39 protein-coding genes and 2 rRNA genes (2 of these 41 only partly in view) are annotated in these 45,712 nt (G+C 56.1%); 14 read left to right on the forward strand and 27 right to left on the reverse strand.

What is annotated here, in order from left to right; genetic code table 11:
- Both cysG and mgtE read left to right on the forward strand, forming a co-directional pair.
- Positions 1 to 199, forward strand: the end of a protein-coding gene (cysG, locus tag I6L34_RS10080; RefSeq protein ID WP_216956724.1) for a siroheme synthase CysG. The gene continues 1,202 nt to the left of window position 1, outside the view; the window shows 199 of its 1,401 coding nt (coding positions 1,203-1,401); its start codon lies off the left edge, out of view; the stop codon is at positions 197 to 199.
- A 146-nt stretch (positions 200 to 345) separates the two neighbouring features.
- Positions 346 to 1,770, forward strand: coding sequence for a magnesium transporter (mgtE, locus tag I6L34_RS10085; RefSeq protein WP_216956725.1), 1,425 nt, complete (start codon positions 346 to 348; stop codon positions 1,768 to 1,770).
- A gap of 80 nt (positions 1,771 to 1,850) precedes the next feature.
- Here mgtE and I6L34_RS10090 read toward each other — a convergent pair whose 3' ends face one another.
- A complete protein-coding gene (locus I6L34_RS10090; RefSeq protein WP_216956726.1) occupies positions 1,851 to 2,792 on the reverse strand; it encodes a hypothetical protein in 942 nt (313 codons plus the stop codon).
- 348 nt (positions 2,793 to 3,140) lie between these two features.
- Here I6L34_RS10090 and I6L34_RS10095 point away from each other — a divergent pair, with 348 nt between their 5' ends.
- Positions 3,141 to 5,132 carry a bifunctional 2',3'-cyclic-nucleotide 2'-phosphodiesterase/3'-nucleotidase gene (locus tag I6L34_RS10095; RefSeq protein ID WP_108542528.1) on the forward strand — a complete coding sequence of 664 codons (1,992 nt, stop codon included), beginning with the start codon at positions 3,141 to 3,143 and terminating at the stop codon, positions 5,130 to 5,132.
- A gap of 266 nt (positions 5,133 to 5,398) precedes the next feature.
- Here the strand turns inward: I6L34_RS10095 and I6L34_RS10100 are convergent, their stop codons facing one another.
- From I6L34_RS10100 to I6L34_RS10115, 4 genes are all read right to left on the reverse strand, one after another.
- Positions 5,399 to 6,364, reverse strand: a complete 966-nt coding sequence (locus tag I6L34_RS10100) for an ABC transporter permease (protein ID WP_216956728.1) — start codon at positions 6,362 to 6,364, stop codon at positions 5,399 to 5,401.
- 2 nt (positions 6,365 to 6,366) lie between these two features.
- A complete protein-coding gene (locus I6L34_RS10105) occupies positions 6,367 to 7,485 on the reverse strand; it encodes an ABC transporter permease (RefSeq protein WP_216956730.1) in 1,119 nt (372 codons plus the stop codon).
- Complete coding sequence (locus I6L34_RS10110; RefSeq protein ID WP_201914877.1) at positions 7,485 to 9,050, reverse strand: ABC transporter ATP-binding protein; 1,566 nt, start codon at positions 9,048 to 9,050, stop codon at positions 7,485 to 7,487. Before I6L34_RS10110 ends, I6L34_RS10105 begins: the two co-directional genes overlap by 1 nt.
- Positions 9,051 to 9,135: 85 nt before the next feature.
- Positions 9,136 to 10,134 carry a BMP family protein gene (locus I6L34_RS10115; protein WP_005340803.1) on the reverse strand — a complete coding sequence of 333 codons (999 nt, stop codon included), beginning with the start codon at positions 10,132 to 10,134 and terminating at the stop codon, positions 9,136 to 9,138.
- 496 nt (positions 10,135 to 10,630) lie between these two features.
- On the opposite strand from I6L34_RS10115, the gene uvrD reads away from it, so the two are divergent.
- The gene (gene uvrD / locus I6L34_RS10120; RefSeq protein ID WP_139410479.1) at positions 10,631 to 12,802 is read left to right on the forward strand and encodes a DNA helicase II; all 2,172 of its coding nucleotides are present in this window, start codon (positions 10,631 to 10,633) and stop codon (positions 12,800 to 12,802) included.
- 63 nt (positions 12,803 to 12,865) lie between these two features.
- Here uvrD and I6L34_RS10125 read toward each other — a convergent pair whose 3' ends face one another.
- The 4 genes from I6L34_RS10125 to ydfZ form a co-directional block, all read right to left on the reverse strand.
- Positions 12,866 to 14,392, reverse strand: coding sequence for an anti-phage dCTP deaminase (locus I6L34_RS10125; protein ID WP_083250025.1), 1,527 nt, complete (start codon positions 14,390 to 14,392; stop codon positions 12,866 to 12,868).
- Between the two features lie 75 nt (positions 14,393 to 14,467).
- Complete coding sequence (locus tag I6L34_RS10130; RefSeq protein WP_139123909.1) at positions 14,468 to 14,650, reverse strand: hypothetical protein; 183 nt, start codon at positions 14,648 to 14,650, stop codon at positions 14,468 to 14,470.
- Positions 14,651 to 15,146: 496 nt separating this feature from the next.
- A complete protein-coding gene (locus I6L34_RS10135; RefSeq protein ID WP_216956732.1) occupies positions 15,147 to 15,584 on the reverse strand; it encodes a DUF2846 domain-containing protein in 438 nt (145 codons plus the stop codon).
- Positions 15,585 to 15,785: 201 nt separating this feature from the next.
- A complete protein-coding gene (ydfZ, locus tag I6L34_RS10140; protein WP_005357022.1) occupies positions 15,786 to 15,983 on the reverse strand; it encodes a putative selenium delivery protein YdfZ in 198 nt (65 codons plus the stop codon).
- A gap of 310 nt (positions 15,984 to 16,293) precedes the next feature.
- Between ydfZ and I6L34_RS10145 the strand changes: the two genes are divergently transcribed.
- A complete protein-coding gene (locus I6L34_RS10145) occupies positions 16,294 to 16,794 on the forward strand; it encodes a DUF1993 domain-containing protein (protein WP_193860943.1) in 501 nt (166 codons plus the stop codon).
- Positions 16,795 to 16,895: 101 nt separating this feature from the next.
- Here I6L34_RS10145 and I6L34_RS10150 read toward each other — a convergent pair whose 3' ends face one another.
- The 7 genes from I6L34_RS10150 to I6L34_RS10180 all read right to left on the reverse strand — a co-directional run bounded on the left by I6L34_RS10150 (position 16,896) and on the right by I6L34_RS10180 (position 22,506).
- Entirely contained in the window at positions 16,896 to 17,408 is a 513-nt protein-coding gene (locus I6L34_RS10150; RefSeq protein ID WP_216956734.1) for a cupin domain-containing protein, read from the reverse strand.
- Between the two features lie 125 nt (positions 17,409 to 17,533).
- Positions 17,534 to 17,896 carry a cystatin domain-containing protein gene (locus I6L34_RS10155; RefSeq protein ID WP_026034886.1) on the reverse strand — a complete coding sequence of 121 codons (363 nt, stop codon included), beginning with the start codon at positions 17,894 to 17,896 and terminating at the stop codon, positions 17,534 to 17,536.
- A gap of 100 nt (positions 17,897 to 17,996) precedes the next feature.
- Positions 17,997 to 18,653 (reverse strand): DUF3313 domain-containing protein, encoded by a 657-nt coding sequence (locus I6L34_RS10160; RefSeq protein ID WP_100644777.1) that lies wholly within the window; start codon positions 18,651 to 18,653, stop codon positions 17,997 to 17,999.
- Positions 18,654 to 19,043: 390 nt separating this feature from the next.
- Positions 19,044 to 20,174: a PotD/PotF family extracellular solute-binding protein gene (locus I6L34_RS10165; RefSeq protein WP_216956737.1), complete on the reverse strand. Its 1,131-nt coding sequence runs from the start codon at positions 20,172 to 20,174 to the stop codon at positions 19,044 to 19,046.
- A 57-nt stretch (positions 20,175 to 20,231) separates the two neighbouring features.
- On the reverse strand, positions 20,232 to 20,867 hold the full coding sequence (locus I6L34_RS10170) for a LysE family translocator (RefSeq protein WP_069556353.1): 636 nt from the start codon (positions 20,865 to 20,867) through the stop codon (positions 20,232 to 20,234).
- Positions 20,868 to 20,880: 13 nt separating this feature from the next.
- The gene (locus I6L34_RS10175) at positions 20,881 to 21,729 is read right to left on the reverse strand and encodes an AraC family transcriptional regulator (protein ID WP_216956738.1); all 849 of its coding nucleotides are present in this window, start codon (positions 21,727 to 21,729) and stop codon (positions 20,881 to 20,883) included.
- A gap of 60 nt (positions 21,730 to 21,789) precedes the next feature.
- Complete coding sequence (locus I6L34_RS10180; protein ID WP_216956741.1) at positions 21,790 to 22,506, reverse strand: ABC transporter substrate-binding protein; 717 nt, start codon at positions 22,504 to 22,506, stop codon at positions 21,790 to 21,792.
- A gap of 298 nt (positions 22,507 to 22,804) precedes the next feature.
- On the opposite strand from I6L34_RS10180, the gene I6L34_RS10185 reads away from it, so the two are divergent.
- Positions 22,805 to 23,344 carry a hypothetical protein gene (locus I6L34_RS10185; protein ID WP_216956743.1) on the forward strand — a complete coding sequence of 180 codons (540 nt, stop codon included), beginning with the start codon at positions 22,805 to 22,807 and terminating at the stop codon, positions 23,342 to 23,344.
- 43 nt (positions 23,345 to 23,387) lie between these two features.
- On the opposite strand, the gene I6L34_RS10190 is transcribed toward I6L34_RS10185, so the two are convergent.
- Positions 23,388 to 24,587 carry a 3-deoxy-D-manno-octulosonic acid transferase gene (locus I6L34_RS10190; protein ID WP_216956744.1) on the reverse strand — a complete coding sequence of 400 codons (1,200 nt, stop codon included), beginning with the start codon at positions 24,585 to 24,587 and terminating at the stop codon, positions 23,388 to 23,390.
- A gap of 236 nt (positions 24,588 to 24,823) precedes the next feature.
- On the opposite strand from I6L34_RS10190, the gene I6L34_RS10195 reads away from it, so the two are divergent.
- Entirely contained in the window at positions 24,824 to 25,885 is a 1,062-nt protein-coding gene (locus I6L34_RS10195; protein WP_019444994.1) for a glycosyltransferase, read from the forward strand.
- A 27-nt stretch (positions 25,886 to 25,912) separates the two neighbouring features.
- Here the strand turns inward: I6L34_RS10195 and I6L34_RS10200 are convergent, their stop codons facing one another.
- The 6 genes from I6L34_RS10200 to rfaD form a co-directional block, all read right to left on the reverse strand.
- Entirely contained in the window at positions 25,913 to 26,980 is a 1,068-nt protein-coding gene (locus tag I6L34_RS10200) for a glycosyltransferase family 9 protein (protein ID WP_230848204.1), read from the reverse strand.
- Between the two features lie 14 nt (positions 26,981 to 26,994).
- Complete coding sequence (locus tag I6L34_RS10205; RefSeq protein WP_075116170.1) at positions 26,995 to 27,660, reverse strand: glycosyltransferase family 25 protein; 666 nt, start codon at positions 27,658 to 27,660, stop codon at positions 26,995 to 26,997.
- Entirely contained in the window at positions 27,657 to 28,865 is a 1,209-nt protein-coding gene (locus I6L34_RS10210; protein WP_019444992.1) for an O-antigen ligase, read from the reverse strand. The genes I6L34_RS10205 and I6L34_RS10210 overlap by 4 nt, the downstream gene beginning before the upstream one ends.
- Before the next feature lie 3 nt (positions 28,866 to 28,868).
- Positions 28,869 to 30,629: a polysaccharide deacetylase family protein gene (locus tag I6L34_RS10215; protein WP_058059340.1), complete on the reverse strand. Its 1,761-nt coding sequence runs from the start codon at positions 30,627 to 30,629 to the stop codon at positions 28,869 to 28,871.
- A complete protein-coding gene (locus I6L34_RS10220) occupies positions 30,626 to 31,807 on the reverse strand; it encodes a glycosyltransferase (RefSeq protein WP_216956746.1) in 1,182 nt (393 codons plus the stop codon). Before I6L34_RS10220 ends, I6L34_RS10215 begins: the two co-directional genes overlap by 4 nt.
- A gap of 64 nt (positions 31,808 to 31,871) precedes the next feature.
- Entirely contained in the window at positions 31,872 to 32,831 is a 960-nt protein-coding gene (gene rfaD, locus I6L34_RS10225; protein ID WP_216956748.1) for an ADP-glyceromanno-heptose 6-epimerase, read from the reverse strand.
- Positions 32,832 to 32,989: 158 nt separating this feature from the next.
- Here rfaD and I6L34_RS10230 point away from each other — a divergent pair, with 158 nt between their 5' ends.
- The 5 genes from I6L34_RS10230 to I6L34_RS10250 all read left to right on the forward strand — a co-directional run bounded on the left by I6L34_RS10230 (position 32,990) and on the right by I6L34_RS10250 (position 39,038).
- Positions 32,990 to 33,634, forward strand: coding sequence for a TetR/AcrR family transcriptional regulator (locus I6L34_RS10230; RefSeq protein WP_005340848.1), 645 nt, complete (start codon positions 32,990 to 32,992; stop codon positions 33,632 to 33,634).
- A gap of 115 nt (positions 33,635 to 33,749) precedes the next feature.
- Positions 33,750 to 34,940 carry a glycine C-acetyltransferase gene (locus I6L34_RS10235; protein ID WP_216956750.1) on the forward strand — a complete coding sequence of 397 codons (1,191 nt, stop codon included), beginning with the start codon at positions 33,750 to 33,752 and terminating at the stop codon, positions 34,938 to 34,940.
- 55 nt (positions 34,941 to 34,995) lie between these two features.
- Positions 34,996 to 36,024, forward strand: coding sequence for an L-threonine 3-dehydrogenase (tdh, locus tag I6L34_RS10240; RefSeq protein WP_005340852.1), 1,029 nt, complete (start codon positions 34,996 to 34,998; stop codon positions 36,022 to 36,024).
- 197 nt (positions 36,025 to 36,221) lie between these two features.
- Positions 36,222 to 36,677, forward strand: coding sequence for a cytochrome c5 family protein (locus tag I6L34_RS10245; protein WP_058059337.1), 456 nt, complete (start codon positions 36,222 to 36,224; stop codon positions 36,675 to 36,677).
- 84 nt (positions 36,678 to 36,761) lie between these two features.
- Positions 36,762 to 39,038, forward strand: a complete 2,277-nt coding sequence (locus I6L34_RS10250; RefSeq protein WP_043821401.1) for a bifunctional diguanylate cyclase/phosphodiesterase — start codon at positions 36,762 to 36,764, stop codon at positions 39,036 to 39,038.
- Between the two features lie 2 nt (positions 39,039 to 39,040).
- Here the strand turns inward: I6L34_RS10250 and rep are convergent, their stop codons facing one another.
- The gene (gene rep, locus I6L34_RS10255) at positions 39,041 to 41,053 is read right to left on the reverse strand and encodes a DNA helicase Rep (protein WP_058059336.1); all 2,013 of its coding nucleotides are present in this window, start codon (positions 41,051 to 41,053) and stop codon (positions 39,041 to 39,043) included.
- 180 nt (positions 41,054 to 41,233) lie between these two features.
- Between rep and I6L34_RS10260 the strand changes: the two genes are divergently transcribed.
- Both I6L34_RS10260 and I6L34_RS10265 read left to right on the forward strand, forming a co-directional pair.
- Entirely contained in the window at positions 41,234 to 42,454 is a 1,221-nt protein-coding gene (locus tag I6L34_RS10260; protein ID WP_058056433.1) for an aminotransferase class V-fold PLP-dependent enzyme, read from the forward strand.
- A gap of 13 nt (positions 42,455 to 42,467) precedes the next feature.
- Entirely contained in the window at positions 42,468 to 42,902 is a 435-nt protein-coding gene (locus I6L34_RS10265) for a SufE family protein (RefSeq protein WP_058056434.1), read from the forward strand.
- 21 nt (positions 42,903 to 42,923) lie between these two features.
- Here I6L34_RS10265 and tcdA read toward each other — a convergent pair whose 3' ends face one another.
- The 3 genes from tcdA to I6L34_RS10280 form a co-directional block, all read right to left on the reverse strand.
- Positions 42,924 to 43,760, reverse strand: coding sequence for a tRNA cyclic N6-threonylcarbamoyladenosine(37) synthase TcdA (tcdA, locus tag I6L34_RS10270; protein WP_058056435.1), 837 nt, complete (start codon positions 43,758 to 43,760; stop codon positions 42,924 to 42,926).
- A gap of 192 nt (positions 43,761 to 43,952) precedes the next feature.
- Positions 43,953 to 44,067: ribosomal RNA gene (gene rrf, locus I6L34_RS10275) — 5S ribosomal RNA — on the reverse strand.
- Positions 44,068 to 44,176: 109 nt separating this feature from the next.
- Positions 44,177 to 45,712 (reverse strand): 23S ribosomal RNA (locus tag I6L34_RS10280) (it continues 1,354 nt past the right edge of the window).

The following is a 45,712-nucleotide window of genomic DNA, read 5'->3' on the forward strand; positions in this document are numbered from 1 at the left end:
GGGCAATACCCCGGTGGCGCTGATCGAGCGCGGCACCCAGCCCTGCCAGCGGGTCATTCGTGGTACTCTCGACGAGCTACACGCGCTGGCGGTGGGGGTCGAGAGTCCTGCCCTGATCATGGTGGGTTCTGTGGTAACCCTGGCCGACCGGCTCGCCTGGTTTGGCGAGGCCCCGCAGCGCCAGCGAGCCCTCGCCTGAGGGATTCTCGGCAACTCACCATGAGGCCACCAGCAGGTGGCCTCACTTTTACCCCCCTCTTCTCCCATCACGGTCATAACCTGTTGTTTTAAGTCTGGTATCCTATGGGCATTGAGCCCTTGGCTACCATCTCAGGAATTCATCCCATGTCTCTTCCCATCAAGAACAGCGCCCGGCAGCGCGCGGATGACAGATCCCGCATTCTCACCCTGCTGCTGCGCGATGATGCCCTCACCGACAGCCTGCTCGATCCGCAGGTGGTGCAGGATGCCGAGCAGCGCGATCAGACCAGCGAACTCACCGCGCTGGTCAACGGGTTGCCCGCCGCCGACGTCGCCGATGCGCTGGAGTCGCTGCCGCCCGATGAGCGTCATGCCCTGTGGGCACTGGTGGAGGAGGAGAAGCGCGGCCAGATCCTGGTCGAAGCCTCCGAGACGGTGTGGGACAGCCTCATCAGCGGGATGAGCGACAAGGAGCTGCTGCACGCCCTGCGTACCCTGGATATCGACGATCAGATCTATCTGGGCCAGTACCTGCCGCGCAACCTGATGGGGCGGCTGCTCACCTATATGGCCCCCGCCGACCGGGATCGGGTGCGGGAGGTGATCCGCTACGGCAAGCACACCGTCGGCGCCATGATGGACTTCGAGATCATCACCATCCGCCCCGAGGTGAGTCTGGCCACGGTGCAGCGCTATCTGCGGCTGCGCGGCAAGATCCCCGCCAACACCGACAAGCTGTTCGTCATCGATCGGCGCAACCACCTGCTGGGGGAGCTGGCCCTCACCACAGTGCTGCTGCACAAACCCGCCACTCTGGTGAGCGACGTGATGGAGCGGGATCCGGTCACCTTCGATCCGGAGGATAACGACGAAGCGGCCGCCCGCACCTTCGAACGGGATGACCTGCTCTCCGCCGCTGTGGTGGATGGCAAGGGCAAGCTGATGGGCCGCCTCACCGTCGAAGAGGTGGTGGATCTGGTCTATGAGGAGAGTGACACCGACCTGCGCCGGATGGGGGGTATCAGCGAGGATGAAGACGTGTTCGCCCCTGTCTCCAAGGCGGTCAAGACCCGCTGGGCCTGGCTTGCCATCAACCTCTGCACCGCCTTTGTCGCCTCGCGGGTGATCGGCCTGTTCGAGCACACCATCTCCCAACTGGTGGCGCTGGCGGCGCTGATGCCCATCGTCGCCGGGATCGGCGGCAACACCGGCAACCAGACCATCACCATGATAGTACGGGCGCTGGCGCTGCAGCACATTCAGGCGGGCAACCTCTCCTTCCTGCTGCTGCGGGAACTCGGGGTCGCCTTTATCAACGGGCTGGTGTGGGGCGGCATCATGGGCATTGCCACCTATCTGCTCTATCTGGATGCGGCGCTCGGCGCCGTGATGACCCTGGCCATGATGCTCAACCTGCTGGTGGCCGCCCTGATGGGAGTCATCATCCCCATGACCATGACCCGCCTCGGCCGCGACCCGGCAGTCGGTGCCAGCGTGATGATCACCGCCATCACCGATACCGGCGGCTTCTTTATCTTCCTCGGGCTGGCGACCCTGTTCCTGCTGTAAATCGTGCGTTGAAAACAACAAGGGAGCCACTGGCTCCCTTGTTGTTTCAGGCGCGTTTGCCCACCCCTGCCGTTAGCTGCTTATCGCTTGTCAGCGGTGATCAGCAGGCCATTGGTGTCGGGGAAGCCGATGACCAGCGCCTCTTTTTTGGCATCCGTGGTATAGGTGGTGACATAGGCGACGCGGTTATCCATCGCCCGGGCCAGAGCGGCATTCCAGAGGTTTTCGATCGGCGTGGCGGCAGCGGATTGCTTGAAGTTGCACTTGCCAAACCCGGTCATGGTCAGCTTGCTCAACCCGGCAGTGGCACTCCCCTCGCCCACCAGCGTACAACCTGCCGCCGGGAACTCGATCGCTACCGTCAGCTTGCCGCCGTTGTTGGTGGTATCAACCTTGCCTACCATGTCGCTGCTGAAGCCATCGCTGTTCGTGGCACTCCAGCTGGCCGTGGTCACCGCTTTGGTGGTCAGGGCCGTCACCGCCACATGACCGCTGAAACCGGAATAGATGGGGGAGTTGTCGGAGAACTTGGTGCCGGTTCGGGTGAAATCAAAAACCCAGCGTTTGATCTCCTTGCCCTGCAGATCGATGACCGGCTGATCCTGGAAGGTGATGAGGTTGTGGTCGTTGGTCACCGAGCTGAGCGCCGTGCTGGTGCCGAGCCGTTCGCTGTTGCGGATCAACTGCACCGGATAGATCCCGTCTTTGTCGGCTTTCTGGTCAGCCTGACCCAGCCACTGGCTGTTGGTCTCGACCTTGCCCACCTGATGATCCACCCAGACACCCCAGTGCTGCACGGTTTCACCCTTCGGGTAGACCAGCGCCAGACCATCCAGATCCTTGATCATGCGCGGCGTCGCCTTGTCGCCGTCGCGGCTCATCAGATTCGCTTGGTAAAGACCCGCCTCCGGCAGGGCCAGTGGCACCCGCTTGGCGATGCTGTTGGCAGCTTTTTCGCTGTCACAGGCAGACAGGGCCGCAGCGCAGGCGATGGCCAGCAGCGCTTTGTTGTGCATTTTCATGAGTTTTTATTCCTTGCTGTCGCTTTGTAATTTTTAGATGCAATCAATCGCCGCTGAATTTAAGGGAAAGGTCATCTATCAGTCGAATGGAGATCTGTAACCAACCATTACAGCCTCGCAGGAGCGGCAGGCAGCGCAGCTTGCCCCGACCGCACAACGGTGACGACAGGGTGACTCACGGCGGAAAAGCAGCGAGGGTGGCGACCCGAAAAAACAGATGAAAATCAGAGTCATAACTCTATTAACAGGAGGGTAATTAGCCCGAATTGCCAGCCTGCTCACAATCGGTTTCTTTTGCTGTCGATAGAATGCACCACGCTGGCATACCCATAACAAGAGAATCCAACAATGAAAACCACCCTCAAACTGAGCGCGGTGGCAGTTATCTTTTTGCTGTCCGGCTGTGACGACAACAACTCTCAGGCCCCCGGTGATCTCACCCTGCGGCTGATCGAAACCTCTGATATCCACTCCAACCTGCTGAGCTACGACTACTACCAGAACAAGCCGGATGCCTCGCTGGGCTTTGCCCGCACCGCTGTGCTGATCCGCAAGGCCCGCGAAGAGAACGCCAACAACTTGCTGATCGACAACGGCGACCTGATCCAGGGCACCCCGCTGGCCGACTATATCCACGACCAGCAGGTCAAACAGCAGTGGCTGAGCAAGCAGACCCATCCCGCCATCAAGGCGCTCAACACCATGAGCTATGATGTCGGCAACCTGGGCAACCACGAATTCAACTTCGGTCTCGACTTCCTCTCGGAGACCCTGAAAGGGGCCAACTACCCCTACATCAACGCCAACGTCTTCCAGGCCGATGCCTTCAGCCGTGATGGCAAGGGCACCATCGACTGGAGCAAGCAGAAGTTCAAACCCTATGTGGTGCTGGATCGTCAGGTGAAGGATGCCAACGGCAATACCCAGACCATCAAGGTCGGTGTGCTGGGGCTGACTCCGCCCCAGATCACCCAGTGGGACAAGCGCAATCTGGAAGGCAAGGTGGTGGTGGCCGATATGGTCGAGACCGCCGAGCACTATGTACCCGAAATCCGCGCCAAGGGCGCTGACATCGTCGTGGTCGTGGCCCATACCGGCATCATAGGTGACCCGCGCGAACCCATGATGGAGAACGCAGCCCTGCCGCTGGCCAAAGTGAAAGGGGTCGATGCCCTGCTGCTGGGGCACGCCCATCGCACCTTCCCGGGCGACTACCCCAACATGACCGACGTGGACAACGAGAAAGGCACTCTGGCGGGCGTACCGACCGTGATGCCGGGCGTCTGGGGTAACCACCTCGGCATCATCGACCTGCACATGACCTGGAAAGAGGGTCGCTGGGAAGTGGCCTCCAGCCAGTCCCAGCTGCGCAAGATCGACAGTAGCGCCACCAGCACCGAAGATCAGGCGGTGGTCGATCAGGTCATCGCCGAGCACGAGCAGGCCAACCAGTGGCTGGACGAGCCCCTCAGCAAGATCACCAAGCCAATCCACAGCTTCTTCGCGCTGGTGCAGGATGACCCCTCCATCCAGATCGTCAGCGACGCCCAGCTGTGGCATGCCAAGAAGCTGCAACAGGATGGTCAGCTCAAGGAGAAATGGCCTATCCTCTCCGCCGCCGCGCCATTCCGCGGTGGTCGCAACGGCCCGACCGACTTCACCTATGTACCGGCTGGCGATATCTCCCTGCGCAACGTGGCCGACCTCTATGTCTACCCCAACACCCTGCAGGTGGTCGCCATCAATGGCGCGACCGTACAGGAGTGGCTGGAGAAGAGCGCCGTCCAGTTCAACAAGATCGATGCCGCCAGCACCGCCACCCAGTGGCTGGTGAACGAGAAGTACCGCACCTACAACTTCGACGTGATCGACGGGGTGAACTATCAGGTCGATGTGACCAAACCCGCTCGTTACGATGTGGATGGCAACAAGGTGAGCGACAGCTATCGCATCACCAACCTCACCTATCAGGGCAAGGCAATCGACCCGGCCCAGATGTTCTACGTGGTGACCAACAACTACCGCGCCAGCGGTGGTGGCAACTTCCCGGGCATCAACGCCAAGGTGATCGTCCATGAAGATCAGTTCGAAACCCGCGAAGTGCTCTCCGAATACCTCAAGGATCTGGCAGAGAAGAATCCGGCCGGTTTCGAGCCTCCAGCAGACAACAACTGGCAGCTGGCCCCCCTGCCCGCCAATCTGGATCTGCGCATCTACAGCTCGCCACGCAGCGAGGCGCAAGCCCTGACCGGTGGCAAGCTGAACTATGTAGAGACTCTGCCGCCCACCGATGCCAAACACCCCGGCTTTGGCGTCTACAAGCTGGTGCTGGCACCCTGATCCTCAGGGTTAATCCGGCAATAACCTCTGCAACCCCCTCCTGATACGAGGGGGTTTTTGATGCTTCTGGCAGAGGGATCTGCACCTGTAAGCCAGCCGCTACCCGCGGCAGATCGCGCAGCCCGTTTATCCCTTCACGCCATCATCCGCCTCTATCACACCATCCAGATCCCGGCTGGTCTGCCCCATCCCGCCCATAAAAAAACAGGCCCACCGAAGTGGGCCTGCTGTTATCTGTGTGATCGGGAATATCGCAATAAAAGGCGCTACTCCCGCTCCTTCACATAAGGTGTACCAAGTGCCTTGGGTGCCACCGCACGGCCGATAAAGCCGGCCAGCAGGAACACGGTCAGGATGTAGGGCAGAGCCTCGATGGCCTGCACCGGAATGGCGAAGCCACCGATGCTGACCCCTTGCAGCCGGATGGCAACCGCATCGAGGAAGCCGAACAGCAGACAGGCGGCCATGGCATTCCAGGGGCGCCACTTGCCGAACACCAGCGCCGCCAGCGCCATAAAGCCCTTGCCCGCACTCATGTTGGGGATGAACTGGGCCGTCTGGGCCACCGCCAGATAGGTGCCACCGATACCGGCCAGCAGGCCGCCGATAAGGAGCGCGGTGTAGCGCATCCGCACCACAGAGATACCGGCGGTATCGACCGCTGCGGGTGCCTCACCCACCGCCCGCAGACGCAGACCGAAGCGGGTACGGAACATCACCCACCATGCCAGCGGCACGCAGGCGAACGCCACGTACTCCAGCAGGGAGTGGCCGCTCAACAGCTCGCTGTAGAGCTGGCCGATCACCGGCACATCCCACAACTCCTTGGCATAGGGCAGATCGATGGGGGCAAAACGGGCATCACCGGAGAGTGCCGGGGTCTGGCCACCCTGATCGAACCAGTAACGGCCCAGGGTGACGGTCAGACCGGCCGCCAGAATATTGATGGCCATGCCGCTCACCACCTGATCACCGCGATGGGTGATGGTGGCAAAACCGTGCATCAGGGCAAACAGGATGGAGATACCCACACCGGCACCCAGACCTACCCAGGCAGAACCGGAGACCGCAGCCGCCGCACCACTGGCGAACGCTGCCGCCAGCAGTTTGCCTTCCAGCGCGATATTGACCACCCCGGAGCGCTCGCAAAACATGCCCGCCATGGCGGCGAGAATGAGGGGCGGCGCAGTACGAATGGTCGCATCCAGCATCAGGATCAGAATTTCAAACATGATCAGACTCCTTTAGCTTGTGCGGCTGAGCGGTTGGCAAATGCCAGATAGAGCTGCTCGATGCGCGGACGCATCATGTGCTCAAGGGCACCACAGAACAGGATCACCAGACCCTGCAACACCACCACGATGTTGCGGTCGACACCGAACTCGAAGCTGAGCTCGGCGCCCCCCTGATAGAGGAAACCGAACAGCAGGCTGGCGATGATGACGCCGACCGGATGGTTGCGCCCCATCAGCGCCACCGCGATACCGGTGAAGCCGAACCCTTCCACGAAGTTGAGCTTGATCTGGTGCAGCTCACCCTGCAGCACGTTGAGGGCAAAGAAGCCCGACAGCATGCCGGAGATGACCATAGCCAGGATTACCACCTTGGGATAGGAGATACCGGCGTAGGCGGAGGCGCTTTGGCTGGCGCCGACCGAGCGGATCTCGTAACCCCAGCGGGTGTGCCAGATAAAGACCCACACCAGCGCCGCACAGATCAGCGCCCAGAAGAGGCTGATGTTAAGGGGGCTGTTGGGGATCTCCATCCCGAACAGGTTCGCCAGCCCGCTCATCTTGGGCAGCCAACTTGCTTCGGCAAACACCTTGCTCTCGGTCGCCATCGAGCCGGGCGGCTTGAACACCTCCACCAGCAGATAGGCCATCAGGGAGGCGGCGATGAAGTTGAACATGATGGTGGTGATAACGATGTGGCTGCCGCGCTTGGCTTGCAGCCAGGCCGGAATAAAGGCCCAGGCCGCACCGAACAGACCACCGGCAATGATGGAGAGCGGCAACAGCAGGGCAAACGGCAGCACATCGCCGAGCATCAGACAGACCAGACCGACACCGAGACCGCCGATATAGGCCTGACCTTCGCCACCGATATTGAACAGACCGGCGTGGAAGGCGACCGCCACCGACAGACCGGTAAAGATAAAGCCGGTTGCGTAGTAGAGGGTGAAGCCGACCCCTTCACCTGTGCCGAACGCGCCGTACCACATGATCTTGGCGGCATCGACCGGGTTGATGTCGAGGTAGTAGAACAGAATGGCCGACACCAGGAAGGCCAGCAGGATGTTGACCGCAGACAAGACGCCTACGGAGACCCAGGCAGGAATACGTACTTGGCTCATCAGTGGGCCTCCTTGGCTACTTCATCGGGAACGATATTCGCCATCATCAAGCCGATGGTGCGCTCATCCGCCTTGGCACCATCCAGCTCGCCAACGATGCGACCATCGGCAATAACCAGAATCCGGTCAGCGAGGCTCATGATCTCGTCCAGCTCCACCGAGACCAGCAAGACAGCCTTGCCCTTATCACGCATGGCGATGATCTGCTGGTGGATATACTCGATGGCGCCGATGTCGACCCCGCGGGTCGGCTGGCCGATCAACAGCACATCCGGGTCCTGCTCCACTTCACGGGCGATCACCAGCTTCTGCTGGTTGCCACCGGAGAAGTTGGCGGTCTTGTGATCGGGATGGGGCGGGCGCACGTCCCACTTATCCATCTTGGCCTGACAATCCTGCTGGATCGCCTCCTTGTTCTGCAGCCACCCCTTGTTGTATTGCGGGCGGCGGTGATAACCGAGAATAAAGGCCTCTTTCGCCTCGAAGCGGTTGATCAGCCCCATCTTGTGGCGATCTTCCGGCACATGGCCGAGGCCGTAGTTGCGCACCAGCTCGGGATCGGCCGGGTGCTCCGCGCTCACCTTGTGCACGCCGCTGCGGCTGCTGATGGTGAAGCTACCCTTGCTCGGCTTTAGAATGCCGCCAAGCAGACTGAGCAGTTCGGACTGACCGTTGCCGGAGACCCCGGCGATGCCGACCACTTCACCGGCCCGCACTTCGAAGCTGACCGATTTGACCCGCTCCACCTTGCTGGCGTCGAAATAGCTGAGTCCTTCGATCTTCAGCTTGGCTTCACCGGGCTGGGTTGGCCCCTTGTCGACCTTGAGGCGCACCTTGCGGCCCACCATCAGTTCGGCCAGCTGCTCCTTGTCGGTATCCTTGGTGGCGACGTGTGCCACCATCTCGCCACGGCGCATGATGGAAACCTGATCGGTAATGGCCAGGATCTCCCGCAGCTTGTGGGTGATAAGGATGATGGTCGCCCCCTGATCCCGCAGCTTTTTCAGCACCTCGAACAGGTGATCCGCCTCTTGCGGGGTCAGTACCCCGGTCGGCTCGTCGAGGATCAGGATGCGGGCGCCGCGATAGAGCGCCTTGAGAATTTCGACCCGCTGTTGCAAGCCAACCGGCAGATCTTCGACCTTCTCGTGCAGCGGCACGTCGAGGCCATAATCCCGCGCCAGTTCGCCCAGCAGCTTTTCGGCTGACGCCACGCTCTGCTGAAGGTGCCAGCCGTTCTCAGCGCCGAGGATGACGTTTTCCAATACGGTGAAGTTATTGACCAGCATGAAGTGCTGGTGAACCATGCCCACCCCTGCGGCAATCGCATCTTGTGAGCCATGGGGTTTGAAAGGATTCCCGTCGATCAGCATCTCGCCTTTGTCGGCATGGTAGAAACCATAAATGATGCTCATCAGGGTGGACTTACCGGCGCCATTTTCGCCGACAATGCCGTGGATACTGCCTTTGCGAACCTTAAGGTCGATCAGCTTGTTGGCGTACACTTCGCCGAACCGCTTATCGATACCTCTTAATTCGATGGCATAGCGATCTGTCTGGTCCATGATGCAGCCCTGCGTTTCATGAAATAAGACTAAAAACCGGCCCGTGCGGGCCGGTGGTGCGTTGAGAGTCGTAGCAACTATCTAATTAGTATTTGCAGGTGTTATCGCTCATGTAGTCATGAACCTTGACCTTGCCAGCGATGATTTCAGCCTTGATGGCATCTACCTTGGCTTTCATTTCCGGGGTGATCAGCTTCTCGTTGTCCTTGTCGAGCGCCCAATCCACACCGCCTTCGGCCAGACCCAGGTTCTTGATACCCGGCTTCCACTCGCCTTTGGCAGCGTCATCCCAGGTCTGGTAAGCGGCCAGACCCACAGACTTGACCATGGAGGTCAGCATGGTGCCCGGTTGCAGGTGGTTCTGGTTGGAGTCCACACCGATGGCAAACTTGCCGCTGTCCTTGGCTGCCTGATAGACACCGATACCGGTACCGCCAGCTGCGGCGTAAACCACGTCAGCGCCTTTGGCGAACTGGGACTTGGCCAGCTCGGCACCTTTGGCCGGGTCAGCAAACGCGGCCGGGGTAGAGCCCGCCATGTTCTGGAACACTTCGATCTTCGGATTGACGAACTTGGCACCCTGCTCGTAACCGCACTGGAATTTGCGGATCAGCGGGATATCCATGCCACCCACGAAGCCGACCTTGCCGCTCTTGGAAGCGATGGCAGCCAGCGCGCCCACCAGGAAGGAACCTTCATGCTCCTTGAAGATGACGGACTGGACGTTCGGCTTGTCGACCACCATGTCGATGATGGTGAACTGGGTTTTCGGGAATTCGGTCGCAACCTTCTCTACCGCAGAGCCCATGTTGAAACCGACCGCCACGATCGGGCCGTTGCCACGGCTGGCCAGACGACGCAGACCCTGCTCGCGCTGGGCTTCGTTCTGGGGTTCAAACTCTTTGACCTTGACGCCCTTGTCCTTGTTGTAGAGCTCGACGCCGTTACGGAACACGGCTTCGTTGAATGATTTGTCATACTTGCCCGCGGTGTCATAAATGACGGCTGGCTCGGAAGCAGCCTGAGCAGAGAGAGCAGCGAGAGTGAGGGAGGCCACAGTGGCCAGCTTGAGCACTTTAGTCACGATCGTATCCTTGATTGTTATTAAGTGAGGGAACTTGCTTGCCTGTCAGAGCAGGCTATCTAGCACGCAGGCTTACTCTAAGTCAGCCCCGATGCGGGTCAAGCAAATGATAAGGGAAAAACGTTTGCGTTAACGGTTTGAATTCTAAGCAAATAACCTTATAAGCAGTTGTTTTTTAGCTACTTTTCAGTTTTTTATGCTAACAACCAAAAGACCCAAACGACATTTCTCTTATTGTTCAGCAAGTTACTGTAAACCGTTTTCCCCTGTTATTCATCCAGCCCCCCGGCAAGCCCGTGATCCGGCTCGCAAAATCCCCACAAACCGCGCGAGCAAGGATTGGCTACAGCTGGAGACCTCCCCATCCCGTTCTCTTTGCACCAGCCAAAAATGGCCGCACCGACTCCCCTCACCTGCCCGCCGTGCGGAGTTTGCAGTTGGTCTGACGGGGGGATGGCCGTATAATCGCTGCCTGTATAAATAAACAGGAGTGGTGATGGACGTTTCAACCCTGCTCGACGGGCTCAACGACAAGCAAAGAGATGCCGTTGCGGCGCCCCGCAGCAACCTGCTGGTGCTGGCCGGTGCCGGTTCGGGCAAGACCCGGGTACTGGTGCACCGTATCGCCTGGCTGATGCAGGTGGAACGCTGTTCACCCTTCTCCATCATCGCGGTCACCTTTACCAACAAGGCGGCGGCCGAGATGCGCGGCCGGGTCGAAAAAGTGATCGGCGACGGCGTGCGTGGCATGTGGATCGGCACCTTCCACGGCATCGCCCACCGCCTGCTGCGCGCCCACCATCTGGATGCGGGCCTGCCGCAGGATTTCCAGATCCTCGACTCCGACGACCAGTACCGGCTCATTCGCCGGGTGCTCAAGGCGCTCAATCTGGACGAGAAGCACTGGGCCCCGCGCGCCGTAATGGGCTACATCAACGGCAAGAAAGATGAAGGGCTGCGCCCCGGCGACATCGATCTCTACGGCGATCCCGTCACCCGCACCTATCAGCAGATCTACAAGACCTATCAGGAGACCTGCGATCGCTCCGGTCTGGTGGACTTTGCCGAGCTGCTGCTGCGCGCCCACGAACTGTGGCTGAACAAACCGCACATCCTCGAGCACTACCGCGACCGCTTCCAGAACATCCTGGTGGACGAGTTTCAGGATACCAACGGCATCCAGTACGCCTGGCTACGGATGCTGGCGGGCAACAGCGGCAAGGTGATGATCGTCGGCGACGATGACCAGTCCATCTACGGCTGGCGCGGCGCCAAGATCGAGAACATCCAGCGCTTCCTGACCGACTATCAGGGGGCCGAGACCATCCGCCTCGAGCAGAACTACCGCTCCACCGCCAATATCCTCAAAGCGGCCAACAGCGTCATCGCCAACAACGCCGAGCGCCTTGGCAAGGAGCTGTGGACCGAAGGGGCCGAGGGCGAGCCGATTTCCCTCTACGCCGCCTTCAACGAGGTGGACGAAGCGCGCTTCGTGGTCGGCCGTCTCAAGGATTGGAAGGAAAAAGGCGGCCTGTTGGCCGACTGCGCCATCCTCTATCGCTCCAACGCCCAGTCACGGGTGCTGGAAGAGGCGCTGATGCAGGACGCCATGCCCTATCGCATCTACGGCGGCCTGCGCTTCTTCGAGCGGCAGGAAATTAAAGACGCCATGGCCTACCTGCGGCTTATCAACAACCGTGGCGACGACGCCAGCTTCGAGCGGGTGGTCAACACCCCGACCCGTGGCATCGGCGATCGCACCCTCGAGATCCTGCGCGGCAACGCCCGCGATCAGGGGCTCAACCTGTGGCAATCGGCCAAGGCGCTGCTCAACGACAAGGTGCTGACCGGTCGCGCCGGCAACGCGGTGCGCGGCTTTGTCGAGCTGATCGACGCGCTGGAGGAGCAGGTGTCCATGCTGCCGCTGCACCAGCAGGCTGATATCGCCATCCAGAACTCCGGCCTCAAGGCGATGTATCTGGCGGAAAAGGGCGAGAAATCTCAGGCGCGGGTAGAGAACCTGGACGAACTGGTCACCGCCTGCCGCCAGTACCAGCGCCCGGACGAGCTGGAGGATATGAGCGATCTCTCCGCCTTCCTCGCCCATGCAGCGCTGGAATCCGGCGAGAATCAGGCGGACGAATATGCCGATGCGGTGCAGCTGATGACCTTGCACAGTGCCAAGGGCTTGGAATTCCCGCTGGTGCTGCTGGTCGGCGTGGAAGAGGGGATGTTCCCCAGCCAGCAATCGACCGAGGAGTCTGGCCGGCTGGAGGAGGAGCGCCGTCTCTGTTACGTCGGCATGACCCGCGCCATGGAGAAACTCTACATCTGTTATGCCGAGAGCCGCCGCATCTACGGCCGCGAGATGTTCCACAAGCCGAGCCGCTTTATCCGCGAGATGCCCGCCGAGTGTCTGGAAGAGATCCGGCTGCGCACTCAGGTCAGCCGCCCCACCCAGTACGGCCGCTTTAGCCAGAACGAGGTGCAGCAGAGCTTCGACGCCAGCGGCATCAAGCTCGGCCAGCGGGTGCTCCATCCAAAATTCGGCGAAGGGGTGGTACTCAACTTCGAAGGGGTCGGCCAGCAGAGTCGGGTGCAGATCCAGTTCGACGACGTCGGCGCCAAGTGGCTGGTGACGGCGTATGCCAGATTGGAAGCGCTTTAAATTGCCTAACAAAACAGCTCCGAACAAGTGATGAGTTCGGAGCTGTTTTAGATAAATAGTTACTTAAGCGTCGGTATTTTCAAACATTCCTGCAAGCATCGCTGCTACTTTAGCTTCATATGCATGATAACTATCTAAATATTGAGTATCGACATGATATAAATCATTCACATGATTATGAATAACGCGACCACTATTATCCTTTCTGGCACCATTTGATTTAAAAAACTTCTCAAATCTATTAGGAGATACACCTTCAAATGGCATAAAAATAACTTTGCCTACTTCATCTATATCTGATATAGCATCATCATGAAGTTTCATTGCGAGACTTTTTTCATAAGGTTCAATATATACAACCTTATTTATGCCAGCAGCAACAATATGTCTAGCACAATTATGACATGGATATGTCGTGGCAAATAATATTTTGTTTTTTGTTGACTCAGATGTTTCTCTGGCAAGTGAAACAATAGCATCCATCTCAGCATGAATAGCGCGTGAATATTCAATTAGAGATTTTATTTTTGTTTCTGATACAATTTGCTGCACAAGGTGCTGAACTAACCTTTCATCATGTATTTCTTTAGTAAGCGTCTGTCTAATTTCTTCTTTAAGAAGACTCTTATGCTTATCATTAGAACACTGCCCTTTATGTACACATCTGAAATCCTTGCTGGTACTTGCAGAATATAAACCTCCGCCAGCAGCAGGAACATCATTACATCCAGTAGCAATAACATTTCCTGAAGCATCAGTTATTGCAGCCCCAACCTGTCTAGATAAGCACGCAGAGCGTAATGATGCTGAATAAGCGGCAAACATTCCGATTTCATCATGCGTGGGTGTAATTCCATTGACACCATGAACGAGCTTAATAAATCTTTCTACAGAGGCTTGTAATAGCTGGCTCTGATTATGGATATTTCTTATAAAGAAATCTGCGCCATACAATGTTTTTTCAACTTGCTGACCATGCTCATCAGAGTCTTTTCTGTCGCGCATGACCAATTCTTCAATTTCACCAGGGTTTATCTTTTCTTCTTCTAGATTCAGCTTTCTTTCTTTTTCCGTTCTAATTAGACCAATTAAATAAAAGTTGTGATTGTAAACAGTCCTTAATAAACTAACCTCATCAGGATGTTTTAGCTGGTCTAATATATATGCTACTTTTTTATCTGTTTTTACTAATTCGTCACTTTCCTCTTCATCAGAGCCATACTCCTCTATTCTAGTTAATGCAATTTCATTTATTGCACATGCTGCCAAAATAGAACTATTGTGTTTACGCCTCAACTCATCGCCAGCATCTTGCAACTGAACGTAGCGATCATATCCTGTTAACGACTTTAAGGTAGGGTCAGTCTTACTAATTATGATATCACTCAGTCTTATATGGTGTACTTCATACCCATATGACTTTAACTTTTCACATATTGTATTTTTAAGCGGTTTGATTCCTGAACCTATCGCACCACAAAGACCAATAATAAGCTCTTGTGAACGCCGCTTTTTGATCACGCCAATTACATCTTTAGGTGGGTTTGTTATTCCGATTATTTTAGGTGCTTTGACTGGTGACGTCGCCATAATGAAAAACCCTTAAGAATTGATAAAAATATTCTTAAGGGTTTTTCATTAAAAATCAATTGTTTTGTAACAGAATCACCAACCCAACTTTTGGGCAGATGATAACAATACATCACGAGCCCTTCTTTTCTTTTTGTTATTGTCTTTAATTTCAACCACTTTTGCACTTTGCTCATTATTTTTAGGTGCGCAAAAATTGCCATTAGACTCAATGACTTGGCTCTTTCTCTGCCTATATTCGTACATAGAAGCAACCATGCTTAACCTCCTATCTACATTTATCATCCTAAATGCAGGTTTAACAGACTAAATGCAGCGCGAAATTCTACTCATTTTTTGCCCAACTGCAACTAAAACATAATCCATTTAAACTTAACTTACTAATTTAAAACATAAAAAACTAACCTACGTCACTATTTAAATTTCAAGCACAACATATAGTTTAAAATGAATTTCAAAACACAATATGTAGGATAACGGTTCCGATGAACAGAGCGTGCCGATCTGGGATGGGAAATCTCCATGCCCGCCGCCAATTGGCCATCTCTTTCCCCTCGTTGAGACCGAAAAGCCAAGCATAGCCTTGCCTCACGTCGATCTGCTTACGGGCCATGATGGTGCGGATATTCCATTACGCGATCGTCCGATTACGCTTCGCTAATCGAACCTACATGGACAGGAAATCTGGAACACCCACTTTCGGGCAAAGGCGTAACTGGTGGAGCTACGCCTTGTTTTTGGTGAAAGCCTCTGGTCACTTGACCAACTTGCTCTCCATCACCCCTTGTTTGCCTTCCTCCTCACTGACCTGGCTCAGCTTGGAGCGGGCCATCAGCAGGCCCATCTTGACCTCCTGCCAGACGTAGTAGTTTTTACCCGCCTCGGTGCTGAGGGTCAGGATGGCATCGTTCTCCGACTTGGAGGTGATGGTGTGGCTGCCCGGTGTCACCTGCTTGAGGATGTAGGTGTGGGCCACGGTATCGCCGACTGCCATACCATCCACCAGCAGCGGCATTTTCACCGCCGCACCGAAGGTCTCGTTGCGATAGATATAGAGGTTGGCCGCATCCTTGGGGGCTACAAACTGCTTGGCCTGCGCGTCTGCGGTGGCATCGGCCATAGGTACGGAAGCACAACCGGAAAGCAGCGCCGCCGACAGCAGGGCGGCACTCATCATTATTTGCCTGAACATAGTCGTTATTTTTGAGTGGGTTAACGGGGATTAAAGGTTCGCATGAGCCTGCCCTGGCTGACAATCGCTCAAATCGAACAGGGTGTGATTCGGCTCAATTTTTCGGCATTTGGTGGGATGAAGGGGGAAATCAGAAACCCGGCCGCCAGATGGTCTCGGCGGTCGGGTGAATTGTAAAGAGTAGGGTGACAGGGAAAGGGATCAGCCTAGTCTAATCAACTCGATGGGGGCGTAACGCTCTCCGGAGTTTGCCAGCAGCACGCACTTCTCATGCTCCGCCTGATAGGGGGTCATATTGTCGGTGTGGGCCTCTTTCAGAAAATCGACTGCGCCAGTGGCGGCAATCATCACGCGCTGACCCTGGTTCAGCACATTGCGGTTACGGTCATAGATCTTCATCTCATTCTCCTTTTCTTGTGTCCTGGCGGATGCGCAGGCGTCTGTCCAGGACAACGGCATTAAGCCTACGCCCCTGAAAAAGGTGATTTATGTCACAGATCAAAAAAGGGGCGATAAGGGACTCGCAGGTTCAAAAAGCGAGCATGGCCCCTTGGCCAGCGGTTGTCGCGCGAAGTAGCGCTGCCCTGCCCTTTTCGTCGCGGTGGGCTCGAACCCGGCGGCGGTTGGGGTATATTGGTGGCCGATTAGCCAGTCTCATTCACTGTGGCCGCGCAAGCGAGCCGCTGTTTCAACAAGATGGAGAGTGCTCATGAATCGCGACATTACCGCCCAGTTCATCAAGATGCTGACCAATCTGGATCACTGTCTGGCCAAGGCCGAGGCCCACGCCGCGGCGAAACAGTTCAACGTGGAGAACTTCTTCGGCGAGCGGCTGATCGTCGATATGCTGCCGCTGTCCAAGCAGGTGCTGATCTGCTGCGATTCGGCCCGCGCCGTGGTCGCCACCGCCAGCCACAGCGAACTGCCGGTGCTGGGGGATGACCCCAAGACCATCGCCGATCTGCGCGCCCATATCGGCAAGACCATCAGCTATTTGCAAGGCAAGCTGGACGCGGACTACAGCCAGTATGCCAGCGGCCGTTACGTGCCCCACTGGGCGGGCGGCAAGGGGATGGATGGCCATACCTGCGTCCATGAGTACGGCATTCCCAACTTCTACTTCCACCTCACCATGGCCTACGCCCTGCTGCGCCGCGCCGGGGTCGATCTCGGCAAGCGCGACTATCTGGGCGGGCTCAACCTGCAATAAACGCCGCGCCGCCACAGGCGGCAAACAGATAGCAAAAGCCTGCCAAGCGGCAGGCTTTTTATATCGGGTGGTGCAGATCTGGTGCGCAGAAAGGCTGCGCCCTAGAAGGGGCCGTTGCTCTCGCGCAGCTTGTCGGGCAGGCCATCGTGATCACCCAGCTCGCGCGCGGGCACGTCATCCCAGTGCAGCTTGCCAAGGGTGATATTGCGCTCGGGATGCACGGCGTAGTGGATGCGGTTGTCCTCCCGATCCGTGTCGCCAATGCAGAGCAGGCGGACGATCTCCTCGGTGTTGTTGATAAAGGCGTGGGCCAGCCCGTCACCGGCCTTGAAGCCCACCGAATCCCCCGGTTGCAGCCGATAGAGCACGCCATCGAGCCAGACATCCGGCGTCCCTTCCAGCACGTGGACAAACTCGTCTTCAGTCTTCTCGGCATGGGGCCAGCTGGTGCGATGGCCGGGCTCGACAATCTCGTGGTGAATGCCGATGCGGCTAAAGCCGAAGTGCTTGCCGAGGGCGCAGCCGCGAGAAAGGGGCTCCTGACTGCCGGAGTAGTAGCGCGGCGTCTGCTCTTGCAGCTCGCTCCAGTGTTTGATGCAGGGGTGGCGATTCATAGCGGTTCCTTTTCTATGAGGATGCAGTCACGGGAAGGGTCATCCTGACTGTCAGAATGCGGGGAGAAAAGCAGAAATTTTCTGGTCAGATGAGCCCCTCTGACGAGGGGCTCAACAAGCAGGAATTACTTGGCCTTGACGCAAGGCAAGGGAGGAAGCTCACCCTGTGCAGCCGTGCGGGTCATCTGGTAGTTGCCGGCAAGATCCCGATAGACACGGGTGTTCCACACCTCTCCGTTGTCGAGCTGGAACTCGATGTCGTAGTTGACCCCGGAGACCACCTGGCTGCGCACCTCACGGATGCTCTGCAGTTTGGCGGCCGTGTTCATGCGAGCCAGCACGCTGGCCAGCGCAGCCTCCCCTTCAGCATTGGGCAACGGCTGACTCTGCCAGCCACCCGCCATCGGCGCACACTCAGGCGTGGGTGACGAGGTGCTGCAGGCACTCAACAGGCCAGCAACAAGGATGGGTAACAACACACGTTTCATATCATTTTCTCCTGCCTGCAAAATGACCACCTTATCAACATCTTGCCATTATTGCAGCCCAAAAGGCTCCCGCTGCGCCCCGCTTGGACGCACCAATCGATCAGCGCCCCAGATTGTCCGCCAGCTGCTTGGCGCGGCTGGCCGCCCACTGGTCGATCATCTTCTCCATCTCCTCGGCGGTGATGGGCTCATCCTTGTGGGTGGTATCCGTACTCTCGCGGGCATCCATCACACGCACCAGCAGCTTGCCGCTCCGGGAGTCGAGCAGCTGGGCCATGCTGCCCACCTTGAGCAGATAGGGCTCCTTGCCGATCACTTCGCGGGTGACGTTGATGGCAATCTTGGCCGGCAGCAGGTCACGCAGCTTGGGGTCGGGGCGGGTCAGGTCGAAGTTGGTGACGGCGGCCTGGATCCGCATGACTTTCGGGCCGGGGGCGGTGGCGATCTTGACGCCCTGCTTGATCAGCTCGCTCTGGAACTTGTCGTGGTAGTAGCGGCCAATCTGGTTCTGTTCGTTGGCGGTCAGCAGATACCACTGACCGTTCTCCTGCCGGATAAACTGCAGCGGATCGAGCAGCACCTCATTGTATTGGCGCAGGTCAACGCCCGGCTCCTTGTAGACCCGCTGATTGGGGTTGCTCTCGCTCTGCTGGAAGGCTGTCAGCGGGATCGCCTGCAAGCTGTGAGATACCTGATTCTTGACGGCGCAACCACCCAACAGGGCCGCAGCCACGGCAACCATCACGACCTTTTTCATATTTGCTCCTGCATTTTACTGTTTGTTTTTGCTGTGGATTTCGCACCACATGGCTGGAGAACCCGTGCCGGATGCCGCCAATGTCACAGAGAAATAACCTATTCATCACCTTCCCACAAGGGACAGATCAGGATTGTTCAGCTCACATCCAAGTTGTCACAATTGAGGCACTTTTGTACAGGGTCAGCCAGGGTATGAACGGCAATCTGGCGAGGGTTCGGTTGTTTAATCCGGCTAAATGGGGCTGCGAAAAGCGCTCGGTTTTTTTCAAACGATGGGGGCCAGTGAGCGGCGTGAGTTGAACGGGGAATGCCCTGGAACGGGCGATGACCGATCATCAGCTATCTTGCGCAAACTTGCCTGCTGCCGGAGAAGCAGCAGGCTCATTCATCAGTTATCGAGATCCCAGGGGCACTGCTTGACCAGCCCCTCTTTACCGCTGGCGACGATCGCCTGCTGCACCATCCGTTTGTAGCGATTCTTGATATGGGCGGGCAACGCGGGCACCAGCAGCCGCTCGTCAAACTCCGGTAGCGGGCGATCCGGCAGCACCGCCTGCTCCTGCGGGCTGAGGGGCGGCCGGGAGGCAATATTGCTGGCCGAGATGGTGGGCGTGCCTACCAGCATCTGGCGCTGCAGCGGTGCGCTCAGCAGAAAATCCACCAGCAGGTAGGCCGCCTCGAGCCGCGCAGGATCATCGCCGACATGACGGGCGATAGAGATCGCATCGAGGGCATAGATGGCCCCCTCCTGCACCATGGCGATCCGCCAGTGCTGCTCGTTCTGCTTGTTGCACTCCACCAGCTCCAACCCCCAGGTGGTGGCAAAGCTCTGCTGGCGCAGATCCTCGCAGCGGTTGGCCTGATTGAACCAGAAGCCGCGACTGGCTCGCAGCCGCTGCGAGAGCTGCTGCTCCACCTCTTGCTGCAAGGTCTTGTCGGCCAGCATCTCGCCGCTGGCAAACAGGGCGGGCGACTTGCCAAGGGAGAGCAGCACCGAAAAGAGCAGCGGCTCGAACTGGTCGCAGAACTCGGCAAACTGACCCGGCGGCGAGCTGTTGGCGAGTACCTGCCAACTGGTGGGCGCTTGCGGCACCTGCTTGCTGTCGTAGGCGAGGCTGAACATGGCGTAGGAGAAGGGCACCGAGTAGTTGCGCTCCCCCTGCTTGTCATACTCGGTGTTCTTGAGGGCGGGCTTCACCTCGGCGTAGTGCTGCAGGCGACTGAAATCGATGGGGAGCAGCAGCTTGAACAGCGGCTGGTGATGGGCCTTGTAGAAGTAGCTGGTCGGCAGCACCACATCGGCGCTGCGGGTGCGCAGGGCGCGGTAGACACTGTCGAAATCGGTCAGCAGGGGCTCAACCCGGCTGACCGTCGCCTCCACCCCATGGGCGTTGGCGTAGTCGGCAAACTGTTGTTCATAACCCGCAGGCAGATAGCCCCACTCCAGCAATTTGAGCTGAACCGGGGCCGCCAGCGCCGGGGTCATCCCCAACAACCAGCAAAGAGGCAGTAGACGCATGGCCGGGTACTCCTGACAGGTAAACCTTGTTGGAGTATAGGCCCATGCGCCCACCCGTCAGACCATCAGCTCGGCCCCCATGCTCGCCAGAATGGAGAGGCTGACCACCGCAAACAGCACGCCAGTCACCAGATTGAGCGGTCGCTGCACCCGCAGCAGCAGGCGCTGGGCACGATCGGTGGAGAGGCTCCACGCCAGCAGCCCGAACCAGCAGAGGGAGATGATGAACAGCTCGCCCACCAGCAGGCTGCGGGTCATCCCGTCCACCTCAGGCGTCACCATGGCGGCCAGCAGACCGATAAAGAACACCAACGCCTTGGGGTTAAGCAGATTGGTCGCAAGGCCAGTGCGCACGCCCCTGCCCCAGCCGCGCAGCTCGTTGGCGGCGCTGGCCATCAGGGTGCTGCTCTGCTGGCGAGCCGCCATCAGGGCGCCCCACCCCAACCAGCCCAGATAGAGGGCGCCGCAGCACTTGATCACCATAAACAGCAGCGGGTGACTGGCGATCAGCATGCTGATCCCGGTCAGGCTCAGGGTGGCGTGCACCATGATCGCCAGCGAGATGCCCAGCGCCGCGCCAAGGGCGGTCGGCCGGTGCAGGCTGGTGCGCAGGATCAGGGCGAAATCGGGGCCGGGGCTGGCCAGTGCAATCAGGTGCATCAGGCCGAGGGTAACGAACAGACTGGTCAGCATAACAACTCTCGCTTTAACGACGGAGAGCCAGCATGGCGGATCGGCGGGGGGCGCGGCTTGTAAAAGATTGCATCTGGGCACGAAATTCGGCGGGTGTCAGACCGAATGCCTGGCGAAAGCCGTGGTGGAAGTGACTCTGATCGAAGAAGCCGACCGCCAACGCCACCTCGCTCACCGCCATGCCGCTCGCCAGCAGCCGCTTGCCCTGCTCCAGCCGCAGCCGTTTCAGCCAGGCGTAGGGGGTCATGCCGCTTCGCTTCTTGAACTGGCGCAGGAAGGCGAAACGATCGAGCCCGAGCAGCCCCGCCAGCTCTTCCAGCGAGTGGGGCTCGTCGAGGGCGGCCATCAGGTAGTCGCGCAGGAATCGCAGTTGGGGATCGGCCAGCTGGTGTACCTCGGGGGCCAGATGCAGCAGCTCCCCCAGCAGGGCAAGCAGCTGGCTCTCGATCAGCAGGCCATCGGCCTTGGGGTTGTCGAGATAGCCGTGTAGTTGGGCAAAGCCCTGATAGAGGTCGGGGCGGCTCTGCAATCCCTTGTCGAAGAAGGGTTCCGGCTGCTCCGGCAGCCAAAGCGCCAGCTGCTGCGGATCGATGGCGAAGACCCGCACCTCGTACCCTTCCGGCAACAGGCTGAGGCCGTCGTGCACCTCGTCCGGGTTAACGGTAGAGAGCACCCCGCGCACCAGATGGTGACTGTTCCCCTTGTGGATAAACTTCTGGCCACCCCGCTGCACCAGCCCGATATGGTAGTCGAGATGGACATGGCGGCCGTAGCTGAACGCCCTGTGGTGGGAGTGTGACAGCTCGACCCCCGGCAGGTGCGGGGATTGCCAATAGCGGATGAGGGAATCGGTGGTATTCATGGCTTATAGATACACCAGAAGCGGGCCTTGGACTTGTAGATTATTGCACGCAACCCCCTCTCAACGCCCCCACAGCCGCGGGGTTGGCTCCACCAGTGAGGCGAGCGGCACCCGCTCCACCATCTGACGCAGATGTTGCACCAGTTCGGGATTGCCATCCCCCAGCGACTTGTTCAGCACGATATGTACCTGCAGCGGGGTGACCGGCAGGTAGATGAGGCGGGTCGCCGCAGGGAGCTTGGCACGAAAATGGTTGGCGGAAATATCGTTGGAGAAGAGCGCGGCATCGATGCGCCCGCGCAGCAACTTCTGCATGTTGCCATGCTCCCAGCTGAGCTGGGAGAGGGTGTCGATATGGATCTGCGGATGCTGCAACAGCAGCGGCACGATCGCCTGACTCGACCAGCCGATGGTGGTGCCGTAGAGATCTTCTTGCCGTTCGACCGAGTGAAGCCGCGATGGCACCAGTACCACCAACACCGGCCGCAGCAGCAACAGGTGGGGGTCGATATAGCGAAAGTGACGAGCACGCTCGGGACTGTAACTCAGCAGCGGGGTCAGATCGCACTCGCCGCTCTCGAGGTTGCTGAGCAGCCGCGCCACATTGAGCCCCTGCCACTCGATGGTACGCCCGATCGCGGGTTCGATATGACGGCGAAAGTAGTCGATCACCGGCCCGGAGACCTTGCCCTGCTGATCGATGGTGACCAGCGGCGCCAGCTGGAAGACACATCCCCGCAGTGGCGCGTTGATCGCCACGGCCTGGCTGATGGTCATAAGAGGGAGGAGAAGTGCCGATAGCAGTAATACCAAACGCATACCCGAACGAGAGATGCCCATAGGTGCCGACCCGATGCCCTGATAGCCATCAGCATGGCACAAGGCAAAGGGGCGGGCTATCCGCTCATGCCGCGCGTCGGCCTCTTGCGCCACCGACTTCCATGACCAATGAGCCCCGTTTTATTGCGGTGAAAATCAATAATTCCGCGGCTTTGATGGATTTTGGGCTCTTGAGATATAGTGCGGCCCCATTCATTAAACCGGCGGATGAGCGCCCCGCCGGACAGGTAGATTCATGAGACTGTTTTTGCTGTTGTTGTCGTTGTTTGCTGCGACTGTAAGTTCTGATGAAAAGCCGCGCCTGCCCTATTACGACTGGGGTCGCTGCCCGTTTGAAGGTTGTACCTATCAGTCGTGGACCACCAAGCAAGAGGTGATCGTCAGAGCCGAGCCATCCCTGACTGCCAAAGCGCTGTTCCGGCTACCCCGCGGCCAACAGGTGGAAGGACTGACCGGGGTTGTCATTACCGAACAACCGGGGATCGTCGAGATACTCAGGTCGGTCAAGCTGGGCTATAGCAAGGAGGGAAAAGGGCCGCTGTTGAATATGAAGGCAGGGGAAAGGCTTTATATCCTCGGCGGACTGGGCGAAGGCAATAGCCTGTTCTGGTACAAGGGCAAAACCTACATTCTCGATTATGACTATGCGCGCAAAGAGATCAGATACGGCCGGTCACCGCAGAACCAGTGGTGGGTAAAAATCCGGGACAAGCAGGGGCGTGAGGGTTGGGTTGCCGAAGCCAAAAACTTCGCCCATATGGACCGTTTCGAATAGTGACAGCCAGCCCCCCAAGCTCGGGGAGCTGGCCGTGGATGACTCACTGCTTGTGTTGCAGCTTCATCTCTTGCAGATACTCCAGCACCTGGGTTTTGTAGTCCGCCTGATAGGAGAACTTGGTGCTGTCGCATGCCGCAATCAGGTTCACCGCGGTGCAGAACAGGGTGGCTGCCAGCAGCCCCTTGCCAAGCCACTGCGGATAACGGCGGCTCCAACGCACCAGTAACAGCAGGATCGGGAACAAGGCGTAGGGGAAGATCAACATCAGGTGCCAGTAGTTGAAGATGATGGGCGAGAGCGCCGCACTCACCAGCACCGCCAGCACCGCCGCCAGCGCATAGAGACCGAGCCAGCTTTCACCATCCACTGGCGCGCGATCGCTACGCAGCAGACGTGGCTTGAGTTCGCGCCACAGCTGCCAGTTGGCCTTGGCCGCCAGCAGCACAGTTGCCGAGCCTACCCCGTAGATCACCACCCGCCACAGCCAGACTGCCGCCATCTGCAGGTATTCGTGCCCCGCCAGCCAGATGAACTGGGTGTCGTTGACCAGCTTGCTGGCAAACAGCCAGGAGCCGTAGCGCAGCCAGTAGAGCACTGATTTCAACACCGGATAGACATGCACCAGCCCCCAGCCGATATAGCGCTGGCGCGCCTCGGGATCGACGTTTTGGGTGATATGGCTGTTGCTCATCACTTCCATGGCATAAGGGATCAGGGAGGCACCGATCAGCAGGGTAGCCACCACCACCCCGCTCCAACTCACCTTGAGAATGCGGCGCCAGAACAGATAGGTGGACATTACCGCCAATAGTGGCCAGGAGTAGTGCAGTTGCATCGCCATGCCGATGGCCAGCAGGTGAACGATCATGTGCCAGAAGGAGGCCCGCTCGCGCATATGCCAGGCCGACCAGCAGTGCATGGCCGAGAAGAGGAACAGATAGGAGGGGTTGTAGAGCAGACTCTCGTACTGGAACCAGGGGTTGAGCCAGCAGAGCACCAGAAACAGCAGACGCACCCTGTCATCAAACACCTGACGGATCACCGCATCAAACAGCAGGAATCCGACCAACCGCATCACCAGCAGCAACACCATGGGGGCATAGGGAGAATCCCACAGCAGCAGCGGCCCGCCAATCAGCCAGGCCGATAAACTGCCCGGCACATTACCCACCGCACTCGCCGCATTGCCATAGCTGAGCCAGACCCCCTCATAGGCCCCAAGGTAACCTTTGTAGAGCATCTGGGTCTGATCGCCGGTGAGGAGTTGGTGATCGGAAAACAACCAGGAAAGCAGCAGCCCGGCAAATATACAGGCCGCGAATAATGCGTTATGGTAGCGCCCACTAAGACCAATCATTGATCCACACCTATTGAAAAAATTGCTAACGACTTTAACAGTTGCCACCTGATTTTGCTCGTTTACGATTCACATTTTTAGTAGATTTACCAGTCAGTTATGAGACCCGCGGAGCAGTTATGACCCCACCAGTTAAAAAGTTTTTATTCATTGTTGAAGACTTGTATGGTGGTGGTGCGGAAAAGGTTTTGCTCAATACCGCATCATTGCTAAAAGATGCCGGTGCAGATGTAACCTTGTTTACCTTGCGGGAAAAAATAGACCATACGCTACCTGACAACATTCACCCGATTAATCTTGGCATTGTCACAAAGCTGACTAAAGCCATATCCAATGTTGCGGTTGAAAAAATACAAGCATCTCTGATCTTTAAAAAAGTCAAAGAGATCTCGCCTGACGTAATTATCTCATGCTCATGTGACAAAATTACCAGACACCTGCCTGATACACTGAATATTTATTACTGGATCCACGGAAATGTCACCGGTTTTGCCAAAGACAATGCCAAAGGATATGAAAAATTCAAGCGCTTCTATAATGGCAAGAAACTGATCTGCGTATCTCGTGGCATCGCGGACGACATTTTGCAAAATGTAAAAGCTACACCCAAATCGTGTCAGGTTATCTACAATCCATTTGATATCGAGAAAATTCAGGCGTTGGCCAATGAGCCTTTCAGCAAGCCATTCGACAAGTATTTTATCCATGTTGGCACCTTCGAAGAACGAAAACGCCACGATCGTCTCTTGCAGGCATATCAGCTAAGTGGCGTTGATACGCCACTCGTCCTGATGGGCAAAGGGGATCGACGCCCTCACATTGAGGCCATGATCGCGGAGATGAATCTTGCCAACCAGGTGAAGATAATCGACTTTCAGAAGAATCCATATCCCTTTATCAAAGCTGCGCAGGCACTTATCCTGACATCCGATGCTGAAGGACTGCCAACAGTGCTTATTGAAGCACTTATCTGCCACACCCCGGTTATCAGTGTGGATTGTCCGTCTGGGCCGGCAGAGATATTGACGAAACCACTCGATAAATTTCTAATCCCGATGGAAGATATCAGTGAACTTGCCATGGCAATTACAAGTGTTGATCAAATAAGAATTTCCATTAATTCAAACTGTTATCAACCATTTTCTAGTGAAAGTGTGACCGAACAGTTTATATCTTTATGAGAAAGAGTTGGGGAAAACCCCAACTCTCTATAGATAATCAGCCACCCATTTGTTGAATACTGTTTTAAATTCAGCAACGTTTATAAAATTTACGTCTTGTTGTGCAGACCTAGTTTCTGCGTAGATAACACTTGAGCGAGGATTATTTGGATGCCACTCCACATTTTCTGGCATCCCGAAATTATCATTGTAAATACCAAGAACAGGTTTATTCAAACCTGTTGCAATATGCACTGTTGCAGTATCCACCGATACCATACCGGCACAATGCCTTATCTGTGCAAAGAGCGCAGCCAAAGATGGTTTCTCATGATCACTAACAACCCTGGTTGGGTCACAAACATGAGATAAAATTCGTTCAACGTCCCTCTCACGCCCAGGTGGATACAAGAGACAAATGTTGTAATTTGATGAATCAAGCATCGTGTTAATTAACGCTATGGTTTTCTCAACACTGAAACAACGGGATGTCCCACTGCCATATGGATTGAAGCACAACGTTTTATTACTTGGCCACCAAGAGCCAACCCTATCCTCAACCCCCTGACACGAAGGAACTATATAACTGGTATCAGGGTTAGCAATCCCCATATGCTCCAACAGCACCTTAAATTTCTTAGCGAAGTGCATCCCTGCTGTTTTTTGGCCCAGCTTGATATTAATACAGTCAAGCTCATCATCGACTCCTGCTACATTTTTGCTCCCAACTTTGGAGATGAAATAAAGGTCTTTCATCTTCATCTTTTGGCTAAAATGCACAAGATAATCCACATCCCCAATTTCATTGGCTAATTTTTTGAGCTCCATATAGCCAGCCCTCTTGGGTATTTCAAAGACGTAATCAAAGTTAAAAAAGTCTCTAAACAATGGTGCCATTTCAGAGCTGGTAATGACATAGACTTTCCGCTCCGGAAATTTATTTTTAATCTCCCTTGCTACCCAGGAAGAGACGATTGCATCACCAAGCTTAGCATCCCACCTAACAAAAACAGTGGCACCATGTGATGACGATCTCACTGATAAATGACGATCAAAAAATAAAATACCAAGCTTGCGGCGAAGTGCATCTCTCCACAGCTGAAAAGTTCTAATCACAACTATTACCTTAATTACTTTATATGTTGACCATAGTTACGATCATCAATCGTCGTATCAAAATAACCCACATCTAAGCAACATGGTTCAATACCTGACGCATTAAGTGCATTTAATTGAAGCCGTCCCGTCAAGTAATCAGATGGCATTCTTACAGGATAAGCACATTTCAATAACTTTCGCGCACCAGCCAGATTTAATATATATCCAGCTGTCGATATAATTCCTCTGTTTGATTTTTTACTCGGTCGAAGATAACGGGATAAGCGATAACCCTCTGGTAATTTCCTAGCCCAAGGCCACTGCTTTGCTTTTCCATGATGAATAAATATAATTTCTGAAGATGATTTTTTTATCGCCCCCTCCACAACATTCTTGAAATGCATGTGAAGATGGATATCATCCTCTAATATGATAGCCTTATCTATATTGTTTTTTACCATCATTTCATAGAGTCTGATATGACTCAATGCACAACCCACTTCACCCAAGCTTAAGGAATGCCCACAAAAGACCTTAGCCAGCTTCAGATCGACCTTAGAGAGATCGTTATCATTCAGTAACTTTCCATCTACCGCATCAAAAAAAGTAAAAGACAATCCTAAACGAGCCATTTGTTTCTCAATAGCTTCACGCCGCTCATGGCTTCGCAACAAACTGATGACAAAAATTGGAATCATCGAGTACCTCTAATATCATTTAGACCACAAAGCCATATGAACAACAGCCCCAGCGCATATAGTAACAATGTATTTTGATGCTCAAATGGAACATCACTTACACTGCCGATGGCAAAGGAAAGTGGTAACAATACACCAACTGAACTCACACCCCAACATTTTACCGCCCACCACATGGGCCATCCCAAGAATAATAGCAGTGCCACGCCCCCAACCGTCCCACGAATGATCAAGTTTTGCATATATTGATTGTGAGAATGGGCCAACACAGGATTGAGTAATAAAGGAGAGCTAACACCGGATGCAACCAGTGATTTTTTTACGGCATCAAACCCATCAGTTCCCACCCCAAGAATGGGTGAGGTTAGAAAGCCTTGCCATGCTCCCTGCCATGCAACCAGGCGTAGCCCCCAAGAGGTATCATACTGCCCCTTCTCTGCGTTACTGAGATCGGAGATACTAGCCTGAACTCGTTCTTGCAACACAGAACTCTGGTGGTAAAAAGCGGTTCCGCTGCCCAATATCAGAAGCAAAAAAACAATATATTTTAGTGGTTTTTTTATTGCCTTAACAATCACCATCAAGCCAACAATTGTCATAAATGCCAGCCAAACACCACGGCTCTGCGATACATAGAGGCTGTAGAGCGCCATCAAGACAGATAACAAAGCCCCCGCCTTCTCCCATCTGGCAATCGACACCTCTGTGTATAGCCCCCAAGCCAACAAAGCTATCACCAAGCTTGCCTGTGAAAAAAGGATTGCATTAGTAAACCCCTCAACCCTATAGACACCCTGAGACTGTTGCCACAAACTGATACAGCCCATTCCCACTCCACCCAGCATGATGGCGTATCGGCTAACTTTTAGAACGATTTCTTTTCTCGGTACCAAGAGGCCGAATAAGGCAACATAGCCAAGACTACGCATAACTCCATACTGATCACCATGAATAAGACGGTTTATTTGAATAAAAGCAGCATACCCAAGAAAGAGCCATAGAATGCGACGATCATGTAGCCCTACATCCCTGCTCTTACAAATGACCAGATTCACAATGCCAGCCAAAATCGAGATAACCAACATATTGGAAAGGATTGTCTTGCCGTTAGGTAGTAAAAAAAGCCCACAAAATGTAAATGCCAAGGTCAAGGAAAAAAGTGCTGTGGTCAGACGATCAATCCTGACCTGTAAGACTGAAGACATTGATTACTTCCTGAATACATAATTTCCGCGAATTTTGCGCCATAACCCAAACACATCTGTGCGGGGAAAGATGGCGATCCGGCGGATCTGGAAAGGGTCATGGTGCATTGCTTTGGGGCCGCTATTGGTAGCAACGGCAAAACGATACCCGGCGGTGATAGCCTGCTCCTTGGCACTCTCGTTCATATCTCCGTAAGGGTAGGCGAACGAGAGCAACGGATGACCAAGCAGGGCCTCCAGTTGGCGTTTATTCTCCTGAATTTCATGGGCTTGTTGTTCGGGTGTGAGCTTGCTCAAGCGGGGATGGGTCAGGGTATGACCACCAATTTCTACATAACCGCTGGCGGCCAACGCCTTGACCTGCTCACCACTCATCAATGAGACCCTGGTATCCGGATTGGTCGGATGTTCCACATCCCAACGGTTATAGCCTTCACCGGTGACCACGTACACCACGGCTTTATAACCATATTTTTCCAGCAGCGGCAGCATGCGGGTCAGGTTGTCCTGATAGCCGTCATCGGCGGTGATCATCAGGTACTTCTTGCCGTATTGCAGACGGTGGATAAAGCCTTTGTCCGCCAAATCACTAAACGTCAGGGTTTCGTAGCCGAGCCACTTCATCAGGCGCAGATGCTTCTCGAACATAGCGATCGGCATCCAGGTGCCGTGCACCCCTTTCTCGCTATCCTGCTCGATAAAGCGGTGGTACATGATGACGGGCATCTCGCGGCGCAGGGTTTCGACTACGGCATCCTGATAGATGGTTTCGAGGCCGGATACTACCCCCCGCAAGCCATACTCATCCTGAATGCGTTGGCGAATGGCTTCCGGCACCACCTTGCTTGCGAGGGCCGATTCGATTTCGCCCTTCAGCGCGGCAAAATCGATGGCCAGATCCTTGGGGCCGATATCGCCAAAATTACTCGCCAGAGCATCATCCAGATTCTGTTCGGTCACCAGACCAATGGCCCTGGCTTCACCAATGGCAAAGGCGGGTCGACCACAGAGCAGTGCTTCCATCGCAACCCGACCCGCGCCGATCACCAGATCGCAACTCGCCAGCAGAGCGGGCACATCGTCAACATAGCCAACAAACTCGGCGCGTCCTTCGAAACGGGCAAAGCGCTCTGGCACCTTGGTACCGCTGACAATCTGCACTCGACAGGCATCCAGATCGAGCACTTCGTCGAGCAGACGGTAACAGAGCTCCCCCTTGGGGCCGCTCAGGCGCCCGATGATGGCAATCACCGGCTTTGGATTATCCGGCGCAGGCACAGGCTGGAATTTGTCGGTTTCGATACCGTTGCGCAGCACCTGCACGATCGCGGGATCCACCCCCAGATTGTCGACAATCTGATGGGCAATATCCTCACAAACGGCAACCGCCCTAAGCCCAAGGGCATGGAATGCCTTGCGCGAAGCGTGCACCGGCTGGCGACCATGAACCGTGGTAATCATTGGTGTGCCAGTCAGTTTGCAAGCGACATAGCTGCTCCAGCCGGAGGCGCGGGAGTGAGCATGCACCAACTGGATATGGTGCTTCTTGATGAGATAGATGAGGTAAAAGACGTGCCAGAAGCGGCGCAGAATGCTGCGCTTGTTGAATCTCAGCTTGAAGACGGGACCAAGCGTCGGCTTGGTCAGGGTATCAGAAACATAAAAGACGTTGTGACCACGCCGGGTCAGTTCGTTACCGACCGTGGTGGCATAGACCTCAGCTCCCGTTACCTCGAGCTGGGAGAGTGCCATCAATATATTCACCCTACACCTCCGTTCGCAAGACTCGAATGAAGAGTGCAACTGGAAGGATGTTTGCTCTCCCCATCTAATAATTGCTCGATCTGCCTCATACTCTCTCGGAGATTGAAAATCTTGGCTCGCTCCTTCGATAAGGAACTATATGTTGATAGCATTTTTTGATTTTCAATCATTTTTCGTATTGCCAATGCAAGCGCATTTGCATCCCCGACAGGAACGAGAACACCATATTTCCCGCCATCGAGAGCTTCATTAGGTCCAGTACAATTTGTCGATACAATGGCCTTCCCCAATGCCATTGCTTCTACGAGTACAACTGGGTAACCCTCATAATGTGAGGACATAACGAATAGATCGCCATCAGCAAGATATGGATATGGATTTTCCTTGAATCCAAGTAATTTCGTACTATCACCAATATTATTAATATTGATAAATGACTCTAACCCAGCTCTATCATCACCTTCTCCCAAAATAGTAAGGTGATATTTAACCCCTGCATCAATATTTATTTTATGAGCAGCCAGCAAGATGTCAAATCCTTTCTGGGCATTGCATAGCCGTCCAATAGCAATAACTTTTATTTTCCCCTCACTCGTAATAGGCTCATGACTTTTCCGCATTATGCCTTCTATATCAACAGGGTTATAAACCACTTGAGTATATGGTTTCACTTCAGGATACAATTTCAATAATGCATTCTGTGCACCTTTAGAGACACAGACAATGTTATCCATTTTTTTATAAACGGTACGCTCAATTTTTCTGGAGAGAATTTGATGGCACAACAAGTCTATATGGACCCATGCTATCTTTCGAACAACAGAATTCAGGTGCGATAACAACAGAGAGCTATTCCCTTCCAAAAATGCGATACCAACATCATATCGTTCATTGAATACGATATTTGCTAACCACTTGCTATTTAGCACGAAATTCCACCAGCGTTTTTTAATAGAGAAAAAAATTCTACGCTGAAACAACCCCGATGGTTCGGTCGGCAACAGAAATTCTACTTTTACATTTTTAGGAACTTGAGATAAATATACACCCTCACGCCTTAATAACAGCAGCGTAATAGCGTATTTACTAAAATCCAAACGCTTAAGCGTTTCAATAAGGACCTTTTCGGCGCCTCCTCCGCCCAATGTTTCCATTATAAATAAAACTTTTTTCTTCATGCTAACCACATAGGAAATAATGAAAAAGCCGCCTCATTGGCGGCCATTCCGCAAAAGCGAATAATCAGGCCCGGTTGAGCCAGGTCATGTAATCCGCTACCCCTTCGGCAACGGTTTTAAACTCGGCGTCATAACCCACGCTGCGCAGCTTGGTCATGTCAGCCTGGGTGAAGCTCTGGTAGCGACCCTTGAGGTGATCCGGGAAGGGAATGTACTCGATGGAACCCTTCTGATGATGCTTGATCACCGCTTCGGCCACGTTCTGGAACGGCTCGGCACGGCCGGTACCGCAGTTGAAGATGCCGGAGTGCTGCGGGTTCTGCCAGAACCAGAGGTTTACCTTGCAGACGTCGTCGATATAGATGAAGTCACGCATCTGACCACCGTTCGGGAAGCCATCGCAACCTTCGAACAGCTTGGGATTCTCGCCCTTCTTCACCTGGGTATTGAGGTGGAAGGCGACGGAAGCCATGGAGCCTTTGTGCTGCTCGCGCGGGCCGTAGACGTTGAAGTACTTGAGGCCAACGACCTGAGAGTTGATCTCCGGCATCCAGCGGCGCACGTACTGGTCAAACAGCTGCTTGGAGTAGCCGTAGACGTTGAGCGGCTGTTCGAACTTGGGATCTTCGATGAAGTTGTCGTTGCGGCCACCGTAGGTCGCGGCAGAAGAGGCGTAAATGAACGGGATTTCACGCTCGATGCAGTAGTGGAACAGATCCTTGGAGTACTCGTAGTTGACCTCCATGATGAACTTGCCGTTCCACTCGGTGGTAGCAGAGCAGGCGCCTTCGTGGAAGATCACTTCGATGCCGTTGTCCCACTCTTCAAACTCGTCACCGGAGACGATGCGCGCCTGAAACTCGTCTTTGTCCATGTAGTCAGCGATGGTCAGATCGACCAGGTTGACGAACTTGGTGCCGTCGGTCAAGTCATCAATGACCACGATATCGGTCCGTCCTTGAGCGTTCAGCTGCTTGACCAGATTGCTGCCGATAAAGCCAGCACCGCCAGTTACTACGATCATGGAGTTTGCCTCTCGTACGTTGATGGCTACATGTGACTGCTTGTTAAAGCTGTGTATAGTGAGCCAATTTGAAATTGCCGAAAAGTTTATCACGGGCCGTCCGGGGATTCGACCTTGTTCAAAACTGCCCCGAGCGGAACCTGTTGGAGGAATGAGTGATGAAAACCAGAGACAGGATCATTCACAGCGCGACCGAGCTGTTCAACGATCAGGGTGAACGCAACATCACCACCAACCACATTGCGGCGCACATGGGTATCAGCCCGGGCAACCTCTACTACCACTTCCGCAATAAAGAAGACATCATCCACTCCATCTTCGACCAGTATGCCCGTCACCTGAGCGAGAGCTTCGTGCCGACCCGCAACCGTGAAATCACTCTGCAGGATCTGATGGGCTATCTCGATGCCATCTTCTATCTGATGTGGCAGTTCCGCTTCTTCTACGCCAACCTGCCGGACATCCTGAGCCGTGACGAACCGCTGCAACAGAAGTACCTCAAGGCCCAGGAGCAGATGCGCTCCTCCGTGGTCGCCCTGCTCAGGAGTCTGCGCGAAGGCGGCATCATAGATGTCAGCGATGAAGACCTGCCAGATCTGGGCCAGACCATCAAGATGGTGGTGACCTGCTGGATCCCGTTCCAGATTGCCCAGGCCCCCAACACCCGCATCACCAAACCGCTGCTCTATCAGGGCGTGTTGAAGGTGCTGTTCCTGCTGCGCCCCTATGTGCAACCCCAGGTTGCCGGACAGATCCAGCAGCTGGAACAGCACTACCGCCAGCTGGCCCAACCAGCTGGGTGAGATCTGTTTCACATTTGTTGAATATCAGCACAATCATTTGAATTTACCGCAACAGATTGCAGTAAAATGTCGCCCTCTGTTGATACGCAGCTGAAATAGCCACTAAGGATCGAGGATGTCTAACGGATTCTATCGTCACCTGACCGAGCAACTGAACCAGGTGCAAGCTGAAGGGTTGTACAAGCAGGAGCGCATCATCACCTCCGCCCAGCAGGCCAGCATCGCCGTCGGCGGTGAGCAGGTACTGAACTTCTGTGCCAACAACTATCTTGGGCTGGCCAACCACCCGGATCTGATCGCTGCCGCCCATCAGGGACTCGACAGCCACGGCTTCGGCATGGCCTCGGTGCGCTTCATCTGTGGCACCCAGGATCAGCACAAAGCGCTGGAGCAGAAGATGTCTGCCTTCCTCGGCACCGAAGATACCATCCTCTACTCCTCCTGTTTCGATGCCAATGGCGGTCTGTTCGAGACCCTGTTCGGCGCCGAAGATGCCATCATCTCCGATGCCCTCAACCACGCCTCCATCATCGACGGCGTGCGGCTGTGCAAGGCCAAGCGTTATCGCTACGCCAACAACGACATGGCCGAACTGGAAGCCCAGCTCAAGCAGGCTGATGCCGACGGCGCCCGCTTCAAGCTGATCGCCACCGACGGTGTCTTCTCCATGGATGGGGTCATCGCCGACCTCAAATCCATCTGCGATCTGGCCGACAAATACGATGCGCTGGTGATGGTGGATGACTCCCACGCCGTCGGCTTTATCGGCGAAAACGGTCGCGGCACCCACGAATATTGCGGCGTGATGGATCGGGTCGACATCATCACCGGCACCCTGGGCAAGGCGCTCGGCGGCGCATCCGGCGGCTATACCTCCGGCAAGAAAGAGGTGATCGACTGGCTGCGTCAGCGCTCCCGCCCGTACCTCTTCTCCAACTCGCTGGCCCCCTCCATAGTCTCTGCCACCATAAAGGTGATCGACATGCTGGCGGAAGGTCACGACCTGCGCGCCCGCCTGAAAGAGAACAGCCGTTACTTCCGCGAGCGGATGAGCGCCGCCGGCTTCACTCTGGCTGGCGCCGACCACGCCATCATTCCGGTGATGCTGGGGGATGCCAAACTCGCCTCCGAAATGGCGAGCCGCATGCTGGCAGCCGGCATCTATGTGGTGGGCTTCTCCTTCCCGGTCGTGCCCAAGGGTCAGGCGCGTATTCGCACCCAGATGTCTGCCGCCCACACCCGCGAGCAGCTGGACAAGGCGATCGACGCCTTTATCCGCATCGGCCGTGAACTCGACGTTATCTGATTTGAATCAAGGGGCTGCAGCCCCTTTTTTCTGCATTCATATTGAAGGAACAGCCATGAAAGCACTCTCCAAACTGCACAAAGAGGTCGGCATCTGGATGACGGATGTGCCGGCCCCCGAGCTCGGCCACAACGATCTGCTGATCAAGATCCGCAAAACCGCCATCTGCGGCACCGATATCCACATCTACAACTGGGACGAGTGGTCCCAGAAGACCATTCCGGTACCCATGGTGGTCGGCCATGAATATGTTGGGGAAGTGGTCGCCATCGGTCAGGAGGTGCGCGGCTTCGCCATCGGCGATCGGGTCTCCGGTGAAGGGCACATCACCTGCGGTCACTGCCGCAACTGCCGCGCTGGCCGCACTCACCTCTGCCGCAACACCATTGGTGTTGGTGTCAATCGCCCGGGTGCCTTTGCCGAATATCTGGTGATCCCCGCGTTCAATGCCTTCAAGCTGCCGGACAATATCCCGGACGAGCTGGCCGCCATCTTCGACCCGTTCGGCAATGCGGTGCACACCGCCCTCTCCTTCGATCTGGTGGGTGAAGATGTGCTCATTACCGGGGCAGGCCCCATCGGCATCATGGCCGCCGCCGTCTGCCGTCATGTGGGTGCGCGCCACGTGGTGATCACCGACGTCAACGAATACCGGCTGGAGCTGGCCCGCAAGATGGGCGCCACCCGCGCGGTCAACGTGGCCAAGGAGAAGCTGGCTGACGTGATGAGCGAACTGGGCATGACCGAAGGCTTCGACGTGGGGCTGGAGATGTCCGGCGTCCCGAGCGCCTTCCAGGAGATGCTCGACAAGATGAACCACGGCGGCAAGATCGCCATGCTTGGCATCCCCCCCTCTACCATGGCCATCGACTGGAACAAGGTGATCTTCAAGGGGCTGTTTATCAAAGGGATCTATGGCCGCGAGATGTTCGAGACCTGGTACAAGATGGCCAGCCTGATCCAGTCCGGGCTGGATCTCTCCCCCATCATCACCCACAGATTCCACATCGACGAATTCCAGCAGGGGTTCGATGCGATGCGCTCCGGCCACTCCGGCAAGGTGATCCTGAGCTGGGATAAATAGGCCGTTTCACCCCTTGGTTACCCGAACCCCGGCGAATGCCGGGTTTCTTTTTATCTCCACCACCCAAATTGCCGTGATATCGGCCAAAACTTTGTACGCAGAGTGTTTAACACTTCACACACAAGCGTTTAAATGGCTGTAACTATTCGGTTATAATCCCGTCGTTTACATGGATAATAAAAGACTGCTGGGAGTATATGAGCGTGTTGAAAAAACTGAGCTATTTGCTGGCTGTCGGGATGACGGCCGCCAGCTTGTCTGGGGCAGTGCTTGCTGCCGATGAGATGTCACCGGAGGCCATTGCCGATCGGATCAAACCAATCGGTCAGGTCTATACCGCCAAGGATCTGGAAGGTATTGCTGGCGCGAGTGCTGCACCGACGGCGGCCGCCTCTTCCGGTCCCCGCGATGGCGAAACGGTATACAAGGGCGCCTGCTTTGCCTGTCACGACACCGGCGCCGCCGGTGCCCCCAAACGGGGTGACAAGACAGCCTGGGATCCTCGCATCGCCCAGGGCATTGATACTCTCAAGAAACATGCGATTGAAGGCTTTACCGGCAAGTCCGGCATGATGCCTCCGCGCGGCACCTGTGCGAACTGTAGTGATGAAGAGATTGAAAACGCCATCCACTACATGATCGACAAGCTGTAAGTATTTGAAAGGGCCGCAATTGCGGCCCTTTCAATCTATCGGCTTCCGACTACTCTTGTAAGGTAGACATATCGGGAGTTGCACATGTCGGCCCAATCCATCGAACCCCACTACTCAACTCCTCTGTTGGCGTTGGTCTCTGCCATTATGGACTTCCCGGCGCCACAAACCGCCACGTCTGACGATTACGATGCCCTGATCCAGCAGATTGACCAACTCTGCCCGCTGCAACATTTCGGCATGCTGGGCCTCTCCGATACCGGTCTGAACTGGCTTTACGCCTACAAGGTCAGCGATATCTTCAAGCAACAGCTGGGCCGTGAGCAGTCCCGCATCACCGATCAACTCACCCAGCTGGATGAAGCCGAAGGGTGGTGCGTCTTCCCCATCGAGCATGGCCAGATACAGTGGTTGCTGGCGCGTGGCACACCAGCCGACCTGCCAACCCTGCGTCTGCTGCTGGAGTGTCTGGCCAAACGGCTGACCGAAACCCAGGCGGGATCCCATCTCACCGAGCTCCCTTCACCGCTGATCCGCAAAGACCCGAACTGGAAAAAGAAAATCGAGAGCATCAGCCGCATCATGCGGCTCGCCAATACCCTGCCGGCCCAGGCGCTCTTCTCCCAACTGGAGGCGGTACTGCGCCAGATGCTCACCATCGAGGACATGCTGCTGGTCAGGCTAACCAGTCAGAAGCTGGAAAAGATCTACCCTGCCCATCCCCATCAGGGAGACGAGTTCATCAGCGGCTTGTGCCACAGCACCAGCAATATCGAGGTGAGCAGGGAGTCACGCTACTGGCACAGCATGCCGCTGCGGCTACAACAACAGTACTTCGCTCACTTCATCATCAGCACGGCTCAACCGCTGGAGACCGACGACAAGCTGTTTCTCGACTTTCTGCGTGGCCAGCTCACCCTGCTGCTGGAGCTGAGGCGGATCCGCCAGCAACTCAACGACATCAATACCGAGGACTCCATCAACCAGCGGCTGCAACAGCTGCGTCAGACCAACCTCAGGCTGCAAAAGCAGCTCAAGCAGCATCAGGAGCTGGAACGGCGGCTGCAATTCGATGCGCTTCACGACCCACTGACCCAGCTGCCCAACCGCGCGCTGTTGATGAACCACCTCAACCACGCCATGACCCACTACAACCGCTACAAATCGCCGGGATTCGCGGTGATTTTTATCGATGTGGATCACTTCAAGCAGATCAATGACACCCTGGGCCACAGCGCTGGCGATCAGCTGCTCAAGGAGGTGAGCCGCCGCCTGCAAACCTGCATCCGGCAAAACGATCTGGTGGCCAGACTGGGGGGCGACGAGTTTGTCATCTATCTGGACAGCAGCAAGAGCGACGATGACATCAGCCCGGTGCTCAACCGCATTATCAGCCGTCTCTCCTACCCGTTCCGGCTACTCGGCAACGAGTTGAGCATTACCGTCAGCCTTGGGGTATCGAGCGTCTCCGAGCAAACCTCAGATATCAGCCAGCTGCTCCATCAGGCCGATCTGGCCATGTATCAGGCCAAACGCAATGGTCGCAGTCGCATCGTCAGCTACTCGGATGATTGCATCAACCAGAACTGGAATTCGCCGGAAGAGATGCTGGCCAGAGCCCTGCGGGAGGGGCGTATCGTCCCCTACTTCCAGCCGGTGATCCGGCTGCAGGATAGCCGCCTGACCGGACTGGAGGTGATGGCGCGCTGGCTGACCGAGGAGGGGATTCTGAAGGATGCGTTCGACTTTATTCCGCTGGCGGAGCAGTGCGGCCTTATTCTGGAGCTGGATTACCAGATCCTGCGCCACACCTGTCAGCAACTGAAGAACTGGCTGCCAATCTCCGGGCAGAGCAAGTTCAAGGTCGCCATCAATCTGTCGGGCAAGCATCTGGTCAACCATGACCACATCATGCGGCTGATGGGAATTATCGAAGAGGAAGGGGTCGCCCCCGGCTATCTGATTTTTGAATTCAACGAGCGGGAGCTGTCGCGGCAAGATTCCGATGCGCTGGCATCCCTGCACGAGCTGCGCGCCAAGGGCATCCAGATCAGCCTCGATGATTTCGGCACCGGCTTCTCCTCCCTCAACGCTCTGTTCCACTTCCCGGTGGATTACATCAAGGTGGATGACAGCTTTACCCAGAGGATGCTGCAATCGCCCAAAGATTTGGCGCTGATCCGCGCCATGCGTGATATCTGTCAGGATCTCGATTACACCCTGGTGGTCGAGGGGATCGAGAACCAGCAGCAGTTGCAGAAGCTGATTGATATTGGCTGCAGGATGGGGCAAGGGCGCTATATCTCACCGCCCATGCCGGGAGCAGACATAGTACCGCTACTGACCCCGGCCAATCCTTAGGGTTAATCCTTCTTGAACAACGCCCGCAGGTTGGCAACACCGACCTGCCCCTTCTGCTGGCGCTCCTCGGCAGTCACCTTCTTCTGGTTCTCCCATTCAAGGTCATCCTGCGGCAGCTCCAGCAAGAAGCGGCTCGGCTCTGGCCGTACCGACTCGCCAAACTGACGCCGCTCCTTGCAGAGGGTGAAGGTCAGTTCGGTCTGGGCCCGGGTGATCCCCACGTAGGCGAGACGCCGCTCCTCCTCCACGTTGTCTTCATCTATGCTGGTCTGGTGGGGCAGCAAGCCCTCCTCCATCCCCACCATGTAGACATAGGGGAACTCCAGCCCCTTTGAGGCATGCAGCGTCATCAACTGCACCTGATCCGCATCATCTTCCCCCTCGTTGCGCTCCATCATGTCGCGCAGGGTGAGGCGAGTGACCACCTGAGCCAGCGTCATCGACTCCTCCAGCTCATCCCCTTCCAGCATCTCGGTGATCCAGCGATAGAGAGTAGAAACGTTCTGCATCCGCATCTCGGCCGCTCTCGGGCTGGGGGAGGTCTCGTAGAGCCACTCTTCGTAGTGGATCTCCTTGATCATGTCCCGCACCGCCTCCACCGGATTGCCACGCAGCGCTTGATCGCCAAGGCGTACCAACCAGTTGGTGAATGCCTGCAGGGCCAGGAGGCCCCGCCCGGAGAGGTGCTGCTCGAGCCCCAGCTCGAAGCTGGCGGCAAACAGGCTCTTGCCGCGCTGATTGGCATACTGACCCAGTTTTTCGAGGGTAGTGGGGCCAATCTCGCGGCGCGGCAGGTTGACCACCCGCAGGAAGGCAGTGTCCTCATCCGGATTCACCAGCAGCTTGAGGTAGGCCATGATGTCCTTGATCTCGGTGCGGGAGAAGAACGAGGTGCCGCCGGAGATGCGATAAGGAATCCGGTTGGTCATCAACGCCTTCTCGAAGATGCGCGACTGATGGTTGCCCCGATAGAGGATGGCGTAATCCTTGAACCGGGTGCGGTTCATAAACTTGTGTCCCATCATCTCGGCGGCGATCCGCTCCGCTTCGTGCTCCTCGTTCTTGGCGAACAGCACCTTGAGCTTCACCCCCTCATCCAATTCGGAGAAGAGCGCCTTGTCATAGACGTGGGGGTTGTTGGCGATCAGAATGTTGGCGCACTTGAGGATCCGCCGCTTGGAGCGGTAGTTCTGCTCCAGCTTGATCAGCTTGAGGCTGGGGAAATCTTCGCTCAGCAGCACCAGGTTCTGCGGCTTGGCACCTCGCCAGGAGTAGATGGACTGGTCATCGTCCCCTACCACGGTAAAACGAGCCCGCTCGCCGACGATCTGCTTCACCAGCTCGTATTGGCTGGTGTTGGTGTCTTGGTACTCATCGACCAGCAGATAGCGGATCTTGTTCTGCCAGCGCTCGCGCACCTCCTGATTGCTCTTGAGCAGCAGGGTCGGCATCACGATGAGGTCGTCAAAATCCAGCGCGTTATAGGCCACCATCTGCCGGTGATAACGTTCGTAGAGCTGGGCCATCAACACCTCTTCCGGCCCGCGAGCAATACGCATGGCGCGGGCCGGCAGGATAAGATCGTTCTTCCAGTTGGAGATTTGGCTGATAAGGGCCGAGAGCTTGTCCTTGTCGTTGTCGAGCTCGTCTTCAGTCAACTCTTTCAGCAGCGCCAGCTGGTCGGTGTCATCGAACAGGGAGAAGTTCGCCTTGAGATTCAGGCTCTTGTGCTCACGACGAATGATATCGAGACCCAGGGTATGGAAGGTGGAGACCATCAGCCCCCGCGCCTCCTTGCGACCCAGGGTCTGGCCGACCCGCTCCTTCATCTCCCGCGCCGCCTTGTTGGTAAAGGTGACCGCTGCTATGTTGCGCGCACTGTAGCCGCACTGCTGCACCAGATAGGCAATCTTGTTGGTGATGACGCGGGTCTTGCCCGATCCGGCCCCCGCCAGCACCAGGCAAGGGCCGGAAACATACTTGACCGCTTCGTTCTGATTGGGGTTGAGCTTCATGGGCCGGATCTCTTGGCTTATGATGAGGGGCGGCATTGTACCAGAAATCACCCGACGAGCCGTACCTGCTGCACGGCAGGCAACCGCCCATCGGGCTTATCCGCCTTGTGTTCGGGCGCTATTTTCAGGATCATGGCCGACCTTTCGAGATGATGACTTTTTCCAGATGATGAGGGGAGCATGAATCAGCAACAGCACGACCAACTGCGCAGCCAGTTTCCGGCCTTGGCGCAGGAGGTAAACGGCCACCCTCTGGTCTATCTGGACAACGCCGCCACCACCCAGAAGCCTCAAACGGTACTGGATGCCATCGCTCACTACTATCGGGCCGACAATGCCAATGTGCACCGCGCCGCCCATGCTCTGAGTGGCCGCGCTACCCGCGCCTTCGAAGCTGCCCGCGAAACGGTCGCCCGCTTTATCAATGCGCCTCGCAGCCACGAAGTGATCTGGACCCGTGGCACCACGGAGGCGATCAATCTGGTGGCCCAGAGCTGGGGGATGAGCGAGCTCAAGGCGGGGGACGAAATTATCCTCAGTACGCTGGAGCACCACGCCAATATCGTCCCATGGCAACTGGTCGCCCAGCGTACCGGCGCGGTGATCCGGGTGATCCCCCTCGATGAGCGGGGCGATCTCGATCTGGCCGCCTATCACGCAATGCTGGGGCCACGGACCCGGCTGGTGAGCGTGGCCCACGTCTCCAATGCCCTCGGTACCGTCAATCCAGTCAAAGAGATAGTGGCTGCCGCCAAGGCGGTTGGCGCCGTGACGCTGATCGACGGTGCTCAGGCGGTGGCTCATCTCGACGTCGATGTGCAAGCCATCGGTTGCGACTTCTACGCCTTCTCCGGCCACAAGCTCTACGGCCCGACCGGCATCGGTGTGTTGTGGGGCCGCACCGAGCTATTGGAGCGGATGCCGCCCTGGCAAGCCGGTGGCGAGATGATCGATCGGGTCAGTTTCAGCGGCACCACCTTCAATACCCTGCCTTTCAAATTCGAGGCGGGCACCCCCCATATCGCTGGCGCTATCGGCCTCGCCGCCGCCATCGACTTTGTGATGGCGCAAGATAGGGAATGGCTCGCCCAACATGAGCAGGCACTGACCGACTATCTGGTAGCTGGCCTGCAACAAGTGCCGGGGTTGCGTCTGGTCGGCGAACCCGGCCAACGCGCCGGTGCGGTCTCTTTCCTGCTCGACGACATCCACCCGCAAGATGCTGCTACCCTGCTCGACATGCAGGGTATCGCCCTGCGAGTCGGCCATCACTGCGCCATGCCGCTGATGGAATCGCTCGGGATCGGCGGCACCATGCGCGCCTCGCTGGCTTGCTACAACAATCGGGATGATGTCGACGTCCTGCTGGCCGCCCTGCACAAACTCTGTGACTTCTTCTAAGGCAGACAACCGAATGAGTGACCTCGCAAGCTATACCCAGATTGGCCTTGAGCCCAACGCCGACACCATCCGCCAGCAGTTTGCCGCCGCCCACGGCTGGGAGAACCAGTATCGGCTCATCATCCAGCTCGGCAAGCAGCTGCCAGCGCTACCCGCCGAATGGCAGCAGGAGGAGTTCCGCCTCAAGGGGTGTGAAAGCCAGGCTTGGCTGAAGGGAGAACAAAGCGAGGATGGCTGCTGGCACTTTGCCTGTGATTCCGATGCCCGCATCGTGCGTGGCCTCATCGTCATCGTGCTGGCAGCACTCAACCACCAATCGTCTGCGGCGATCCAGGCATTTGATATGGAAGGGTATTTCACCGAACTGGGACTTGAGAAACACTTGAGCCCGTCACGAGGTAACGGGCTCAGAGCTATCGTGCTGGCGATCCGGGAACAGGCTGTCTAACCCGCGCTGTTCAGTGATCGATTAGGCTTCACCAATCGACCCGGCTTCTTCATTCTCGCTCTCTTTCTCGGCGCGGGCCCCCCGCTCGGCAATCTTCTTCAATACCCGGGACGCGGCAACCAGCCCAAAGGTTGCCGTCACCGGTGTCACGGCGCCAAAGCCGGAGGCGCAATCCATCTTCATGGTGCCATCGCTGGCTGCCTTGGCCTGACAGGTGCCACCATTGCCATCCGGATAACTCAGCTGCTCGGTTGAGAAGACACACTCCACCCCGAATTTGCGCGCCGGATTCTTGCTGAAGTTGTGCAACCGGCGCAGGTCGGAGCGCACCTTGGCGGCCAACGGATCCTGAATGGTCTTGGCCAGATCGGCTACGGTGATTTGGGTCGGGTCCATCTGCCCGCCAGCACCACCCGCGACAATCACCGGGATCTTGTTGCGCTTGCAGAAGGCAATCAGCGCCACCTTGGCCTTGACCGAATCGATGGCATCCACCACATAGTCAAACTCTCGCTTGACATGCTCGGCCAGGTTATCGGCGGTGACGAAATCGTCCACCTCGATCACGTCGCAATCCGGATTGATGGCGCGAATGCGCTCGGCCATCACCTCGGTCTTGAGGCGACCAACCGTCCCCTGCATAGCGTGGATCTGGCGATTGGTGTTGGTGATGCATATATCATCCATGTCGATCAGGGTGATCTGGTTGATACCGGCGCGGGCCAGCGCCTCGGCCGCCCAGGAGCCCACGCCGCCGATCCCCACCACACAGACCTTGGCCTGGCTAAAGGAACGCAGTGCGCTCTGACCATAAAGACGGGCAATGCCCCCGAATCGCTGTAGATATTCTGCTTTCATACCACCACCTTGCTTGAGGGCGGCCATTATAACGACAACTAACACCAGCGGCGATGGCAGAAGCGGAGAAAATCGAGGAGGAAAAATGGAGAAACGGCAGGGAAGAGGGAATAAAAGGTCAATATTAAGGCGATTTACTGAATTGCAGGCAATAAAAAACCCCGCTCGATGAGCGGGGTTCTTAAATTGGGTGCCTGGCAGTGTCCTACTCTCGCATGGCGAATGCCACACTACCATCGGCGCTACCGCGTTTCACTTCTGAGTTCGGCATGGGATCAGGTGGTTCCACGGCGCTATGGCCGCCAGGCAAATTCTTAATCTAGAAAGCTGACGTGAATAACGACTAGGTCATTATCACTGAATTAGTAGTTCGCTTGGTATCTGTTACAAGCCTTAGAACACTTCTTGGGTGTTGTATGGTTAAGCCTCACGGGTAATTAGTATGGGTTAGCTCAACACATCACTGCGCTTACACACCCCACCTATCAACGTTGTGGTCTCCAACGGCCCTTTAGGACCCTCAAGGGGTCAGGGATGACTCATCTCAGGGCTCGCTTCCCGCTTAGATGCTTTCAGCGGTTATCGATTCCGAACTTAGCTACCGGGCAGTGCCACTGGCGTGACAACCCGAACACCAGAGGTTCGTTCACTCCGGTCCTCTCGTACTAGGAGCAACTCCCTTCAATCATCCAACGCCCACGGCAGATAGGGACCGAACTGTCTCACGACGTTCTGAACCCAGCTCGCGTACCACTTTAAATGGCGAACAGCCATACCCTTGGGACCGACTTCAGCCCCAGGATGTGATGAGCCGACATCGAGGTGCCAAACACCGCCGTCGATATGAACTCTTGGGCGGTATCAGCCTGTTATCCCCGGAGTACCTTTTATCCGTTGAGCGATGGCCCTTCCATTCAGAACCACCGGATCACTATGACCTACTTTCGTACCTGCTCGACCTGTCCGTCTCGCAGTTAAGCTGGCTTATGCCATTGCACTAACCTCCTGATGTCCGACCAGGATTAGCCAACCTTCGTGCTCCTCCGTTACTCTTTGGGAGGAGACCGCCCCAGTCAAACTACCCACCAGGCACTGTCCGCGAGCCCGATTCAGGGCCCTGCGTTAGAACATCAAACATACAAGGGTGGTATTTCAAGGACGGCTCCAGCGCAACTGGCGTCACGCCTTCAAAGCCTCCCACCTATCCTACACATGTAGGTTCAATGTTCAGTGCCAAGCTGTAGTAAAGGTTCACGGGGTCTTTCCGTCTAGCCGCGGGTACACCGCATCTTCACGGCGAATTCGATTTCACTGAGTCTCGGGTGGAGACAGCATGGCCATGGTTACACCATTCGTGCAGGTCGGAACTTACCCGACAAGGAATTTCGCTACCTTAGGACCGTTATAGTTACGGCCGCCGTTTACCGGGGCTTCGATCAAGAGCTTCGCTTGCGCTAACCCCATCAATTAACCTTCCGGCACCGGGCAGGTGTCACACCCTATACGTCCACTTTCGTGTTTGCAGAGTGCTGTGTTTTTGATAAACAGTCCCAGCCATCTGGTCACTGCGACTCCCAACTGCTCCATCCGCAAGGGACTTCACTGTCAGGAGCGAACCTTCTCCCGAAGTTACGGTTCTATTTTGCCTAGTTCCTTCACCCGAGTTCTCTCAAGCGCCTTGGTATTCTCTACCCGACCACCTGTGTCGGTTTGGGGTACGATGACTTGTAATCTGAAGCTTAGAGGCTTTTCCTGGAAGCAGGGCATCAATGGCTTCCACACCGTAGTGTGTTCGTCTCGTGTCTCAGTGTTGTGTCTCCGGATTTGCCTGGAAACACCACCTACGCACTTTCACCAGGACAACCGTCGCCTGGCCCACCTAGCCTTCTCCGTCCCCCCATCGCAATTACAAGTCGTGCAGGAATATTAACCTGCTTCCCATCGACTACGCC

This window comes from Aeromonas sp. FDAARGOS 1404, from assembly GCF_019047085.1.
GTDB classification, from domain to species: Bacteria; Pseudomonadota; Gammaproteobacteria; order Enterobacterales; family Aeromonadaceae; genus Aeromonas; species Aeromonas veronii.

Coding starts and splice junctions, on each gene's coding strand:
- I6L34_RS10260 (WP_058056433.1), top strand. CDS start 41,234: ATGAATCAGCAACAGCACGACCAACTGCGCAGCCAGTTTCCGGCCTTG.
- ydfZ (WP_005357022.1), bottom strand. CDS start 15,983: ATGAAGATCTATGACCGTAACCGCAATGTGCTGAACCAGGGTCAGCGC.
- tdh (WP_005340852.1), top strand. CDS start 34,996: ATGAAAGCACTCTCCAAACTGCACAAAGAGGTCGGCATCTGGATGACG.
- I6L34_RS10190 (WP_216956744.1), bottom strand. CDS start 24,587: ATGCTCTACAAAGGTTACCTTGGGGCCTATGAGGGGGTCTGGCTCAGC.
- I6L34_RS10235 (WP_216956750.1), top strand. CDS start 33,750: ATGTCTAACGGATTCTATCGTCACCTGACCGAGCAACTGAACCAGGTG.
- I6L34_RS10230 (WP_005340848.1), top strand. CDS start 32,990: ATGAAAACCAGAGACAGGATCATTCACAGCGCGACCGAGCTGTTCAAC.
- I6L34_RS10220 (WP_216956746.1), bottom strand. CDS start 31,807: ATGAAGAAAAAAGTTTTATTTATAATGGAAACATTGGGCGGAGGAGGC.
- I6L34_RS10210 (WP_019444992.1), bottom strand. CDS start 28,865: ATGTCTTCAGTCTTACAGGTCAGGATTGATCGTCTGACCACAGCACTT.
- I6L34_RS10150 (WP_216956734.1), bottom strand. CDS start 17,408: ATGAATCGCCACCCCTGCATCAAACACTGGAGCGAGCTGCAAGAGCAG.
- I6L34_RS10265 (WP_058056434.1), top strand. CDS start 42,468: ATGAGTGACCTCGCAAGCTATACCCAGATTGGCCTTGAGCCCAACGCC.
- rfaD (WP_216956748.1), bottom strand. CDS start 32,831: ATGATCGTAGTAACTGGCGGTGCTGGCTTTATCGGCAGCAATCTGGTC.
- tcdA (WP_058056435.1), bottom strand. CDS start 43,760: ATGAAAGCAGAATATCTACAGCGATTCGGGGGCATTGCCCGTCTTTAT.
- I6L34_RS10130 (WP_139123909.1), bottom strand. CDS start 14,650: ATGGTTGCTTCTATGTACGAATATAGGCAGAGAAAGAGCCAAGTCATT.
- I6L34_RS10155 (WP_026034886.1), bottom strand. CDS start 17,896: ATGAAACGTGTGTTGTTACCCATCCTTGTTGCTGGCCTGTTGAGTGCC.
- I6L34_RS10165 (WP_216956737.1), bottom strand. CDS start 20,174: ATGCGTCTACTGCCTCTTTGCTGGTTGTTGGGGATGACCCCGGCGCTG.
- I6L34_RS10095 (WP_108542528.1), top strand. CDS start 3,141: ATGAAAACCACCCTCAAACTGAGCGCGGTGGCAGTTATCTTTTTGCTG.
- I6L34_RS10175 (WP_216956738.1), bottom strand. CDS start 21,729: ATGAATACCACCGATTCCCTCATCCGCTATTGGCAATCCCCGCACCTG.
- I6L34_RS10135 (WP_216956732.1), bottom strand. CDS start 15,584: ATGTTCAGGCAAATAATGATGAGTGCCGCCCTGCTGTCGGCGGCGCTG.
- I6L34_RS10205 (WP_075116170.1), bottom strand. CDS start 27,660: ATGATTCCAATTTTTGTCATCAGTTTGTTGCGAAGCCATGAGCGGCGT.
- I6L34_RS10090 (WP_216956726.1), bottom strand. CDS start 2,792: ATGAAAATGCACAACAAAGCGCTGCTGGCCATCGCCTGCGCTGCGGCC.
- I6L34_RS10105 (WP_216956730.1), bottom strand. CDS start 7,485: ATGAGCCAAGTACGTATTCCTGCCTGGGTCTCCGTAGGCGTCTTGTCT.
- I6L34_RS10180 (WP_216956741.1), bottom strand. CDS start 22,506: ATGACCATCAGCCAGGCCGTGGCGATCAACGCGCCACTGCGGGGATGT.
- mgtE (WP_216956725.1), top strand. CDS start 346: ATGTCTCTTCCCATCAAGAACAGCGCCCGGCAGCGCGCGGATGACAGA.
- I6L34_RS10160 (WP_100644777.1), bottom strand. CDS start 18,653: ATGAAAAAGGTCGTGATGGTTGCCGTGGCTGCGGCCCTGTTGGGTGGT.
- I6L34_RS10145 (WP_193860943.1), top strand. CDS start 16,294: ATGAATCGCGACATTACCGCCCAGTTCATCAAGATGCTGACCAATCTG.
- I6L34_RS10100 (WP_216956728.1), bottom strand. CDS start 6,364: ATGTTTGAAATTCTGATCCTGATGCTGGATGCGACCATTCGTACTGCG.
- I6L34_RS10195 (WP_019444994.1), top strand. CDS start 24,824: ATGACCCCACCAGTTAAAAAGTTTTTATTCATTGTTGAAGACTTGTAT.
- I6L34_RS10185 (WP_216956743.1), top strand. CDS start 22,805: ATGAGACTGTTTTTGCTGTTGTTGTCGTTGTTTGCTGCGACTGTAAGT.
- I6L34_RS10125 (WP_083250025.1), bottom strand. CDS start 14,392: ATGGCGACGTCACCAGTCAAAGCACCTAAAATAATCGGAATAACAAAC.
- uvrD (WP_139410479.1), top strand. CDS start 10,631: ATGGACGTTTCAACCCTGCTCGACGGGCTCAACGACAAGCAAAGAGAT.
- I6L34_RS10110 (WP_201914877.1), bottom strand. CDS start 9,050: ATGGACCAGACAGATCGCTATGCCATCGAATTAAGAGGTATCGATAAG.
- rep (WP_058059336.1), bottom strand. CDS start 41,053: ATGAAGCTCAACCCCAATCAGAACGAAGCGGTCAAGTATGTTTCCGGC.
- I6L34_RS10245 (WP_058059337.1), top strand. CDS start 36,222: ATGAGCGTGTTGAAAAAACTGAGCTATTTGCTGGCTGTCGGGATGACG.
- I6L34_RS10170 (WP_069556353.1), bottom strand. CDS start 20,867: ATGCTGACCAGTCTGTTCGTTACCCTCGGCCTGATGCACCTGATTGCA.
- I6L34_RS10250 (WP_043821401.1), top strand. CDS start 36,762: ATGTCGGCCCAATCCATCGAACCCCACTACTCAACTCCTCTGTTGGCG.